This is a genomic window from Asanoa iriomotensis (assembly GCF_016862515.1).
Classification (GTDB): domain Bacteria; phylum Actinomycetota; class Actinomycetes; order Mycobacteriales; family Micromonosporaceae; genus Asanoa; species Asanoa iriomotensis.
Genome location: NZ_BONC01000059.1, coordinates 1 through 51,232, shown reverse-complemented (window position 1 = coordinate 51,232; position 51,232 = coordinate 1). Strand labels below are relative to the sequence as shown.

General features: G+C 70.2%; 37 protein-coding genes. 12 read left to right on the top strand and 25 right to left on the bottom strand.

The genetic code is table 11. The annotated features are described in order from the left end of the window. Positions 1 to 259: 259 nt before the first annotated feature. The gene (locus Air01nite_RS31040; protein ID WP_203706895.1) at positions 260 to 643 is read right to left on the bottom strand and encodes a YciI family protein; all 384 of its coding nucleotides are present in this window, start codon (positions 641 to 643) and stop codon (positions 260 to 262) included. A 48-nt stretch (positions 644 to 691) separates the two neighbouring features. On the opposite strand from Air01nite_RS31040, the gene Air01nite_RS31035 reads away from it, so the two are divergent. The 4 genes from Air01nite_RS31035 (at position 692) to Air01nite_RS31020 (ending at position 7,918) form a co-directional block, all read left to right on the top strand. After that, a complete protein-coding gene (locus Air01nite_RS31035; RefSeq protein ID WP_203706894.1) occupies positions 692 to 2,380 on the top strand; it encodes an AMP-binding protein in 1,689 nt (562 codons plus the stop codon). 67 nt (positions 2,381 to 2,447) lie between these two features. After that, positions 2,448 to 4,964 carry an MMPL family transporter gene (locus Air01nite_RS31030; RefSeq protein ID WP_203706893.1) on the top strand — a complete coding sequence of 839 codons (2,517 nt, stop codon included), beginning with the start codon at positions 2,448 to 2,450 and terminating at the stop codon, positions 4,962 to 4,964. 799 nt (positions 4,965 to 5,763) lie between these two features. Next, positions 5,764 to 6,711 (top strand): non-homologous end-joining DNA ligase, encoded by a 948-nt coding sequence (gene ligD / locus Air01nite_RS31025; RefSeq protein WP_239091089.1) that lies wholly within the window; start codon positions 5,764 to 5,766, stop codon positions 6,709 to 6,711. Positions 6,712 to 6,862: 151 nt separating this feature from the next. Further along, positions 6,863 to 7,918, top strand: coding sequence for a DNA polymerase III subunit beta family protein (locus Air01nite_RS31020; protein WP_203706892.1), 1,056 nt, complete (start codon positions 6,863 to 6,865; stop codon positions 7,916 to 7,918). On the opposite strand, the gene Air01nite_RS31015 is transcribed toward Air01nite_RS31020, so the two are convergent. The 12 genes from Air01nite_RS31015 to Air01nite_RS30960 form a co-directional block, all read right to left on the bottom strand. Next, a complete protein-coding gene (locus Air01nite_RS31015; protein WP_203706891.1) occupies positions 7,915 to 9,219 on the bottom strand; it encodes a toxic anion resistance protein in 1,305 nt (434 codons plus the stop codon). The genes Air01nite_RS31020 and Air01nite_RS31015 overlap by 4 nt on opposite strands. Before the next feature lie 33 nt (positions 9,220 to 9,252). Then, a complete protein-coding gene (locus tag Air01nite_RS31010; RefSeq protein WP_203706890.1) occupies positions 9,253 to 10,395 on the bottom strand; it encodes a hypothetical protein in 1,143 nt (380 codons plus the stop codon). After that, positions 10,392 to 11,000: a hypothetical protein gene (locus tag Air01nite_RS31005; RefSeq protein ID WP_203706889.1), complete on the bottom strand. Its 609-nt coding sequence runs from the start codon at positions 10,998 to 11,000 to the stop codon at positions 10,392 to 10,394. Before Air01nite_RS31005 ends, Air01nite_RS31010 begins: the two co-directional genes overlap by 4 nt. After that, on the bottom strand, positions 10,997 to 12,664 hold the full coding sequence (locus Air01nite_RS31000) for a vWA domain-containing protein (RefSeq protein WP_239091088.1): 1,668 nt from the start codon (positions 12,662 to 12,664) through the stop codon (positions 10,997 to 10,999). Before Air01nite_RS31000 ends, Air01nite_RS31005 begins: the two co-directional genes overlap by 4 nt. Positions 12,665 to 12,697: 33 nt before the next feature. Then, positions 12,698 to 14,575, bottom strand: coding sequence for an EAL domain-containing protein (locus tag Air01nite_RS30995; RefSeq protein WP_203706888.1), 1,878 nt, complete (start codon positions 14,573 to 14,575; stop codon positions 12,698 to 12,700). Further along, positions 14,562 to 15,107, bottom strand: a complete 546-nt coding sequence (locus Air01nite_RS30990; protein ID WP_203706887.1) for an RNA polymerase sigma factor — start codon at positions 15,105 to 15,107, stop codon at positions 14,562 to 14,564. Before Air01nite_RS30990 ends, Air01nite_RS30995 begins: the two co-directional genes overlap by 14 nt. A gap of 226 nt (positions 15,108 to 15,333) precedes the next feature. Further along, the gene (gene araA / locus Air01nite_RS30985) at positions 15,334 to 16,824 is read right to left on the bottom strand and encodes an L-arabinose isomerase (protein WP_203706886.1); all 1,491 of its coding nucleotides are present in this window, start codon (positions 16,822 to 16,824) and stop codon (positions 15,334 to 15,336) included. Further along, entirely contained in the window at positions 16,821 to 18,470 is a 1,650-nt protein-coding gene (araB, locus tag Air01nite_RS30980) for a ribulokinase (protein ID WP_203706885.1), read from the bottom strand. The genes araA and araB overlap by 4 nt, the downstream gene beginning before the upstream one ends. A gap of 11 nt (positions 18,471 to 18,481) precedes the next feature. Next, a complete protein-coding gene (gene yjfF / locus Air01nite_RS30975; protein WP_203706884.1) occupies positions 18,482 to 19,480 on the bottom strand; it encodes a galactofuranose ABC transporter, permease protein YjfF in 999 nt (332 codons plus the stop codon). Continuing rightward, the gene (locus Air01nite_RS30970; RefSeq protein ID WP_203706883.1) at positions 19,477 to 20,490 is read right to left on the bottom strand and encodes an ABC transporter permease; all 1,014 of its coding nucleotides are present in this window, start codon (positions 20,488 to 20,490) and stop codon (positions 19,477 to 19,479) included. Before Air01nite_RS30970 ends, yjfF begins: the two co-directional genes overlap by 4 nt. An 88-nt stretch (positions 20,491 to 20,578) precedes the next feature. Continuing rightward, complete coding sequence (locus Air01nite_RS30965; protein WP_203706882.1) at positions 20,579 to 22,105, bottom strand: sugar ABC transporter ATP-binding protein; 1,527 nt, start codon at positions 22,103 to 22,105, stop codon at positions 20,579 to 20,581. 53 nt (positions 22,106 to 22,158) lie between these two features. Beyond that, the gene (locus Air01nite_RS30960; protein ID WP_203706881.1) at positions 22,159 to 23,160 is read right to left on the bottom strand and encodes an ABC transporter substrate-binding protein; all 1,002 of its coding nucleotides are present in this window, start codon (positions 23,158 to 23,160) and stop codon (positions 22,159 to 22,161) included. A 152-nt stretch (positions 23,161 to 23,312) separates the two neighbouring features. Here Air01nite_RS30960 and Air01nite_RS30955 point away from each other — a divergent pair, with 152 nt between their 5' ends. Beyond that, the gene (locus tag Air01nite_RS30955) at positions 23,313 to 24,338 is read left to right on the top strand and encodes a LacI family DNA-binding transcriptional regulator (RefSeq protein ID WP_203706880.1); all 1,026 of its coding nucleotides are present in this window, start codon (positions 23,313 to 23,315) and stop codon (positions 24,336 to 24,338) included. On the opposite strand, the gene Air01nite_RS30950 is transcribed toward Air01nite_RS30955, so the two are convergent. Continuing rightward, on the bottom strand, positions 24,335 to 26,338 hold the full coding sequence (locus Air01nite_RS30950; RefSeq protein ID WP_203706879.1) for an AAA family ATPase: 2,004 nt from the start codon (positions 26,336 to 26,338) through the stop codon (positions 24,335 to 24,337). The two genes, Air01nite_RS30955 and Air01nite_RS30950, sit on opposite strands and share 4 nt — an antisense overlap. Positions 26,339 to 26,431: 93 nt before the next feature. Here Air01nite_RS30950 and gntF point away from each other — a divergent pair, with 93 nt between their 5' ends. From gntF to Air01nite_RS30935, 3 genes are read left to right on the top strand one after another with little or no spacing between them, the layout of a single operon-like run. Then, the gene (gene gntF, locus Air01nite_RS30945) at positions 26,432 to 27,694 is read left to right on the top strand and encodes a guanitoxin biosynthesis pre-guanitoxin forming N-methyltransferase GntF (RefSeq protein WP_203706878.1); all 1,263 of its coding nucleotides are present in this window, start codon (positions 26,432 to 26,434) and stop codon (positions 27,692 to 27,694) included. 46 nt (positions 27,695 to 27,740) lie between these two features. Beyond that, positions 27,741 to 28,706 carry an SRPBCC family protein gene (locus tag Air01nite_RS41365; RefSeq protein WP_239091087.1) on the top strand — a complete coding sequence of 322 codons (966 nt, stop codon included), beginning with the start codon at positions 27,741 to 27,743 and terminating at the stop codon, positions 28,704 to 28,706. Then, complete coding sequence (locus tag Air01nite_RS30935; RefSeq protein WP_203706877.1) at positions 28,703 to 30,412, top strand: M16 family metallopeptidase; 1,710 nt, start codon at positions 28,703 to 28,705, stop codon at positions 30,410 to 30,412. The genes Air01nite_RS41365 and Air01nite_RS30935 overlap by 4 nt, the downstream gene beginning before the upstream one ends. A gap of 54 nt (positions 30,413 to 30,466) precedes the next feature. On the opposite strand, the gene Air01nite_RS30930 is transcribed toward Air01nite_RS30935, so the two are convergent. The 7 genes from Air01nite_RS30930 to Air01nite_RS30900 all read right to left on the bottom strand — a co-directional run bounded on the left by Air01nite_RS30930 (position 30,467) and on the right by Air01nite_RS30900 (position 42,821). Next, the gene (locus Air01nite_RS30930) at positions 30,467 to 33,778 is read right to left on the bottom strand and encodes a discoidin domain-containing protein (RefSeq protein ID WP_203706876.1); all 3,312 of its coding nucleotides are present in this window, start codon (positions 33,776 to 33,778) and stop codon (positions 30,467 to 30,469) included. Positions 33,779 to 33,790: 12 nt separating this feature from the next. Then, on the bottom strand, positions 33,791 to 35,224 hold the full coding sequence (locus Air01nite_RS30925) for a glycoside hydrolase family 43 protein (RefSeq protein ID WP_203706875.1): 1,434 nt from the start codon (positions 35,222 to 35,224) through the stop codon (positions 33,791 to 33,793). An 11-nt stretch (positions 35,225 to 35,235) separates the two neighbouring features. Beyond that, positions 35,236 to 37,719: a glycoside hydrolase family 127 protein gene (locus tag Air01nite_RS30920; RefSeq protein WP_203706874.1), complete on the bottom strand. Its 2,484-nt coding sequence runs from the start codon at positions 37,717 to 37,719 to the stop codon at positions 35,236 to 35,238. Positions 37,720 to 37,799: 80 nt separating this feature from the next. Then, positions 37,800 to 38,597 (bottom strand): carbohydrate ABC transporter permease, encoded by a 798-nt coding sequence (locus Air01nite_RS30915; RefSeq protein WP_203706873.1) that lies wholly within the window; start codon positions 38,595 to 38,597, stop codon positions 37,800 to 37,802. An 8-nt stretch (positions 38,598 to 38,605) separates the two neighbouring features. Next, entirely contained in the window at positions 38,606 to 39,556 is a 951-nt protein-coding gene (locus Air01nite_RS30910; RefSeq protein WP_203706872.1) for a carbohydrate ABC transporter permease, read from the bottom strand. A gap of 54 nt (positions 39,557 to 39,610) precedes the next feature. Then, positions 39,611 to 40,906 (bottom strand): ABC transporter substrate-binding protein, encoded by a 1,296-nt coding sequence (locus tag Air01nite_RS30905; protein WP_239091086.1) that lies wholly within the window; start codon positions 40,904 to 40,906, stop codon positions 39,611 to 39,613. Beyond that, positions 40,899 to 42,821 carry a glycoside hydrolase family 127 protein gene (locus Air01nite_RS30900; RefSeq protein ID WP_203706871.1) on the bottom strand — a complete coding sequence of 641 codons (1,923 nt, stop codon included), beginning with the start codon at positions 42,819 to 42,821 and terminating at the stop codon, positions 40,899 to 40,901. Before Air01nite_RS30900 ends, Air01nite_RS30905 begins: the two co-directional genes overlap by 8 nt. Before the next feature lie 146 nt (positions 42,822 to 42,967). On the opposite strand from Air01nite_RS30900, the gene Air01nite_RS30895 reads away from it, so the two are divergent. Further along, a complete protein-coding gene (locus Air01nite_RS30895; RefSeq protein ID WP_203706870.1) occupies positions 42,968 to 44,020 on the top strand; it encodes a LacI family DNA-binding transcriptional regulator in 1,053 nt (350 codons plus the stop codon). Positions 44,021 to 44,056: 36 nt separating this feature from the next. After that, positions 44,057 to 46,000 carry a caspase, EACC1-associated type gene (locus Air01nite_RS30890; protein WP_308439994.1) on the top strand — a complete coding sequence of 648 codons (1,944 nt, stop codon included), beginning with the start codon at positions 44,057 to 44,059 and terminating at the stop codon, positions 45,998 to 46,000. On the opposite strand, the gene Air01nite_RS30885 is transcribed toward Air01nite_RS30890, so the two are convergent. Continuing rightward, the gene (locus tag Air01nite_RS30885; RefSeq protein WP_203706868.1) at positions 45,997 to 46,464 is read right to left on the bottom strand and encodes a hypothetical protein; all 468 of its coding nucleotides are present in this window, start codon (positions 46,462 to 46,464) and stop codon (positions 45,997 to 45,999) included. The two genes, Air01nite_RS30890 and Air01nite_RS30885, sit on opposite strands and share 4 nt — an antisense overlap. A gap of 76 nt (positions 46,465 to 46,540) precedes the next feature. On the opposite strand from Air01nite_RS30885, the gene Air01nite_RS30880 reads away from it, so the two are divergent. Then, complete coding sequence (locus Air01nite_RS30880) at positions 46,541 to 47,203, top strand: TetR/AcrR family transcriptional regulator C-terminal domain-containing protein (RefSeq protein WP_203706867.1); 663 nt, start codon at positions 46,541 to 46,543, stop codon at positions 47,201 to 47,203. On the opposite strand, the gene Air01nite_RS30875 is transcribed toward Air01nite_RS30880, so the two are convergent. The 3 genes from Air01nite_RS30875 to Air01nite_RS30865 all read right to left on the bottom strand — a co-directional run bounded on the left by Air01nite_RS30875 (position 47,186) and on the right by Air01nite_RS30865 (position 50,399). Further along, positions 47,186 to 48,001, bottom strand: coding sequence for a serine hydrolase domain-containing protein (locus Air01nite_RS30875; RefSeq protein WP_203706866.1), 816 nt, complete (start codon positions 47,999 to 48,001; stop codon positions 47,186 to 47,188). The two genes, Air01nite_RS30880 and Air01nite_RS30875, sit on opposite strands and share 18 nt — an antisense overlap. 9 nt (positions 48,002 to 48,010) lie before the next feature. Continuing rightward, positions 48,011 to 49,300 (bottom strand): alpha/beta hydrolase, encoded by a 1,290-nt coding sequence (locus Air01nite_RS30870; RefSeq protein ID WP_239091085.1) that lies wholly within the window; start codon positions 49,298 to 49,300, stop codon positions 48,011 to 48,013. A 97-nt stretch (positions 49,301 to 49,397) separates the two neighbouring features. Then, positions 49,398 to 50,399 (bottom strand): class I SAM-dependent methyltransferase, encoded by a 1,002-nt coding sequence (locus Air01nite_RS30865; RefSeq protein ID WP_203706864.1) that lies wholly within the window; start codon positions 50,397 to 50,399, stop codon positions 49,398 to 49,400. Positions 50,400 to 50,498: 99 nt separating this feature from the next. Here Air01nite_RS30865 and Air01nite_RS30860 point away from each other — a divergent pair, with 99 nt between their 5' ends. Beyond that, positions 50,499 to 51,212, top strand: a complete 714-nt coding sequence (locus tag Air01nite_RS30860; RefSeq protein ID WP_203706863.1) for a winged helix-turn-helix transcriptional regulator — start codon at positions 50,499 to 50,501, stop codon at positions 51,210 to 51,212. The last annotated feature ends 20 nt before the right edge of the window (positions 51,213 to 51,232 follow it).

Sequence of the window (51,232 nt, the reverse complement as noted above, 5' to 3'; positions counted from 1 at the left end):
CGGAACCCTGGGCATTGCAGTCGCCGGCCTTTACCGACGGCGACCCCGGGGGCAGCGAGACAGCGACCACGACGGCGGCAACGGCGGCGATGCCGGATATCCCGAGCCACCACTTGTGCGTCAACGCGGTGTTCGCGAGGGCGCGTAGCCGGCCAGGGCTTCCAATGTCGACCATCGTGTTGCAGTCCTCGGTCGTGCGACGGGTGGGGCCAAACCGTAAGGCCGTCGCACCGGGCATGTCGGACAACGAGTCCGAACGCTACTTTTTGGTGATGTCGCCCGACCAGACCGGGCGGACCTCGACCAGGCCGAGGGATGCTTCCGGGATGCGCGCCGCCCATTCCAGGGCACGCTCCTCCGAGTCGCAGTCGACCAGGTAGAAGCCCGCCAGGTGCTCCTTCGACTCCGCGAACGGGCCGTCGCTCGGCAGGCCCAGTGACGCCAGCGCGGCGGGCTGTGCCGGCAGGCGGGTGCCGGTCGACGGGTCGGCCAGGCGTTCCGAGAGCAGCAACTCCCCGGCGGCGGCCATAGCCTCGCGGAGGGCCAGGTGTTCGGTCATGCCGGCCGCCCGCTGCTCGTCCGTGAAGCCCGCCCAGATGGCGCGTGACTGCGGGTTTCCGTACACCATGATCAGATATTTCATGCCCCTCAGTGTCGCGCGCTTCACCATGATCGGGAGCAGACTGGGGCGGTGAGCGGAGAAGCGTTTCGGGCGGCGCGGGACTATCTCCTCGACGTCGCAGACGACTACGACCGGGCGTTCGCGGAGTTTCGGTGGCCCGACCTGGCCGCGTTCAACTGGGCGCTGGACTGGTTCGACCCGATGGCACAGGGCAACGACGCGCCGGCCTTGTGGATCGTCGAGGAGGACGGGTCCGAGGCCAAGCGGTCGTTCCGCGAGCTGGCCGAGCGCTCCAACCAGGTGGCCAACTGGCTGCGCGACGAGGTCGGTGTCGGCCGCGGCGACCGGGTCATCGTCATGCTCGGCAACCAGGTCGAGCTCTGGGAGACGATCTTGGCCTGCGCCAAGCTCGGCGCGGTGATCATCCCGGCGACGCCGCTGTTGGGGCCGGCTGATCTGCGGGACCGGCTGGACCGGGGCGACGCCCGGCACGTCATCACGACCGCCGCGTCGACGGGCAAGCTGGCGGAGGTCGCGGGTGATTACAGCCGGATCGCGGTGGGCACTTCCGTCGATGGTTGGCTCGATTACGCGGCGAGTGCCGACGCCGGCGTGTTGTTCACCCCGTCCGGGCCTACCCGCGCGACCGATCCTCTGCTCCTTTACTTCACCTCCGGCACGACCGCGCTGCCGAAGTTGGTGGAGCACACGCACGCGTCGTACCCCGTGGGTCATCTTTCGACCATGTACTGGATCGGCCTGCGGCCCGGCGACGTCCACCTCAACATCTCGTCCCCGGGGTGGGCCAAGCACGCGTGGAGCAACGTGTTCGCACCGTGGAACGCGCAGGCGTGCGTGTTCCTCTACAACTACAGCCGGTTCGACGCGGGCGCGCTGATGGCGCAGATGTCCCGCTGCGGCGTCACGACCTTCTGCGCGCCGCCGACCGTCTGGCGCATGCTCGTGCAGGCCGACCTGCGCACGCTGCGCACCCCGCCGCGGGAGGCGGTGGCCGCGGGCGAACCCCTCAACCCGGAGATCATCGAGCAGGTACGCCGGGCGTGGGGACTGACCATTCGCGACGGCTTCGGACAGACCGAGACGACGGTGCAGATCGCCAACACGCCCGGGCAGAAGGTGAAGCCGGGTTCGATGGGTCGGCCATTGCCCGGGTACGCGGTGGCGCTCGTCGACCCGTCCACCGGCCGGCCCGGCGACGACGGTGAGATCTGTCTGGACCTTGGCGACCGGCCGCTGGGGCTGATGGTCGGCTATCAGGGCGACCCGGAGCGCAATGCCGAGGCGATGGCCGGAGGCTACTACCACACGGGAGACGTCGGCTCGCGCGACTCCGACGGATACATCACCTATGTCGGGCGGATAGACGACGTGTTCAAGGCGTCGGACTACCGGATCTCGCCGTTCGAGCTCGAGAGTGTCCTGATCGAGCATCCGGCGGTGGCCGAGGCGGCGGTGGTGCCCTCGCCGGACCCGGTGCGCCTCGCCGTGCCGAAGGCGTTCGTGGTGCTCGCGTCCGGCTGGGAGCCCGACGCCACGACGGCGGCCGCCATCTTCGCGCACTGCCGGGAACATTTGGCGCCGTTCAAGCGCGTGCGGCGCCTCGAGTTCGCCGCGCTGCCCAAGACGCTGTCGGGCAAGATCCGCCGGGTCGAACTGCGGACCAACGACCATGACGCGTACGCGGCCGGCGGCCGCCCGGCGACGGAGTTCCGCGAGGAGGACACCCGGACGACTTGACCGTTTTAAGCTAAATGCCCGGTCCCTGGACCGCCCGAAGGCCTGGGCCGCCCGAAGGGGACCTCGCATGCACGCGTTCCTGGCCCGCCTCGGGCGCACCTGCGCCCGCCACCATTGGATCGTCATCGCCGCCTGGCTGGTGCTGGTGGTCGGGCTGGTGGTGGGCAACAACCGGTGGGGTGGCACCTACAACAACAACTACACGGTGCCGGGTAGTCAGTCCGACAAGGGCACGCAGATCATCGCGTCCGAGTTCCCGGGCCAGAGCACGTTCGTGGGTCAACTCGTCTTCCACTCACCGCCGGGCACGACGGTGCTGCAGCAGGAAGGCGCGGTCAACCAGGCGGTCGCCAACACCACGAAGCTGACGCACGTCATCAGCGCGACGAGCCCGTTCGCCACGAACCCGCAGACGGTGTCGCCGGACGGCACGATCGCGTACGCCAACGTCAACTTCGACATCTCCACGGACACGCTTGGCGCGGACTACCTGGCCCAGCTCAACCAGGCCGTGGCATCGGCCCGGGCGGCCGGCCTGACGGTCGAGTACGGCGCCGCCGCCGGCCAGATCGACCGCAGCACCAACGACCTGGGCTCGGAGATCGTCGGCATCGTGGTCGCGTTCGTGCTGCTCTTCCTGATGTTCTTCTCGGTGGTCGCGGCCCTGATCCCGCTCGTGTCCGCGGTCTTCTCGGTCCTCAGCGCCCTCTCGATCATCGGCCTCCTGGCCGCAGTGGTCACGTTCCCGACCACGGGCCCGACGCTGGCGACGCTGTTGGGCCTGGGCGTGGCGATCGACTACGGCCTGTTCCAGGTGGCCCGGCACCGCGAGCACCTGGCGGACACGGACGACTACGTCGGCGCGGCGTCCAGCGCCAACACGCACTCGGGCATGGCCGTCCTGGTCGCCGGTACGACGGTGATCATCGCGATGCTCGGCCTCTACATCGCGGGGTTGCCCTTCATCAGCGCGCTCGGGGTTTCGGCGGCGCTAGGCGTGGCGACGACGATGATCGCGGCGTTGACGCTGATCCCGGCGTTCCTGGGCCTGTCGGGGCGGACCATCCGCGCGATGCGCTTCCGCCGCCGGCGCGCGGGCAGTGGTGCCGACGGCACGACCGTTCCGCCGGCGCCGCCGCAACCACGGCGGCAGGCGGCGCCTGGCGGTGGAGGTGCGAGCGGCCCAGGGGCGAGCCCGGCTCCCGGCGGCCCAGGAATGACCGAGCCGGGTCTGCGCGGCTCGGGAGCGGGACCGAGTTCGAGCGGGTCAGGAACAGGCCGGGGACGCAGCGACTCGGGAACAACCCCGGGCCTGAGCTCGAGCGGCCCCGGAACGGGGCCGGGACTCGGCGGCTCAGGAGCAAACGCCGCCTCGCGGGCGCCCGGGGGCGCGGGTGGCCGCCCGGGTGAGTCTGGAACCCCTGGTGGGGCGCGGACCGATTCCGTTGTTCATCCCGCGCACGAGCGTGGGGCGTTCGCGCGGTGGGGCCGGTATGTCAGCCGGCAACCCTGGCCCTGGGCGATCGGTGCCGTCGCCGCGCTGCTGGTGATCACCATCCCGTTGATCTGGATCAGCTTCGGGCAGCTCGGGCCCGGCACCGATCCGACGAGTTACAGCGACCGCCGGGCGTACGACCTGATCGCACAAGGTTTCGGTCCCGGCACCAACGGGCCGTTGACCGTGGTCGTCGAGGTTCCACCCGGCACCAACGCCGAGACCCTGCTCACCAGCACCCAGCTCACCCTCGAACAGCAGCCCGGCGTGGCCTCGGTGACGCAGCCGCTGGTCAACCCGGGGGGCACCGCCGCGATCCTCAACGTCATCCCGACCACCGGGCCCTCGGACCAGGCGACCACCGACCTGCTGCACCGGCTCCGCGACGACGTGCTGCCGACCGTGCCGGCGACCACCTTCGTCACCGGAACGACGGCCGGCTACGACGACTTCACCGCACGCACCGTCGAGCGGCTGCCGTGGCTGATCCTCGCTGTGGTGGTCCTGTCGCTGCTGCTGTTGACGACCGCTTTCCGCTCGCTGGCGATCGGCATCCAGGCCGCCGTGTTCAACCTCCTCTCGGTAGGCGCCGCCTACGGCGTGATCGTCGCCGTCTTCCAGTGGGGCTGGGGCGCGTCGCTGATCGGGGTGGACATGGGCCTGTCCATCCCGGCGTACGTCCCAATGATCATGTTCGCCGTCGTCTTCGGGCTGTCGATGGACTACGAGGTCTTCCTGATGTCACGCGTACACGAGGCCTACCTGCACACCCACGACACCCGCCGCAGCGTCGCACTCGGCATCGGCGGCACCGCCCGGGTGATCACCACGGCCGCACTGATCATGATCGTGGTATTCATCAGCTTCGTCGCCGACCCGGACCCGACGATCAAAATGCTCGCGGTCGGCATGGCGGCATCGGTGCTGCTGGACGCCAGCATCGTCCGGATGATCCTGGTGCCGGCAATCCTCTCGATCCTCGATGACCGCTCCTGGTGGATCCCGCGCTGGCTCGACCGCCTCCTCCCCCGCCTCGACATCGAGGGCGCCCCACCGCCGAAACCCCAACTCGAGGGAGCACGGCGATGACACCCGGCGGGTCCGCAAGACGACCGGGCCCAACCGCGACGACATCGCGCACAGACGCGCGGCCACCCGGCGGCATTGCGCCACCCGAGGTCGCGACAACGCCGCGCGCCGCAACGATAGAGCGCGGCACCGCCATCGCTCGAAACCGCGCCGCGGTTGAGCCGAGCCACGCCATGACAAGGCCGCATGCCAACCCGACCAAGCCCGCCGTCGCAACGCCACCTGCTACCAGCAGGACGCTGGCAGGCCGCACCGCGGCAAAACTGCATGGCGCCACGCTAAATCCCAACACCGCGTTGAGACCCGTCAGCGCCGCGAGGCGCCGGCACGGCGCGCTTGGCGGCACCGCAGGAGGCCCTGTGGCGCGGCGTGAGCCGCCGGGGCCCGGCTGGCCGCCGGTGATCGAGCCCATACCGGCGCCGAGGGGCGAGATCCCCACCAGCCCGAGCCACACCGGAACAAAGCCCTGCGCTACCGCACCGACCCGTGGCCACACCGCCACAAAGCCACGCGGCACCGCACCGACCCGTGGCCACACCGCCACAAAGCCACGCGGCACCGCACCGGCCCCTGGCCACACCGCCACAAAGCCACGCGGCACCGCACCGACCCGTGGCCACACCGCGACAAGGCCATGCGGCACGGCGCCGGCCCCTGGCCACACCGCCACAAAGCCACGCGGCACCGCACCGGCCCGTGGCCGCACCGCGACGAAGCCACACGCCGGCGTGATCAGCCCGGCGGGACCGCGGTGAGCCCCGCGGCGCGGCGTAAGCCGCCTGGGCTCGGTTGGCCGCCGGTGATCGAGCCCATGCTGGCCGTGCCGGGTGAGATCCCCACCAACCCCGGCTGGGCCTACGAGTTCAAGTGGGACGGCGTTCGCACCGTCGCCTACACCGACGGGCGCGGCGGTATCCGGCTGCGGTCCCGCAACGACCTCGACGTCACCGCGAGCTACCCCGAACTAGGCGTGGTCGCCGACCTGGTCGGCCGCCGGAGAGTCGTGCTCGACGGTGAGATCGTCACCTTCGACAAGCGCGGCGTCTCGTCGTTCTCGTCGCTGCAGCGCCGCATGCACGTGGTCAGCCCCAGCCCGGCGCTGATCGCCGCCACCCCGGTCGTATACGGCGTCTTCGACGTGCTCTTCCTCGACGAGCCGCTGACCGCGCGCCCGTGGCACGAGCGCCGCGCCGTGCTCGACGGGCTTGGCATCGACGAGCAGCCCGTGCTGGTCGCGCCCTACTTCGAGACCGACCCCGACGCCGTGATGGCCACCGCGCGCGAGCGCGGCATGGAAGGCGTGGTCTCCAAGCGTGTCGACGGCACCTATCACCCCGGACGGCGTTCGCCCGTCTGGCTCAAGACTCCCTTCATCCAGACCACCGAGGTGGTCGTCGTCGGCTGGAAACCCGGCGCCGGGCGGCGCGCGGGCACGATCGGCTCGCTCGTGCTGGGCGCCTATGACGACCAGGACAAGCTCGCCTATTGCGGTGGAGTCGGCACCGGATTCACGGACGACATGCTCGGCGAGCTGCTCGCCCTGTTGGGCCCGCTGGAGACCGACCGCTCACCGCTGGCATATGAGATCCCCACGGCGGACCGGCGCGGGGTGCGCTGGGTGCGCCCTAAGGTGGTGGGCGAGGTCGTCTTCCGGTCAGTGACCCCGGAGGGAAGACTGCGCCACCCGTCGTGGCGCGGCCTGCGCCCAGACCGCCGCCCCCGCGAGGCCCGCCTCCCGCACCCCTGAACCCACTGCCCGGCACAATCACCCCGTGTTCCATAGGGACATGAGTACCAGGGACCTCCGACAAAAATCCGTGCGGCGAAAGGCAAGCAGGGCGAGCCGGCTTGACCCTCGACAAAGTCGAGGCCCCAGGGTGACGGATGTGGAGAGCGACATGCGGAGCATCGGCGACACGGCCCGGGCCAGCGGCCTGAGCGTGAGCGCGCTGCGGTTCTACGACCGCGCCGGCGTGCTCGTGCCCGCGCTGGTCGACCCGGAGAACGGCTACCGCTGGTACGACGACCGTCAGGTCCGTCAGGCCCGCCTGGTCGCCGGCCTGCGCCGGGTCGGCATGCCGGTCGCCGAGATCGCCGCGGTGCTCAAGTCGGAGACGGCAGCCGCGCACCGGCTGCTCGACCAGCATCTGCACCGCCTCGAGGCCGGCCTCACCGACGCCCGCCGCGAGCTCTCCCGCGTACACGCCCTTCTCGACACGCAGGAGATCCCGATGACCACCGTCACCCTGACCAGCGCAGTGCTGGCCGCCGCGTTCGACAGCGTCCGGTTCGCCGCCAGCACCAACCCGGACCTGCCCATGCTCGCCGGCGTCCTGCTCGACGTCGAACCCGGCGCGATCACCCTCGTGGCCACCGACCGCTACCGCATGGCGATCCACCGCGAGCCCGCCACCGTCGACGGCCCGGCCACCCGGCACATCGCCCCATTGCCCTGGATCGACCAGGTCCGCGAACACGCCGCGCGACAAACCGAAACCATCACGATCCACCTCACCGCGACCACGGTCGAGGCAAAAGGCACCGATTGGGCGATCAAGGACGAGCCGCTGGCGTACGACTTCCCCGACTACCGCCGAGTCGTCGCCGAAGGCACCGCCGGCGGCAGCCCCCACCGCACCCCGATCGACGCCGCGACACTGCGGCAGGCCGTCAACGAGTCCCCCCGGGTGATCCGCCAGCACGACGGCATCGACCACGAGCTGGCCGTCCTGGCCATCGCCGACGGCCAGAAGATCGACCTGGTCGGCGAGGCCGAATGGCAGAACGGCGCCGACGAGCACGTGGCGGTCAACCGCGAGTTCCTGCTCCAGGCCCTCACGGCGGGCGGCGACGGCCAGCTGGTGCTCGAGCTGGACGGCCCGATCCGCCCGCTGGCCATCCGCCGCCCAACGGACGACCGCACGTACTCCCTGATCATGCCCGTGAAGCTTTAAACGGCGCGCTCCCGGGCCGGTGCCTGCTGCAGGATCGCGGCCGGCAGCTGTGGACCGGCCGGGAGCGCCACCGGCTCCTTGGCCCGCGCGACCAGCTCCACCACCGTCCGGCTGAGCTGCTGCGCCGACTGCGACATCGACTCGTTGGCGGTCACGATCGCGGTCACGACCTCGGCCCGCTTCGCCTGTCCATATCGGACGGCCTCCTCGATCCCACGGGCCTGCGCGTCGATCGACTCGGCCACCTCGAGGATGGTCTCCGGGCGGATCGTCGGCGTCTGGATGGTCCGCGCGATCTGCGGCACCGCGGTCTTCGACGCCCGGGCGTACGCCGAAAGCACGTCGTTGGCCCCGTCCGCCACCGCCTGCTGCATGTCCGCCGCCTGGTTGGCCTGCAACAGCAGCGCCCACTGGGCGATGGTCAGCTTCATCGTCGGAATGGTCAGGTTCATCAGCAGCGCCAGCCGCTGCCCGAGGCCATAGTTGAGCGTCCGGATGTTGCGCACCTGCGGCGACGTCGACCACGCGACGAACAGCCGCTGCTGGAACTCGTTGATCCGCACCTCGATGGCCTGGATGAACTCCGTGATCCGCGAGAGCTCCTCCTCCTTGTCCCGCGCGTCCGGCGCGCCCGGCACGACGACGACGGCATTCGCGGCAACAACAGCCTCGTCCCGCACCAGCTCCATCACCGCGATCGCGCCGATCAACTGGGCGATCGCCGCCTCGTTGGCCTTGTAGAGCTCGTCGCAGAGCACCACGTTGCGCTTGAGCTGGAGCTGCTTGTCGGAAAGCTGCCCGGCCACCCGGTCGAGCTGCTGCTCCACCGTCCGCGCCTCTTCGAAGAGCATCTCCAGCAGGTCGCGCCCCTTGCGGAACAGGCCGCGCACCGCGTCCATGAACTTGTCGAACGTCTCGCGCACCCGCGGGTCGCTCGGGTCGTACTTGCGCCGGAAGTTGCGCATCCGGTCGTTGAGCTCGTGCATGATCGACGTCAGCTCCGGGATGTTGACCCGCCCGACCTCCCGGAAGATCCGGTTGACCTGGGTGTTGACCTGGTCGATCGCGGTGTTGCCGAACGTCGCGAGCTGATCGGTGTTGGCGAGCATCGCCGGGAAGAGCTGCCGGGCCGCCGCGGTGGCCTGCTCGCGCTGCGCCGGCGTGAGCAGCTCGACGCAGACGAGCTGCCGCGGCTGGCCGCTCACCAGTGCGTTCGAGACCGCCGCGTCCGCCGGGCCGGACGGCAACGCGGCCGGCCCGCCGACGATGCTGCCGAAGTCGATCTGCAGTCCGTCAGACATGATCAAAAACCTTTCGATGGCGTACGCAATGACTCAGGCGCATTTCGTGGCGTCCTGGAGACAAGCGAGCAGGGCGAGGGTGACGTCGGCGTTCGGGGGTGGGGTGACCCGCACCTGGTCGGCCAGCGGCAGGTCCGGGAAGTCACCCACGTCGGCGAGTCCGACCTGGACAGCCGACCGGAACCCGTAGGTCTGCCACGCCAGCGCCTGGATCTCGGGATCTTTCATCGCGTCGATGAACCGGCCCGCGCCGGCGTCGAGAGCCAGGATCGGGTGGTCACTGTAGATGGTCGGCTCCGGATAGAGGATCCGGATGTCCCGCAGCAACGCCGACCGGTCGTCGCCGGCCAGCGCGGCCTGCTGGATCAGCTGGTTCTCGTATCCCGCGTACAACGGCGCCTTGAACTCGCCACCCTGGGTCAGCCATTCGCGGAACCCGTTGTCGGACGTGCGCGCCTGCAGCCCCTGCGCGTCGTAGAGCGCCCGCATAGCCGGCAACGCCCTGCGGGCCTGTGCCAGTGACGGCGCGGCAAACGCGTCCGAAGTGGACAGAATAGTGAGCTGGAGCTGCGCCATCGTCAAGCCGCTGTTGGACTTCGCCGGGTCAGTGCTGCCGATCGTCACCGGCCCGCGCAGGTCGGCAGCGCCCAGCGACTGCCAGGTGCTCTTGCCCAGCACGTGGTCGACCAGCAGCGACTTGACGTCGACCAGGTAGTAGCGGTCCGCCCGCTTCTCGACCAGCTTGGCCTTCACCAACGCGTCGGTGCCGCGCGGCCCGGCGTAGATGACCTCCGGCGACTGCAGCACGTTCTCGGCCCGGTAGTCCGGGAACTGGGACGCGTGCGTGGTCTCGAAGACGTTCTGCGCGCTGGCGCTCGACGGCCACAGGCAGTCGACCGCCCGCTGACGCAGCTCGTCGGTCGAGAGCCGCACCTGGTCGTACGACCCCAGCGGCGTGAACCGCACGGTCAACCCGTACCGGTCAGCGAGGATCGCCCGCACCTGCGCGTCGGCCATCAGCTCCGACTTCTCCGAGCCGCCGACACAGTTGAGCGTCAACGACTCGCTGCCGGCCGCCGCGGGCCGGGTCAGCCGGTTCACCACGAACGCGCCACCGACCAGCACGGCCAGGACGGCGACCAGCCCGACCAGGAAGCGAGGGCTCGGCAGTCTCACGGTTGTCCCCCAGTCAGCTCCGGAAGCTCCGGCGGTGCGACGGTTTCGAGGTTTGCCTGGTACTGCGCGATGTCACCCTGGTTGACCAGGCGCACACTGTCCAAGGTGAACTCCGCGAAGCGTTGGAACGCCTGCTCTCCGCTGCGGGCCAGCGCCACCGGATCGCGGTACAGGCCGGGTTTCGCCTGGATGTCCAGGTACTGGATCAGCACACCCTCCAGACTCGACAGATGACCGTTGAGCTGGCTGGCCGTGGAATAGAGGCTGTTGGGTGCCGTGCGCCGGACCCGGTCGAACAGCTCGGTCACGTGATCGGCGGCCTGGTCGAGGGACGCCCGAGCCGCCGGGTTCGACACCGAGCGCGCCGACGCACGGATCCGCTTCACCCGGCCCAGCGCCTCGGTCACCCGGGACCGCGCCTCCGCGGCGTAGTCGTCGTTGTCCACCTGGCGCCGCGACCGGTCGTCGAGCATCAGATAGGTGCCCACCGCGGCGACGAAGGCCAGCAACGGTGGCCACAACAGGCTGCGGGTCAGCAGGAACGCGACCACGAACACCGCGACGGCGGCCAGCAGCCCGACCGGGGCGGCGAACCGGTGCCTCACTTGTAACCCGCCGCTTGGCGCAGCGCGGTCACCAGGTCGTCCTGCTGGACGAAGGAACCGCCGGTGGCGTCGGCGACCTCCCGCAACTGCGTCGGGTCGGTCTCGCTGCCGAACGCGATCGCGATCACGGGCGCGCCGGCACCGCGCACCGCGGCAAGCGCGGACGAGGTGTCGACCCGGTCGGAGATCCCGTCGGTCATCAGCACCACGAGCCGCTTGCGCCCGTCCGCCGGCCGCGCGTTCAACTCGGCACCGGCCCGCGCGAGGCAGCCGTACATGTTGGTGCCGCCACCCGGGTCGTACGCGATCACGTCGTCACTCAGCCCGCGCATCTCGGCCGGGTCGTTGCCGTCGACCGTCCAGGGGCCGTCCGCGAGGGCGTCGTTGAAGATCGTCACGGTGGTGCGGTCCTCGGGGTGGGTCTGCAGGAAGTTGAGCGCCGCCTGGTCCTGCAGGAAGATCTGCCGCCCGGCCTCCTCGACGCCGTTCCAGCCGTTGTTCTCGCCCATCGACCCGCTGCCGTCGAGGCAGTAGTAGACGTCGACCGGCCGCCGGTAGTGGGTCTGGTAGCGGTCCAGCGCGGCCTTGATCACCGGCGCCGCTGGGTACGAGATCGGCTGCTCCTTCAGCGTGGCCTGGATGCCCCAGGCCGGGTTGAAGACGGCCGGATCGGCGTTCGCCAGCGCGAGGCCGACCCCGGTCACCGGGCGGCGACCGAACCCGCGCAGCTTGGCCTGCGCGTCCGGGTCCTTGAGCAGGTAGTCCTGCAGCTCACCGAGCGCCTGCCGCTTGCCGGCGTCGCTGCCCGCGCCGTGCGGGAAGAACCCGAGCGGCGCGTCGCTGATCGCCAGGGCGCCCTCGGGATAGGTGGCCACCAGCGGCTCCTTGCCCTGCGCCACCAACTCCTGGTTCTTCTCGATGACCAGGTCCTCGTACGTGAACATGGTCTTGCAGGCGTCCGGCCGGGCCACGCACTCGTTCATCAGCGTGCCGCTGGACGGCGGCGTGGCGTCCATGGCCCGGATGAACCGGGTGATCCCGGCGTCGACCGGCTTCGAGTCGAGCTGTGCCTGTGTCAGCGCCTGCCCCGGGCCGTTGCCGGCGAAGTGGTTGAGGAAGCCGAAGAGCACGGTCGCGCCGGAGTTGGACTGGGTCGGGTTGGTGACCCAGACCTTCGTGCGGCCGGACTCGACGGTGTCCAGGATCTGCTGGATCGGCACGCTCGCCTTGCCCGCGAAGCCCAGGCGCTCCATCTCGGACTTCCAGCCGGCGAACACGATCGGTGTCAGGAACATCGGCTCGACGTCCTGCAGCACGTTGCCCGCGTCGCCGACCTGGAGGAAGACGCTGCTGGCGAACCAGTAGGCGTCGTAGTCGCGGCTGCCGGAGGCGAGCAGACGGGCCTGGTCGACGGAGCCCTTGAGGGCGAAGGTGCAGTGGAGTTCACGCGCCGTACACCAGGGTTTCACCACGGCGTCGATGATCTTTTCCTGCTCGGAGCCGGCCACGAACGAGAGCGACTTCGCGTCGTCCACGTAGCGCTGTTCCTCGCTGCCACCCTGCTGGCCACCGTCACACGCGGCGACCAGCAACAACACGGCCACGCCGACGGCGGCCGCCACACGCCGACCCCAGGCCGGCGCGTTCTGGTGATGGTTGTTCACGACCCCGTGGTAGCAGGGGCCCGCCAGTGGTTTTCAGATCGCGAGGGACGCGCTGGCCACCGGATACACCTCGAGTTCGAGCTGTTTGGCCGGGCGCGACTCGGCGAGCAACGGCGAAGGCTCGCCGACGTGGAAGCCCTGCGCGAAGTCGACGCCGTAGACGCGGAGCAGGTCGATCGTGGCGTCGTCCTGCACACACTCGGCTGCCGTCAGGATGCCCAGGCTGGCGCACATCTGCACGAGCCCCTGCACGACCGCCTGCTTGGCCGCGGAGTGCGCGATGCCGGCGATGAAGCTCCCGTCGATCTTGACCAGGTCGACCGGCAGTTTCGTCAGGAACCCGAGTGGCGTGTTCCCGGTGCCGAAGTCGTCGAGCGCGACCTGGCAGCCCAGCTCCCGGACGCCGTCGGCGAACCGGCGGGCGACCGTCAGGTTTCCGATGGCGGCGGTCTCGGTGATCTCGATGGTGAGCCTGGTCGGGTCCACGCCGTACCGCTCGATCGCGTCCGTGAGGGCGCCGAGCAGTGCGTCACCGAGCGAACGGCCAGAGACGTTGATCTGGAAGTGCGAGGTCTGCCGGCGCTCGCCGATCAAGCGCAGCGCGCGGTCGAGCACCCACTTGTCGACCGCCAGGATCTCGTCGACGTGCTCTGCGAGCTCCAGGAACGTGGTGGGCAGCGTCGGCCGGCCGGCCTCGTCGAGCACCCGCAGGAGGATCTCGTGCCGGGTCGTCCGGTTGAGCTCCAGGTCGCGCAACGGCTGCGCGTACAGGATGAACCGGCGCTGGTCGACCGCGCTGCGGATGCCGTTCCGGCACATCTCCCGCCGCTCGTCGGCGGACGGCGGCTGGCGGAGCACGTGCAGCGGCCGGTCCTCGTGCTTGGCCCGCCGCCACGCCCCGTCGGCGTCGACCAGGAGGTCCATGCTGTCGACCGGCAGCCGGTAGTCGTAGCGCACCAGACCGCCGAACGCGTCGATCCGCGGGCAGTCGGCCATGTAGCGGGCTTGCCGCAGGCTGCTGATCACCTCTTCGGCCCGCCGCGTCGCCGTCTCGAACGTCGTGTAGGGCAGCAGCACGCCGAACTCGTGCCGGCCGAGTGCACCGCACGGCAGCGCGTCGAACGCCTCGCGGAGCAGCCGCGCGGTGGCGGCGCTGAGTCGATGGTCCCGCCCGGACTCCACATCGGACGAGCGACTGATGTACGGAGACGCGGAAATCACCAGCAGCGTGCCGGTGCCGGTGCGCAGCGCGCGACCAACCTCGTCGGCGAAGGCCTTGCGCGTCAACAGCCCGGTCACCTGGTCCACCTCGACCACGCTCTGCTGGACGCTCGCCGCGCGCAGGGCGCGCCGCCCGGTCTCCTCGCGGTCCTTGTGCGCCGCGGTGACGTCGTGGCCGGTGGCGATGATCCCCGTGGTGCGACCGCGCCCGTCGGTGGTGACCTCGACCAGGAACTCCACGTAGCCGGTCGAGCCGTCGCCGCGGATGATCCGGCAGACGACGTCGGCCGCGGACTGCCGGCGCCAGACGTCGTGAACGGCCCGCCGCACCCGGCCCCGGTCCGTGGCGTGGACGAGCCGGAACAGCCCCGCCAGCGACGCGCGGGAGTCGGTCGGCGCCCGATCGAAGATCCGCGCCATCTCGTCGGTCCAGGTCACCCACCGCGCGCCGGTGGCCCAGGTGATCGTCCCGCGCCGGCGCAGATCCGCCGCCCGCCGGATGCGCTGTGCCTCGTCGAGGTCGGCCAGGAGCGGGTCGTGCAGGTCGACGTCGGTGAGGATCTCCCTGCCCTCGTCGAGCCGCCGGCGCCGGTCGTCGGCGATCCGCCGCATCGCGCGCCGGGCGCGCGCCCGTTCCAACGGGTTGGGCACTGCGGTCCGGGCGAGCGCGACCAGTTCATCGAGGTCCATCCGGCGCCCCTTCGCTGAGCTGCTCGCGGAACATCCGCCGCACCGTGGCCTTGTAGGTCGCCACGGTCTTCTCGCCCAACCCGAGCTGCAGGGCGATCTGCTGGTCCGTGTCGCCCTCCAGCATCAGCGCGAACACGGCCCGGTGCTGGGCGGGCAGCAGCCGCGCGGTGTGCAGCACCAACCGCTCGACCTCGTGCGCGGTCCGCGGCTCGACCACGTCGTCCGCCACGTTCTCCAGCGGCACCGTGTCCTTCCACTTCTGGCGGTCGTGCAGGGTCTGCAGCTTGTACCAGGCCACCTTGCGGACCCAGTAGAGCGGCTTCTCGTGCCGGGACACGGTCTCCCACTTGTCCAGGGCCACGATCAGCGCCTCGTGCAGCGCGTCCTCGGCGAGGTGCGGGTCGAAGCACTGCCGCTGGAGGAACCGCTCGAGCGCGGTGTAGTTCTCGCTCAGGAACTGCTCGAACGACCGGTCGGTCGTGCGCCGCCGTGCACCGTCGTCCCCCGGCGGCAGCGCCAAGGCCACGCTCATGCCGCCACCCCCGGTCGGCACACATCGCTGAAGATCATTTCCGCCCCTCCGCCACCGTCGCTCCGCATATAACTCCGGCGACGCAACTCTGCGTAAGAACTTTCAGGCCAGGTATTTTCTGGCCGATCGCCGCGCAGAGCGATGAGGTGCGGATATTCACGGACATAAAATTAGTCAGCTTTCGGATTCATTCACAGAACGTGTTCGCACCTTGACTTCTCGTGCGTCAGAGGCCACGGGCCAAGCGGTGGTACGCGGCCGTCCACCGCAGTTCCTGGACGAACCGGCGCACGGTCGTCTGACCGTCCACCATGGCCAGCTCAGTCCCCGTCATCTCGGCCAGGTCGTGCAACTCCGCGGCGCCGAGCGCCTGGGTCAGGGCCGTGTGGTGCGGGCCGCCGGCGGTCAGCCACGCCTCGGCGGCGGTCAGCAGGTCCGGGCGCGGCGTCCAGATCGCGCGCGCCACCGGCAGCTTGGGCAGGGGGTGGTCCGCGGGCACCACGTCGACCTCGTTGGCCACCAGGCGGAAGCGCTCACCCAGGTCGGCCAGGCCGACCACGACCGCGGGGCCGGGCGCGGCGTCGAAGACCAGGCGGACCGGATCCTCGCGGCCGCCGATCGACAGCGGGTGGATCTCGGCGCGCGGGGTTTCCCCTGCGATCGACGGGCAGATCTCCAGCATGTGCGCGCCCAGCGTACGTTCCTGGCCGGGCGTCAGGTCGTACGTGTAGTCCTCCATGAACGAGGTGCCGCCGGGCAGGCCGGCCGACATGGCCTTGAACGTGCGCACCAGCACCGCGGTCTTCCAGTCGCCCTCGCCGCCGAAGCCGTAGCCGTCGGCCATCAGCCGCTGCACGGCGAGCCCGGGAAGTTGCCGCAACCGGCCCAGGTCCTCGAAGTTCGTCGTGAAGGCCCGGAAGCCGCCCGCCGTCAGGAACGCGCGCAGGCCCAGCTCGATGCGGCCTGCGTAGCGCAGCGACTCGTGCCGGGCACCGCCGGGCCGCAGCGCCGGCGCCAACCGGTAGACCTGGTCGTACTCGGCGACCAGCTTGTCCACATCGGAATCCGAAGCGGCGTCGACCGCGGACGCCAGCTCCGTCACGCCGTAGGTGTTGACCGAAACCCCGAAGTGCCGCTGCGCCTCGACCTTGTCGCCCTCGGTGACGGCCACGTCGCGCATGTTGTCGCCGAACCGGGCGAGCCGCAGCGACCGCAGCTCGGCCCGGCCCAGCGCCGCCCGCGTCCAGCCGCCGATCCGGGCCGTCACCCGTGGGTCGCTGACGTGCCCGGCCACCGTCTTGCGCGCCACACCGAGGCGGGTCTGCACGTAGCCGAACTCGCGGTCGCCGTGTGCCGCCTGGTTGAGGTTCATGAAGTCCATGTCGATGTCGGCCCAGGGCAGGGCCACATTGGACTGTGTGTGCAGGTGCAGCAGCGGCAGGTCGAGCGCGTCCAGCCCGGCGATCCACATCTTGGCGGGTGAGAACGTGTGCATCCAGGCGATCACGCCGACCACGCCCTCGGTGCTGGCCGCGGCCCGGCAGCACCGCAGGATGGCCTCCGACGAGGTGAGCACCGGCTGCCACTCGACCGTGGCCGGCACGTCGGCGGCCGCGTCCAGCGCGGCGGCGATCTGCTGTGACTGTGCGGCGACCTGGCGCAGGGTGTCCGCGCCGTAGAGCTCCTGGCTGCCGGTGAGGAACCACAAGCGGCTCAAGTCCGTCCTCCCTGCGTCGAGCGGCGGGCGTGCAGACGGTGCAACACGTTCGAGGCACCGCGCCCGAAGTGGTCGTGCAACTCGCGGTAGTCGGCGTAGATCGGGTCGTACGCGTCGGCACGCTCGGGATCCGGCCGGTAGACGTCTGGTCCCCGGCTGCCCATCACCGCCGCGGCGGCCCGGACGTCCGGGTAGTGCCCGGCTGCCACCGCCGCGTGGATCGCCGAGCCCAGCGCCGGCCCCTGCGCCGACCCGATCACCGCGATCGGCCGGCGCAGCACGTCGGCGTACACCTGCATGACGAAGTCGTTCTTGAGGAGCCCGCCCGCGGCGACCACCTCGGTGACCGGCACACCGGCCGACTCGAACGTCTCGACGATCATCCGGGTGCCGAACGCGGTCGCCTCGACCAGCGCCCGGTACTGGTCCTCGGGCCGGGTGGCCAGCGTCTGGCCCAGGATCACGCCGGAGAGCGCGTGGTCGACCAGCACCGACCGGTTGCCGCTGTGCCAGTCGAGCGCGACCAGGCCGTGCGCGCCGACGGGCTGTGCCGCCGCCAGCTCGCTGAGATATTCGTGCAGGTCGCGCCCGCCGGCCGCGGCCACGTAGGAGGCCGGCACCGAGGTCTCCGCGAACCACGCGAAGATGTCGCCGACCCCGCTCTGGCCGGCCTCGTAGCCCCACAGCCCCGACACGATCCCGTCGGCCACCACGCCGCACATGCCTGGCACCTCCGCGAGCCCGTCGCTGGAGAGCACGTGACACGTCGAGGTGCCCATGATCGCGACGAGCTGGCCGGGCTCGACAGCGCGGGCGGCGGGTGCGGTGACGTGCGCGTCCACGTTGCCGACCGCGACCGCGATCCCCTCCGGCAGGCCGGTCAGGGCCGCCGCACGTGCGGTCAGCGAGCCCGCGCGACCACCCAACGCCGACAGTGGGTGGCGCAGCTTGTCGACGAAGCCGGCGAAGCGCGGGTCGAGCGCCGCCAGATAATCGCGCGACGGGTACGAGCCGTCCTGGTGGATCCCTTTGTAGCCGGCGGTGCAGACGTTGCGGGTCTCCGCACCGCACAGCTCCCAGACGATCCAGTCGGCCGCCTCGATCCAGCGTTCGGCACGGTCGTACAGCTCCGGGTCCTCGTCGAGCAGCTGCAGGCCCTTGGCGAACTGCCATTCCGACGAGATCCGGCCGCCGTAGCGGCGCAGCCACGGCTCGCCGCGGGCGGCGGCGACCGCGTTGATCCGGTCGGCCTGGCCCTGTGCGGCGTGGTGTTTCCAGAGCTTCGGGTACGCGTGCGGCCGGTCCGCCAACCCGTCGACCTCGCAGAGCGGCGTGCCGTCGGCGAGGGTCGGCAGCACCGTGCAGGCGGTGAAGTCGGTCCCGATGCCCACCACGTCCGAGGCCGGGACTGCGGCGACCGCGAGCGCCTTCGGCACCGCCTCGCGCAGCACGTCGCGCCAGTCCTGCGGCACCTGCAGCGCCCAGTTCGGCGGCAGCGACCGGCCGCTGGCGGGCAGGGTGCGCTCGACGGCGCCGTGCGCGTACTCGTGCACCGCGGAGCCGACCTCGGCACCGTCGGAGACCCGGACCACCACGGCCCGGCCCGAGAGCGTGCCGAAGTCGATGCCGATCACGTGCGCGGCCATGGGCCCACCCCTCAGCGGCGGCGCCGGGTCACGGCGCGCTGCAGGACGATGAAGACGAACAGGAACAGTCCGATGAAGATCTTCGTCCACCAGGAGCTCAGATCACCCTGGAACGTGATGATCGTCTGGATCAGGCCGAGCACCAGCACGCCGAGCACGGTGCCGAGCAGGTAGCCGGAGCCGCCGGTGAGCAGCGTGCCGCCGATCACCACCGCGGCGATCGCGTCGAGCTCCATGCCGGAGGCGTGCAGCCCGTACCCGGAGAGCATGTAGAAGCTGAGCAGCACGCCGCCCAGGCCCGAGCACAGCCCGCTGATCGTGTAGACGGCGATCCGGGTGCGGCCGACGCGCAGGCCCATCAGCATCGCCGACTGCGGGTTGCCGCCGACCGCGTAGACGTCGCGGCCGAACGTCGTGTAGGCCAGCACGTAGGCGGCGATCAGCACGACGACGAGCGCGACCAGCACGCTGATCGTGATGAACCAGCCGCCGACCCAGAGCTGCGCGTTGGCCACCCGCACCCAGAACGGGTCGTCGATCCCGATCGAGGTGGTGCTGATGGCATAACAGAGCCCGCGGGCGAGGAACATGCCGGCCAGCGTCGCGATGAACGGCTGCACCTCGAAGTAATGGATCATCAGACCCATCCCGAGCCCGATCGTCGCGCCCATCAGCAGCGCGACCGGCAGCACGACCGCGGCCGGCCAGCCGTTCTCCAGCAGCAGCGCGACCACCATCGTGGTCAGGGCGACCACTGCGCCGACCGACAGGTCGATGCCGCCGGTCAGGATCACGAACGTCATGCCGACCGCGACCACGAGCAGGAACGCGTTGTCGATGAAGATGTTGAGCACGATCTGGGTGTCGCTGAAGCCCGGGTAGTTGATCACGCCGAGGCCGTACATCAGGGAGATCAACACCGCGGTGGCGGTGACCGGCAGGTACTTCTGGCGCAGCGGGAACCGGCGCGGCACGGTCGGGGCCGGCAACCGCGTCTCGACCTTGGTCATGCCGACACCTCCGCGGTCGGGCGACGACGAGCGAACCGGGCGCGGAAGGCGGGCGCCTGCACGAGGCAGAGGACCACCACGACCACCGCCTTGAACAGCAGGGTGACCTCGGGCGGGATGCCGATCGTGTAGATCGTCGTGTCGAGCGTCTTGATCAGCAGCGCGCCCACCACGGTGCCGGCGATCGAGAACCGGCCGCCGAGCAGCGAAGTGCCGCCGATCACGACCGCCAGGATCGCGTCGAGCTCGATCAGCAGGCCGGCGTTGTTGCCGTCGGCGCTGGACACCGTCGAGCTGACCATCAGCCCGGCCACGCCGGCACAGACCGCGCAGGCCACGTACGCGATGATGATCAACTGTCGCGAACGGATGCCGGCCAGGCGGCTCGCGCCCGCGTTGCCGCCCACCGACTCGAGCAGCATGCCGAACGCGCTGCGCCGGGTGACCAGCGCGACGACCGCGACCAGCGCGGCCGCGATGATCACCGGCACCGGGACGGCCAGGAGAAAACCCGTCGCGATCGCCTTGTACGGCGGCGAGTTGACGTTGATGATCTGGCCGCCCGTGATGAGCTGCGCGACGCCGCGGCCGGCGATCATCAGGATCAGCGTCGCGATGATCGGCTGGATGCCGACCACGCCGACCAGGAAGCCGTTCCACAGCCCGAGGCCGGCACAGAGCAGCAGCGCCAACGCCACGGCGACCAGGACGCCGCCGACCGCGCCCTGGTCGCCGAGCTGGCTGATCTGTTGGCAGGCCAGCGCACCGGAGATCGCCACGACCGCACCGACCGACAGGTCGATGCCGCCGGTCGCGATCACCAGCGTCATGCCGAGCGCGACCAGCATCAGCGGCGCGCCCTGGCGGAGGATATCGATCAGGGCGCCGAAGAGGTGCCCGTCGCGCAGCTCGATGGCGAAGAAGCCCGGCGTGAAGGCGAGGTTCCCGACGAGGAGCAACAACAACATCGCAACCGGCCAGAACAGGCGGTGCCGGACCAGGTTGCTCATGCCGTCACTTCCCCTCGGCTCGCGGGACCCGCGCCACCTCTCCATCTGCCGGCGGGCCAGAGCAACGGCCATCGGGCCGCCCGCCCGCTCATGTCGCCCCTCCGCTCGCGATCGCGGCCATCACCCGGTCGAGGTCGAGGCCGTCGGTGTTCTCGAGCTCGGTGACCAGCCGGCGGTCGCGCAGCACCGCGACCTTGTGGCTGAGCCGCAGCACCTCCTCCAGCTCGGCCGAGATGAACAGCACCGCCATGCCACCGTCGGACAGCTCGACCACCAGGCGCTGGATCTCGGCCTTGGCCCCGACGTCGATGCCGCGGGTGGGCTCGTCGAGGATCATCAGCCGCGGCTCGGTGATCAGCCAGCGGGCCAGCAGCACCTTCTGCTGGTTGCCGCCGCTGAGGTTGCGCACCGGCAGCTCCGGATCGGCCGGCCGGATGTCGAGCGCCTTGACAAAGCGGCCGACCAGCTCGTCCTGCCGGCCGCGGGGCACCGGGCGAGCCCAGCCACGAGCCGCCTGCAGGGCGAGCACGATGTTCTCGCGGACGGTCAGCTCCTCGACCAGGCCGTCGGTGCGCCTGTTCTCGGGGCAGTAGGCAATCCCGTGCCGCATCGCCGACTGCGGCCCCCGGAACGTGACGGGCGTGCCGTCGACCGCGATCTGGCCCTGGTCGGAACGGTCCGCGCCGAACAGCAGCCGGGCGATCTCGGTGCGGCCGGAGCCGAGCAGCCCGGCGAGGCCGACCACCTCGCCCTTGTGTATGCCGAGGGAGAACGGCGCGATGGCCCCGGCGCGGCCGACGCCGTCGGCGCTGACGACCGGTGTGCCCCGCTCGAGCGCGGCGACCTCGCGACGCGGCGCCTCCTCGATGTCCTCCAGCGCCGCCAGCTCCTTGCCGATCATCGCGGCGACCAGGTCGAGCTGGCTCAGCTCGGCGGTGCGATATTCGCCGACCCGGCGGCCGTTGCGCAGCACGGTCATCCGGTCCGCGATCTCGTAGACCTGGTCGAGGAAGTGCGTCACGAACAGGATCGCGATGCCGTCGTCCTTGAGCCCGCGCATCACCCGGAAGAGCTGGTCCACTTCGGACGCATCGAGGCTCGACGTCGGCTCGTCGAGGACCAGCACCTTGGCATCGACGTCAAGGGCACGGGCGATGGCGACCAGCTGTTGTACGGCGATCGAATGCGCACCCAGGTCCGAGCCGACGTCGATGGACAGCTGCAGGCGGGCGAGCAGCTCCTCGGCCCGGCGCCGCATCGCCGACCAGCGGATCCGGCCGAACCGGGTGGGCGCCCGGCCGATCAGCACGTTCTCCGCCACGGACAGGTTGGGGCAGAGGTTGATCTCCTGGTAGACGGTGCTGATGCCGGCCTGCTGAGCCTGGTGCGGCCCGGCGAAGGCGACCGGCTCACCGCCGAGCGTGATGTCGCCCTGGTCGTGGTGGTAGGCGCCGGTGAGCACTTTGATCAGGGTCGACTTGCCCGCGCCGTTCTCGCCCATCAGGGCGTGCACCTCGCCCGGGAACAACCGCAGATCGACGCCGTCGAGCGCGACGACGCCCGGGAACCGCTTGCCGATGCCCCGCATGACGAGCACCGGCTCCCTCTCCGACATGGCCCTCTCCTGTTTTGGGAAGGGGGTGGCCCCCGAAGGGGCCACCGTCGAGCTCAGTACTTGCGGTCGGGCAGCGCCGACTTGGCCTGCTCCTGGGTGAACGTGGTCTCCTCGGTCAGCACCCGCTCGGGCACCGTCTCGCCGGCGACCACCTTCTTGGCCAGGTCCATCAGCTGTGGGCCGAGCAGCGGGCTGCACTCCACGATGAAGTTGATCTTGCCGTCGGCGAGCGCCTGCATGCCGTCCTTCACCGCGTCGACGGTCACGATCTTGATGTCGGTGCCGGGCTTCTTGCCGGCCGCCTCGATCGCCTCGATGGCGCCGAGACCCATGTCGTCGTTGTGCGCGTAGAGCAGGTCGATGTCGGGGTTGGCCCGCAGGAAGGCCTCCATGACCTCCTTGCCCTTGACCCGCGTGAAGTCGCCGGGCTGCGAGGCGAGCATCTTGAACTTCGGGTCCGAGCCGATCACCGACGCGAAGCCCTCCTTGCGGTCGATGGCCGGCGCCGCACCGGTGTTGCCCTGCAGTTCGACCATGTTGACCGGGCCGCTCGCACTGGCGAACTCCTGCTTGACCCACTCGCCGGCCTTTTGGCCCTCCACCACGAAGTCGGAGCCGATAAACGTCTTGTAGAGCGTCTTGTCGGGTGAGTCGACGGCCCGGTCGGTCAGGATCACCGGGATGCCGGCGTCCTTGGCCTCCTTGAGAACGGTGTCCCAGCCGGACTCGACCACCGGCGAGAAGGCGATGATGTCGACCTTCTGCGAGATGAAGCTGCGGATGGCCTTGATCTGGTTTTCCTGCTTCTGCTGCGCGTCGGAGAACTGGAGCTTGATCCCGGCCGCCTCGGCGGACTCCTGGATGGACTTGGTGTTGGCCGTGCGCCAGCCGCTCTCGGCACCGACCTGGGAGAAGCCCATGACGATCTGGCCGTCGTCTTTGCCGGCCCCGGACCCCGTCCCGCTGCCGCCACCCCGTTCCTGGCCACCACAAGCGGCCAGCGCGGCAGCGACGAGCACGCCACCGAGCACAACCGCGGACACCTTTCTGAGCACGGCTTTCCTCCTCACGTACGTCGATGGCTCGCGTGTTGCGAGAATGTTAGCGCTCTCATAATCGACGTCAATAGCTCCGAAAGAACGATTGTTAGCGTTCACAGCCGCGTTATGATCGACAAGGCGGGTAGAGTGTCGGCCGAGGAGTTGCCATGGATCAGCCGTCTCCGCCACGACCGGCGGTGATGATCGACGTCGCCCGACTGGCCGGCGTCTCGCACCAGACCGTCTCGCGCGTGCTCAACGGCCACCCGAGCGTTCGCAGCGAGACCCGGGAACGCGTGCTGACCGCCGTCCGTCAGCTCAACTACCGCCCCAACGCGCTCGCCCGCGGTCTGGCCGGGCGCCGATCGCGGGTGCTGGGCGTCGTCAGCTTCGACACCATCCTCTATGGACCGGCCGCCACCCTGCTCGGCGTCGAGCGGGCGGCCCGGGCCGCGGGCTACGGCGTGAGCATCGTGACGCTCGAGCAACTCGACCACGACGGCGTCGGCGACGCGCTGAGCGCGCTGGCCGAGCAGTCGGTGGCCGGCGTCGTCATCATCGCGCCGTTCACCAACACGGCCGCCGCCCTGCGCTCACTGCCGACCGGCATTCCCGCGGTGGTCGTCGAGGCCGGCACCAGCGGCGCGCTGCCGGCCATCTCGGTCGACCAGGTCGCGGGCGCCCGCCTGGCGGTGCAACACCTGCTCACGCTCGGCCACGCGACGGTGTGGCACGTGCGCGGCCCGCAGAACTGGCGCGAGGCCCGCGATCGCGAGTCGGCCTGGCGGTCCACACTAGAAGAGGCCGGTGCGACCGTGCCACCGGCGATCGACGGCGACTGGAGCGCGCGGTCAGGCTACGAAGCCGGCCTGCGGCTCGCCGGCGACCCTCGCGTGACGGCGGTGTTCTGCGCCAACGACCAGCAGGCGTTGGGTCTGCTGCGGGCGTTCCACGAGCGCGGGGTGCGCGTGCCCGACGACGTGAGCGTGGTCGGTTTCGACGACATCCCCGAGGCCGAGTTCATGTCACCGCCGCTGACCACGATCCGGCAGGACTTCGACGAGGTCGGCCGCCGCTGCCTGGGCATGCTGCTCGACCTCCTCGACGCCCCGCCCGACCTGCTGGGCGAGGCCTATCCCCGCGTCGCGCCGGCCCTGGTCGCCCGCGCGAGCACCGGACCGGCCAGGTCCTAGAGGCGGATGTCGCCGATCTCGACGCTCCAGAGCAGGTCCGTGAGGTGCTCCAGCGCCCGGGCCAGATAGCGCCGGTAGGTGCTCAACGGCAGGTCGAGGACCTGTGCGGCGGCTTCCTGCGTGGGCGCCGGTCGCAGGTACGTGCGATGCAGGACCGCCTGGAGCCGGTCGCCCTTGGGCTCGTCGCCGAGGCGGGCGACGGCGGTCTCGATCGTGGCGCGCAGTCGGGCCGCCGTCGGCCCGGTGGCGGTCGAAGCCAGCATCGAGCCGAGCAGCGGGCTGGCGGCGAGTTGGTCCGGACGGTGCAGCACCGGCAGCGCCGATTTGACGGCCGCGGCGAACCGGTCGCGGTCCAACGGCGGCGGGCGCAGCAGCGCGGCCGGCGGTGGTCCGGTCTCACCTGAGTGCCCGCGCTCCCGCATCAGCTCGAGCCAGACGTCGACCGGCAGGCGTCGCCAGTCGATGCCGAAGGCGACGTGCCGCCGGCCCTCGACGTCCACCTCGACCAGGGGTGCGAGTGCCGAGTGGTCGAATCGCGGCCCCCAGAACTCGGGGTCGACGGTGACGGCGAACGTCCAGGCGAGCGGGCGGGTCAGCCACTCCAGCACGCTCGACACCGGCGCGACGAGCACGGCGTACGGGTCGCGTTGGTAGTCGTCGGCGCCGCCGACGAGCCGGACGACGTTGACCAGCTCGCCCGGCCGGGTGGGACCGTGCCGGGCGACGTGCTCCCGGACGGCCCGGACCACCGGGTCCCGCTCCTCCAGCCCGGAACCGCTGGGCAGGAACAGGTGCAGGGCGAACCCGGCCACGCCGGCGCGGCCGCGTACCACGTAGAGGTGTTCGGGCTGATCCTCGAGCCAGGCACCGGCGAGCTCGGCGCTCGCGGGTCCTTCGAACCGCTCGACGATCCCCAGCACCTGGTCGTGGTCGTCGGCCCGGGCCGGAACGACCGCGGCCGAACCCACCGCCCGCAACGCCGCGAACGCGCTGGCATAAGGGCTGTTGCGCATCAGGAAGAGCAGCTGCTGGCCGTGCTGTTGCTGGTCGGGCCCGGTGGTGCCGCGCAGGCCGGCCACGGTGTAGGCGTGGATCGTGCGGTGGTGCGTGTGGTAGCGCTGCGGCATCCGGCGCTCGAACTCCGCGTCGAGCACGTCGCGCGCCAGGTCGTGGGCGAACAGCCCGCGCGGGCCGCGGGTGACGAACGGCCGTCCGGCCAGCCACCGCCACACCTCGGGTGCGTCGGCGCCGATCATGTGTGCCAGCAGGTCCTCGGTGGTCAGCCAGGCGATCGCGCAGGTCGCGAGGCCGGTCAGGTGGGCGTCGCTGGGCACGTCGGCCAGGAACGACTCCAACAGCACCGAGACGAGGTCGGGCGCGTCGGCGAGGGCGTCGGGCACCTTGCCGGCGGCCGCGAGGTCGGCCAGCAACGCGATGGTCAGCGGATGCCCGCGGCCGAGCCGGACGAGATGCGACCGCACGGCCGGGGCGACGCCGGAGTGGGCCAGGACTTCGTCGCTCTCCGCCGCGTCGAAATGGTCGAGCGCGTGCACGCCGACGAGCTGCCGCCAGCCGGCGTCGGCCCGCCAGGGCGGTGCCGGCGGCTCGCGACCGGCAAGCACGACGACGGTGTCGGCGCGCAGGCCCGGCACGAACGCGCCGCGGATCCAGTCGTCGATGGGCGCGAGCTCCTCGTAGCCGTCGACCAGCAGCACGGCGCCCGCGAGGTCCCGGGGGCCGATCGCCGCCGTCAGCCCCTCCGGTGACGGGTCGACCTCACGACCGTCGACCTCCACCACCGCGCGGCCGGCGGCCCGGGCCCGGGCGCGCAACTCGGCCAGCAGCGTTGTCTTGCCGATGCCACCCTGGCCGTGCACGAAGAGCACCCGCCGCGCCGTGCGCCCGGCGAGGCAGTCGTCGAAGCTGGCCACCTCGCGGCGGCGCCCGACGAAGCGGTCGCGCCGCGCCGCGTCCAGCAGCTCGCCAAGGCTCAGGGTCACGGCCTCACTGTCCGCCGCGGGGCGTCCTTTGAACAGCGGTTGGCCACAATCTGACGTGGTGGGTGAACGGCCGCCGGACCGATCGTGTGCGGCATGGAAATCCGGAGGTGGGGCCTCAGTCTCGTCGCCACCGCGATGTCGGCGTACGCGCTGGACGTGGTCGCGGCGGCGGCCGGCGCCGGTCTGGTGGCCGCTGGGCTGCTCGACGGGCTGCGCCAGCAGTGGGTGGTGGCCGTTCTCGTCGCCAGCTATGCGATCTGGGCGTGGGGGCTGCGGGCCAACCTGCGGGCGAACGGCGCTCTGCTCGTCGCGACGGGCACTAGCACCAACGTGCTGTCCAAGGCGGCGTACGACCTGCTCGTGCGGCGCGCGAAAGGCGACCGGGCGCCGCGGGTGGCCGCGGCCGTCACGTACGCCGGCACCGAGGTCGTCAAGGAGCTGCCCTACTACGGTGTCGCGTTCGGCGCCGCGGTCTCCGTCGAGGCGATCACCTCGGCGGACGCGCTGGTGTTCCTCGCGGGCGCCAACGTGGCCGCGGCCGCGTACGAGTACGGGCTCGCCCGCGTCACCCGCGTCTTCTTGAGTCGCCGGTACGCGTCCTTCGAAGACGACTGGGTTCCGGCGCGCTACCTCACCGACTACTACAGCGCGGTCGAGCCCGACGAGGTCGCCACCATCGCGTTCATCGTCGACGCGTTGCGGCACGCCGAGCGCGACCGACCGGTCCTGTTCTTCGGCGTGGGCCCCACGCTCCACCACGTCTTCGCGGCCGCGGAGCTGGCCTCCGAGCTCCACCTGGGCGACTACCTGCCGGCGAACCTCGCCGAGCTCCAGCGCTGGATCGACGGCGCACCGGGCGCGCACGACTGGCGGCCGTTCGTGCGGCACACCCTGCGCTGCGAGGGAATCGTCGACCCGACGGACGCCGAGGTGTCGGCCCGCGAGGAGCTCACCAAGAAGAAGATCACCCAACTGGTACGCGTCGACGCGCGGCAGGCGCACCCGCTCGACGAGTCCTACGCGACCGTGGTCAGCCCGTACTGCGCCGATTCCGCGACCGACGACATCGCCACGTGGCGCCGGCTGATGCGGAACATCACCGGGCTGGTCCGCCCCGGTGGCCTGTTCGTCACCGCCGCCCTGCACCGTTCCCGCGGCTACACCGTTGGCGGCCGGCGCTTTCCCAGCGCGAACGTCGGCGCCGACGACCTGCGCGCGGCCCTGCGCACGGATTTCGACCCGGCGCGGGGATCGATCGAGGTGTGCCCGACGGGCCAGGACGCGGCACACGGCTACGCGTCGGTCATCCTGTGCTGGGCGCGCAAACGCAGCGTTCAAGATCATCCGATCGGCTGATCGACGGGGCCAACGGCGGTGTTCGAGCCGTCGTAGGCTGCCCGCTGTGCCCGCCCTAGCAGCGCCTGACATCGACCCCGCCGCCGCCTTTCCCGACGTTCGCGCGCTGCGCGATGCCGCCAAAGCACGGAACTGGCAGGCGGTCGAGGCCGGTTTCGGCCGGCTCGTGGACCCCGCCGTGCACCGGCTCGCCGTGAGCCAGGTCGGTGACGCGCTCGACCGCGGTCTCGTCGAGTCGGTCGCGGCTGCCAACCCGATCGACCCGCTGTCGCAGACGCTGCTGGCGTGGCGGCTGGTGCACGACGGCTGGAACATCCGCACGGGAGCCTGGGGCAACAACGTCAGCCAGGAGCAGTGGAAGGCGTTCCACACCCACCTGCACCGTGCGGAGCAGATCCTCATCGAGGTGACCGCCCGGCATCCGGGCTACACCAGCGCGTGGACCGAGCGGCTCCACACCGCGCGGGGGCTCAGCCTGGGCCAGGCCGAGGCACGCCGGCGCTACGAGCGGCTCAGCGCGGGAGCACCGGGGTTCTACGCGGCGCAGGACGCGATGGTGCAGCAACTCTGCCCGAAGTGGGGCGGCTCGTACGAGGCGATGCATGGCTTCGCCGTCGAGTGCGTGCGGTCGGCACCGCCGGGCTCGGTCAACGGCGGGATGGTGCCGGCGGCGCACATCGAGCACTGGCTGCTGTTGACCCGCGACGAGGACGACCGCGCCGGAGCGGCCTACCTCAAGCGGCCCGAGGTCCAGCAGGAGCTGCGCTGGGCGGCCGAGCAGTCCGTGTTCCACCCCGCGTTCCGGCCGGGGCCCGACTGGGTCGACGCACACTCGCTGTTCGCGATGGCGTTCAGCCTGGCCGAGAACTATCAGGCCGCGGCGGCGCACTTCAACGCCTTGCTCCACGGCGGCAATCTCGCGAGCGAGTCGGGATGGCAATACCTGGGCGACGCGGCGAAGGAGTTCGCCGCGCATCGCGAACGCGCGTTCCAGAAGGGATTCGGCCGGTGATCCGGGAGACAGAGGTCGACGGCGTGCGGACGCTGTTGGCTCGCAAGAGCGGCCCGCTCGTCGCCGGGCTCACCTTCCGGGTGGGCCGCGCGGACGAGACCCTGGCCACGGCCGGCATCACGCACCTGCTGGAGCACCTCGCGCTGCACCACAGCGGGTTGAGCGACTATCACTACAACGGCGCGACCGGTTCGATCGTCACACATTTCCACCTGACGGGCTCCGAGGACGACGTGGTCAAGCACCTGATCGGGGTGTGCGACGCGCTGGCCAACCTGCCGCTGGACAGGCTGGAGACGGAGAAGGGCATCCTGCGCACGGAGGCCGCCGGCCGCAAGGTCGGCGTCGGCGACGCGATGCCGCTGTGGCGCTACGGAGCACAGGGTTATGGCCTGCTCAGCTACGACGAGCTCGGCCTGCCGCGGCTGACGCCCGACGACCTGCGGCACTGGGCGGCGACCTGGTTCACGCGGCAGAACGCGGTGCTGTGGATCACCTCGGACCAGGTGCCCGCCGGCCTTCGGCTACGCCTGCCAGAGGGAACGCTCCGGCCCGTGCCGCGACCGTCGTCCGCGCTGCCGACCACCCCCGCGTACTTCAGCGACCGCGTCAACGGCGTCGTCTTCGACGCGGTGGTCCGCCGGAGCGCGCCTGCGTCGGTGTTCTCGGCGGTGCTGGAGCGGGAGATGTACCGCAACCTGCGCCAGGAGGGCGGCTATTCGTACCAGGCCAGCACCTCGTACGACCCGCGCGGCGACGCGTTCGCCACCGTGACCGCGTTCGCCGACGCGCTGCCGGACAAGCAGGACGCGGTGCTCGGCGGCTTCCTCGACGTGCTGGCCAAGCTCCGCGTCGGCCGGGTCGACCCGGCCGACGTCGCCAGCGTGCGCACGCAGGCGGAGGAGGCCCTGCGACACGACGACCGCGACGCGGCCCGCCTGCCCGGTGCGGCGATGAACCTTCTCACGGGTTATCCGAACCAGCCGGCCGAGGAGCTCCTGGCAGAGGTACGCGCGGTCACGGTCGACGACGTCCAGGCGGTGGCGACCGAAGCCACCGGCACGGGTCTGCTGCTCGTGCCGGCCGGCCTGAACGCGGAGTGGGCCGGCTACGTGCCGGCGCCGACCTTCTCGACCACGGCGGTCGACGGTCTGCGCTATGGGTCCAAACAGGGCAGCGACCTCACGCTGGTCGTCGGGCACGAAGGCGTCAGCCTCGTCGACGGCACCCACGCCGTGACGGTCCGCTACGCGGAGTGCGCGGTCGCGATGGCCTGGCCGGACGGCGCCCGCCAGCTCATCGGCCTCGACAGCATCTCGGTGCGGATCGAGCCCACCCTCTACCCGATCGGCCCCGACGTGATCGCCCGCGTCGACGCCGGGGTGCCGCCGGGCCGCCTGGTCTGGCAGCCGCCGCGCGAACCGTCCGCGATCCCACAACCGAAACCGGCCCCGTCGTCCACCACCACGCCAAAACGCGGACCGGTCGCGACCGCCGGCTTCATCACGCTGATCGTGCTCGCCTCGATCATGGGCGTGCTGTCGTGCCTGTGCGGCATCGCGATCTTCTCCGCCGACCCGGCCAACCCGGACGACGACGTCCTCCGGGACCCGGTGACCTACACGATGTTCGGCATCGTCCTCGCGGCCATGATCGCCTTCGTCGTCGGCGCCATCAGGCTCGGCCGACGCCGCCGGGCAAGCTGACAAACAGGCCGGGATGCGGGCTCCGGGCAACACCCCGGAGCCCGCACCGACCGGCTAGCCGAAGGCCTTCACTTCGAGCAGGCCGACCGAGCCCGTGCCGCTCTGCAGCGCGACCCGCAGCCGGGTGGTGCTCACCTGGCCGAAGGTCACGGTGTTGTACGCGTTGAGCGCCAACGGATACCCGCTCGCCGACGGCACGTTCACGTACGCGCTGCCGTTCCAGTACTGCAGGGTCCAGGACGCCGGGACGCGTACGCCGCCGTTGTCGTCGAAGAAGTAGACCTGCGCCGACCGCAGCGTCTGCGCCGACGGCCAGGTCAGCTCCGCCCACTGCGCACCCGTGTTGGGCCAGGTTCCCCAGCGCGGGTTGACCGTGTCGTTGGACGACGGCGGGTCGATGCCGTCATTGATCGCCGCGACGCTTTCCCACGACGAGGTGTACGACGCGGACGGCGTCGCCGACAGGGCGAGGTTGCCGCCCGGGTCCGGATCCGGGTCCGGGTCCGGGTTCGTGCCGCCCCGGTTGTAGAGCTTCAGCTCGGTCAACCCGGTCTTCGCCGACCCGGACGCGTGGGTGAACTGGATCCGCAGCCGCGTCGTCGAGACCGGCGTGAAGCGCACGTTGTTGTAGTTGGACTGCGGCGACCCCGGCGTCTTGACCTGGTTGCCCGCCGCTACGAACGCACTGCCGTTCCAGTACTGCACGGTGTACGACGCGGGTGGCCGGTAGCGGTTGGTCGCCCGGTCGTTGCGGAAGTAGATCCGCGCCTCGTCCACGGCCCGGCTGGTGCCGAAGTTCACCTCGTACCAGTCGGTGGTGTTGGGGCTGCCGTAGCTGCCCCAGATCGGGGCGTTGGTCGGGAAGCCGTCGACCGCACCGGCGGTCGAGGTGCCCGACGCCGTGTAGGACGCCGACACCGACGCCCCCGACGCCAGGTTCGGCAGCGTGGAGGTGAGGTCGACGCCCGCCTTCGCGGCGATGTCGACCATCCGCGCGCTGTTCTGGTTGACGTTCTGCGGCGCCTGGAGGCCCGAGAACGCGGCGCTGAAGTTGACCACGCCCGACCCGGACGGGAAGGTGACCGAGCCGTTGGCCGGGTTGTAGAGGACCCGGGTGAGCCGGTCGACGGTGGCCACCCGCGTGCCGTTGAGGAAGATGGAGTAGCCCTGCGGCACCCCGCTGTAGCGGGTCACGCCGTCGGCCGGGTCGTCCCAGACGATCGACAGGTTGGCGTTGCGGTAGCGCAGGTTGTTGACCGCGAAGTGGGTCCACCCGATGTTGATCGGCGACAGCTCGATCTGCGTGTCCACCCGCGGCCGCAGCCCGGCGACGTCCTCGATGACGGTCCAGTTGCTGCTGCCCAGGATGTTGTGGTGGATCCAGGACCGGTAGGTGATGCTGCTGCCGTTCCAGTCGGCCCAGAACTCGTTGGCGTCCGGATACCGGGTGTCGCCGCCGATGTACTGCGCCCAGGCGTTCCAGTAGAGCAGCTTCTTGTAGTCCTCGGTGGTCATCCACGAGTTCGGGTAGTTGCGCAGCGCCGACGAGTAGAGCCGGAACTGCACGGTCGAGTTGATGGTCGAGAAGTTGTTGCTGCCCGGCTGCCCGGCCGCCGCTGCCGCCGCCTTGTCGCGCTGGTTGGCGGTGTAGAACGGGAAGATCGGATACTCGGCCGGGTCCGCGAACAGCCGCAACGCCTCGCGGTACTGCGCGGTGTTGGGCATCAGGCCCACGGAGTACGGGTAGTAGTTGTTGATCTCCTTCCACGGCACGAACGCGTTCGTGCTGACGTGCTTGTGCTCCAGGAGCTGCCGCGACGGGTTCCACAGCGTGTTGATGACGCCGTTGCGGATCCGGTCGGCCAGCGTCTGCAGCTCGCTGGCCTTGGCGGTGTTGCCCAGCAATGCGTACGCCTGCTGCGACGCGACCGCGCCGGCCCACACGTACGCCGTCTCGGCCCGGTCGAGGTTGCCGGAGCGCCAGTGGAACGACACCGCGTCGGCGTCGTTGCCGGTCATCGCGCCCCAGTCGTACTCGATGACACCGTTGTTGTTGGTGTCGTAGGTGGCGAGCTGACCCTTGGCGTCCCCCTCCGCATACTTCGCGAAGTTCTGCAGCAGCCCCGGCTGTCCACCATGGATCTGGTAAGCCTTCCACGCCGCCTCCGACACGTACTGCGTGTAGGAGTTCGACCAGTTCTCCGGGTCACCCGGGTTGTCGACGAACCGTCCGTTGGCGGAGTACTGCCCGATCGACAGCCACGGCCCGTACGAGTACTCCGGCGACCGCAGATACTTCAGGTCGTCGATGTGCATCGGCTGGGTCAGCACGATCGCGTTGTTGTAGCCCGTGACGCCCTCGATCGACTGCGGGAACTGGTAGTCCTGGCCCGGGATGTCGACGTCGAGGTAGTTGAAGCGCATCAGCCACCAGCGGTAGTAGATGTTCTTCTTGATCGCCGCGTCCGGCACGTCGATGTACGGCAGGTTCTGCGCCCACCACAGGTTGTACGCCCGCACGTGGGTGGCATAGGCGGTCGCCGGCGTGAAGCCGCGGTAGCTATTGTACTCGGTCAGGGAAGCCGGGATCTCGTTGGCCACGAAGCCCAACTGCACCTTCGTGCTCACGGTCTGGCCGGCCCCGACCGTCACCGAGCGGCTGAGCCCGCCGCTGCTGACGGTGAACCCGTCACCGGAGAAGCGCGGGAACAGCGTGGTGAGGTTGTTCTTCACGGCCCGGGTGCCGGTCAGCTCGGAGCCGCTGCCGGTCGCCGCGTACGGCGAGGTCGCCCGCAAGGAGATCGTCGCCGACGCCGTGCCCGTGTTGGCGACGTCCATGTTGGTCACCAGCACGTTGTTGTGCGTGATGAACTTCGTGACCGTGATCCGGATCGAGCCACTGGTGTGCACGCTGCGCCAGAAGCTCGGTGCCTGGAACCGCTGCGCCGACTGCTCGGTGAACGTGCCGGGCGACGGCGTGATGGTGTAGGCGCCCTGGCTGCTGATGTTGTCCCAGTAGGCGGCGTTGCCGCCGAAGCCGATCACCGATGGCGTGTGGGTGTACATGTACGCGCCCCGGCCGCGAGTCATCAGCCAGGAGCCGGCCGGGTCGTTGCCCGAGCGGCCGAGCAGGCGGTCCATCCAGAAGTCGGTGCCGCCGCTCTCGGCGTCGTAGATGGCCTGCATGGTGCTGTTGGCGTTGTAGCCGACCGGCGGCTGCGGTATCGAGCCGCTGTTGCCGAAGGTCGGGTAGCCGATCGTCTGTGCCGCAGCGGCGGGGGTTGCCGCGATGACGCTCAACAGGCTGCCGGCGAGGACGGCGACGAGACCGGCGGCCAGCTTGGGGCGTCGTGTACGTAGGGACATGGGGCTCACCTCCTAAGACTGAAATGCCTGCCACTCGAGGACGCCGGTCGAGAAACCGGACCGAGAGGTGATCGACAGCCGCAACCGGGTCGTGCTGACCGCGGTGAACGTCGTCGAGTTGAACGTGTTGCCGGCGACACCACAGGCCGACTGACCGGGCACGGCGACGTAGGCGCTGCCGTTCCAGTGCTGCACCTGGCACGAGGCCGGCAGGTCGATGCCCTGGTTGTCGTCGAACCAGTAGGTGGCCACCCGGTTGATCGACCGGGCCGACGGCCACTGGTACTCGATCCACTGGGTGCCCTGCTGCGGCCAGTTGCCGTACGCGAGGTTGGAGCGGTCCTGCGAGGTGGCCGGCGTGCCGCCGTTGTTGATCGCGGCCAGCGACTCCCACGACGACACGTACGACGTCGACGCGGTCGCGCTGGGCCCGAGGTTGGTGCCCGAGGTCGGCGGGTTGGTCGGGCCGCCCGGGTTCGCCGGCGGCCCGGTGGTGGTCTGCACCACCCGCTGGATCGTCCCGTCGGAGTTGAAGAACATCTGGTCGACCGCCACCGAGCGGCGGAAGTTGCCACCGCCGGGCGCGTTCGCGTTGTGGTAGACCATGTACCACTGCCCGTTGAACTCGACCACCCCGGCGTGGTTGGTGGTCGACGAGACCTGGCCGAGCACGATGCCGCGGTGGGTCCACGGCCCCATCGGGTTCGTCGCCGTCGCGTACCGCTGGCAGGCGTAACTGGAACTGGTCACGCACCCGTTGGTGTCGTTCGCGGCGTAGATCATGTAGTAGAGCCCGTTGCGCTTGAACATGAACGGGGCCTCCCAGTAGTTGGTGAGCCCCTGCGGCGTGACGACCGAGCCGACCGTGTCGATCATGTTCGAGGCCAGCCGGACGGCCCGTGGTGCCCAGTAGCCGCCCCAGTACATGTAGGCCTGGCCGTCGTCGTCGACGAACACCGTCGGGTCGATGTTGAGCCCCGACGAGTTGGCCGTGCTGTCGCTGATCAGCGGGCCGCCCTTGGCGTCGGTGAACGGGCCGAGCGGGCTGTCGCCGACCGCCACGCCGATGTTCATCCAGCCCGGGCCGTTGCCGTTGATCGACGTGTACCAGTAGTAGCGCCCGTTGCGGGGCTCGACCTCGCTGGCCCAGGCGTCGGCACCCGCCCACGGGAACGTGGCGATGTTGGCGCGCACGCCGCGGTCGGTCCAGGTGGCCGCGTCCGTCGACGACAGCACGTGCCACTCCCGCATGACGAAGTTCTGCTGGCTGGTCGAGGCCTCGTCGCGGCCGGTGTAGACGTACATGGTGTTGCCGACGACCAGCGGCGCCGGGTCGGCGGTGTAGATGCTGGTGATGACGGGGTTGGCGGCCTGTGCGGCGGCACCGAACAGCACGGCGGCCGCCAGGGTCACCACCCCGGCGATCACCGCGAGACGTTTCCTCATCGAGGGCTCCCTTACTGGCCGGAGGAGTTGAGGGCAGCGATCTCGCTGGCGGACAGCGCACGGCTGTAGACGCGGAAGCCATCCACCGCGGCGTTCAGATACGGGTCACCGCTGTACTGCGAGCGCCCGATCCAGTTCTGCGTGGTCGTGCCGAGGCTCGAAGGCCGGGTGGTGAGCGCGGAGTTGCGGGCGACCTCCGCGCCGTTGACGTAGAGGATGCCGACGTTGCCGGTGTGCGTGACGGCGACGTGGGTCCACACGCCGGCGGGCAGGGCCGCCGGCGCGTCGATGCGCTGCTCGCCGCCGGCCCCGCCTGCGGTGATGGCGTAGCGGGCGGTGCCGCTGCCACTGCGCGGGACCAGGAACATGTTGGTGCCCGTGCCGCTGCCGAAGTCGAACAGCCGGGCCCAGTTGGCAAGGGTGGTGACGCGCACCCAGGTGGCGACCGTGAACGCGGTCGCGCCGGCCAGGATGCCGGACGGCAGGCTCACGTACTGGCTGGATCCGTTGAGGTTGACCGCGTTGCCGCTGCGCCCGGTGGTCCGCCCGGCGCCGCCGGCCAGCGTGGCGGTGCGGCCGTTGCCGGTCGCGTCGGCCGCGGTGGTGCCCGACGTCTCGTCGAACGGATAGTGCGCGACGAACGCCGGCAGGTTCGGTGTCGAGGTGACGTTCCAGTAGACGGTGTAGCGGACGCCGTGCGTCTTGTAGAACGGCAGCAGCGTCACCGCGCCCGTCGAAGCTGTCGCGGTGTACTGCAACGGCGTGCTGGAGGCCGCCAGCGTGCTCGCGTTGAGCGTCGGCAGCCCGCTGAGGTTCGTCGAGCCGTACTGCCCGGCGAGCACGATCGGCCCGTGCTTGACCGCGCGCACGGCGGAGTTGTCGGGCGTGGGCTCGATGGCCAGCGACATCGGCAGGCTGATGTCGACCGTGTCGCCGCTGGCCCAGGTGCGGTTGATGGCCAGGTAGCTGCCCGGCGTCGCCGTGCCCTGCACGACCCCGTTGACCCGCACCTGCGCGCCCGAGGTCCAGGACGGGATGCGCACCCGCAGGTCGATCGGGCCGGAGCCGGTCACGGTGAGCCGGCTGGTCGGTGCTTCCGGATAGGTGGTGTCCTGCCGGATCGTGATGCTGCGCCCGGGCCAGGTCAACGTGGACGCGATGAACAGGTTCACCCACAGGGTGTTGCCGTTGTAGAAGTAGATGCTGTCGCCGTACTTCGTGTTGGTCTCCATGCCCGTGCCGTGGCAACAGGTGAAGTTGTTGTAGTCGTTGCTGTAGGTCTTGATGCCACCGGCCCGCAACGGCACGTAGTAGCAGTGGAAGCCGTGCGTGGAGCTCGGGTTCTGCGCGCCCAGCAGGTGGTTGTAGAGGGCCTTCTCGTAGAAGTCCATCAGCTCGGCGGCCCGGTTCGGGAACGTGAAGAACAACTGCCGGGTCAGCTTGAGCATGTTGTACGAGTTGCAGCACTCACAGGTCGAGTCCGACAGCTCGCTGGCGATCGCGTTCGGGGGCTGGAAATACTCGCCGTTCGAGTTGCCGCCGATCGCGTACGAGTGCTGGTTGACGACGAAGTTCCAGAAGTTCGACGCGATGTCGCGATAGCGCGTGGTGCCGGTGGCGTGGAAGCCGCGGATCGCCGCCAGCGCCTTGGGGATCTGCGTGTTGGCGTGGAAGCCGTTGAGCTGGTCGACGTTGTTGGCCAACGGATCGAAGATCTGCGCGTGGTCGAAATACTGTGCCGTCGTGAGGTGCGCGGCGTTCTCCCCGTACTGGTAGAGGTTGTAGAGGGTCTCGCCGACGCCGCCGAACTCCGTGCGCAGCATGGCCTGCCGCTGGCTGAGCGTCAGCCGGCTGTTGCGGAACTGCACCCAGGCGGCCTTGCGGTTGAGGATCGTCAGCGCCTGCGCGTTGCCGGCCAGCAGGTGCATGTCGAGCAGGCCGGCCATGATCTTGTGCAGCGTGTAGTAGGGCGCCCAGACCGCCTGGCCGGTCTCCACCCGGTCGATGAAGCTTTCCGGGTACGCCGACAGATAGCCGGTGTTGAAGCCGCGGGCGGTGGCCCGGTCCTGGCACAGCCCGAGTTGGGTGACGATGTAGTCGCCCTTGGTCTTGTAGGAGGCGTCGCCGGTGCTCGCGTACGCCTGGGCGAGGGCGCTGAGCACGTGGCCGAGCGAGTGGCCGCGCAGCTCGGTGGTCGGCGACTCCCAGCCGCCGCACGGGGTCGCCGACGAGGCGATGCCGGCGTTGACGCGGAACATGTGCAGCAGCCGGTCCGCGTCGAGGAACGTCAGGTAGGACATCGTGCGGCCGGCGTTGGCCTGGAACGGGCCGGACAGCAGGCGCACGGCGGTGAGCGGGAAGGCGTACGCCGAGACACCGTTGTCCGGGCGCACGGCCTGCGCCGTGCCGGGGAACGCCGTGGCGGCGGTCGTCGCCACCGCGGTCGCCGCGCCGGCCTTGAGGACGGTCCGGCGCGACAGCGGGGGTCTGTGCATGGTGGGGGCACCTCCAGAAATAGATGAAGATCAATTTCTTTGACCGGAGTCCGCCCGGGGCGTCGGCAGAGTCCGGATTGTTACCCCTTGATGGCGCCCGAGGTGAAGCCTCGGACGTAGCTGCGCTGCATGAACGCGAAGAGGATCAGGCAGGGCACGGCCATGAAGACGACGCCGGCCTCGAGGGCGGCGTAGTCGATCGAGCCGTGGCTGGCCGTGCGCATATTGACGACCGCGAGCGTGGTGGTGAACTTGTCGGTCGAGTTGAGCAGGATCAGCGGCGCGAAGAACTCGCTCCACGAGGTGAGGAACGCGAACAGGCCGACCGTGATCAGCCCCGGCTTCACTGCCGGCAGCATGATCCGCACGAGCGTGCCGACACTGGCACAGCCGTCCATCTGTGCCGACTCTTCGAGCTCGCGCGGCACCGCCTCGAACGAGTTACGCATCATGAAGATCGAGAAGGGTAGCTGGAACATGATCAGCACGAGGCTCAGCCCGATCAGGGTGTCCTCCAGGCCGAGCCAGCCCAGCAGCACGTAGAGGGCGATCAGGATCGTCGCGTACGGGACCATCAGGATCGCGAGGGTGACCAGGAAGAGCAGGTCGCGGCCCGGGAAGCGGAACCGGCCGAAGGCGTAGCCGCCGAGGGTCGCGACGAACAGGGTGCCGCCGACGGTGAGCGCGCTGACCACCAGGCTGTTGATCACGTGGTGCGGCCGCACGCCGTTGTCGGAGGTGAACAGCCGGTCGTAGTTCTCCAGCCCGAAGCCGGAGCCGGTGCGGACCGAGGCCCACCCGCTCCACAGCAACGGGAACAGGAACAGGATGGCCAGCGCGGCGCCGGTTACCGAATAGCCGATGCGGGAGCGGTTCATCTCTTCCCTCAGCTCGACCGGCGGCGCAGCACGCCGAGTTGGATGACGTTGAAGACGATCAGGACCCCCAGCAGCACCACCGAGATGCCGGCGGCCGAGCCGAGGTCGAGGCGGATGAACGCCTCGCGGTAGATCACCATGACCAGCGAGGTCGTGCTGTTGTCGGGGCCGCCCCGGGTCAGGATCCAGAACTGGTCGAAGGCCAGCAGCGACCCGGTCACCATCAACGTGAGCACGAGCGCGATCGTCGGTCGCAACAAGGGAAGCGTGATGCGCCGGAAGGTCTGCCACCGGCTGGCGCCGTCGACCCGGGCCGCCTCGTAGATCTCCGGCGGGATCGCCTGCAGCCCGGTCAACAGGATCAGCATGTTGAAGCCCGCGAACCGCCAGAGCACCAGCACGACCGCGGAGCCGAGAGCCGAGTTGGCGCTGCCGCTGGTCCACGAGACGTAGCCGTCGACCAGCCCGACCGCCCGCAGCAGGTCGCTGATCGGGCCGATCTCGTCGCTGAGCAGGCCCAGGAAGAGCAGCGAGGCGCTGGCGAACCCGACGGCCATGGGCAGGAAGAAGGCGGTGCGGAAGAACCCGACGCCAGGCCGGCGATGCTGGACCAGCAGGGCCAGGCCCAGCGAGACCGCGAAGAGCAGCACGGTGATGACGACCGTGTATTTCACGGTGAACCAGGTCGCGGACCGCACCAACTCGTTGTCGCCGATGTCGGCGAAGTTGTCGGGCGCGTTGAAGGTGGGCGGGGCGAGCAGGGGCCACTTGTGCAGCGACATCCAACCGACGAGCACGAGCGGGACGAGGAAGAACAGGGCGACCATGACCGCGGTCGGGCTGGCGTAGGCGATGCCGAGCCAGGCGCGCCGGGTCTGGCGCCTCCGCGGCCGGCGGACCGTTCTCCGGCTGGCCTCTTCGGCCGGCTGTTCCCGGCGTGGAGAGATCACGGTCGTCATCGTCGTCCTTTTTGTTGGTGGGCGGGGACCCGGCTCGGGCCCCCGCCCGTTGGGTCAGCTCTGTTGCAAGGACTTCGTGATGGCGGTGTTGCCGCCGCTCAGTGCGGAGGCGGCGTCACCGAACAGGGCACCGCGCACGGTCTGCAGCCACGGGCTCTGCGGATCGTTGAAGGAGGCGTTGAAGTTGCGGGCGTACGGCGTCTGGCCCTTGGCCATCAGCGAGTTGATCAGCACGACCCGCGGGTCGGTCGACGAGTATTTGTTGGACGCCAGGTCGGTGCGGGTGGGCACGCCCTTGTTCTTCGCGACGACCTCGATCTGCGCCTCGTCGGACATCGTCCAGGCCAGGAAGTCCCAGGCCTGTGCGGCCTTGGTGCTGGTGGCGCCGATGCCGATCGCGTCGCCGCCCACGAAGGTGGACTCGCCCCCGTCGGGACCGGGGATCGGGGCCACACCCATCTTCACGCCCTTCTCCTCGATCAGCCCGAGCCAGACCGACGGGCCGGGCGCGATGCCGACCTTGCCGTTCTGCAGGGCGCCGAGCCAGGTCGGCCCGGCCTCGTCCTTCGACGCCGGCGCGGCCACGCCCTCGTCGTAGAGCGAGCGGTAGATCGCGAAGACGTCCGCCATCTCCTTGGAGTCGATCTTGGCATTGTTGCCCTCGGCGTCGAGGACCCCGCCGCCCGCGGCCCAGACCGACGGCCAGAACGTGAACTCGACGCAACCGCCGCAGTTGCCGCCGAAGTAGGTGCCGTTGATGTCGCCGCCCAGCTTGTCGATCGTGCGGGCGTGCTCGGCGAACTCCTTGAGCGTGGTCGGCGGCTTCTCCGGATCGAGGCCGGCCTTCGCGTAGAGGTCCTTGTTGTAGAGCATCACGGACATGTCGATCGTGTGCGGGACGGCGTAGACCTTGCCTTCCCAGGTGCCGGCCTTCACGTGTGCCGGCGCGACCTTGTCCTTGACGTCGAGGGCGCCGAACCGGTCGGTCACGTCGACCCACAGGCCCTGCGACGCGTACTGCGGCGCGAACACCACGTCGGAGGCGAACAGGTCGGGCAGGGACTTGGCGCCCGCCGCCGAGGCCAGCTTGGCCGGGTACTCCTCGTTGGGGTACGCGGTCACCTGCACCTGGTTCTTGTGCGTGGCGTTGTACTTCTCCGCGTACGCCTTGGAGACCGACTCGGTCGCGGCCCGGGTCCAGAGCGTCAGCGTGGCGCCGTCGTCGACCGCGGGGGCCTGCGTGCCACCGCCGCCCGCCGCGTCGTCGTCGTTGCCGCACGCCGCGACCGCGGTGATCAGTAGGGCCGCCGCCATACCCGCGACGACACGTCGTGCTCGATATCTAGCCATCCGTACTCCTTGCGCGAGGGGACTGGACAGTGGGCAGCCACACCCGCATCGTGGCGGGACCACGGCGGGCCCAGCGGTGGTAGGGCAACAGTCGGATCAGCCCGAGCGGCGGGTCGTCGCCGACCGGCTCGTCGTACGGCCAGGTGGCGTCGGTCGCGGCGGCGAGCCCGCCCCACACCTCGACGCCCTCGTCGCCGTCGGCCGGCGCGCGGCCCGGGTCGACCCGCAGCAGGTCGAGGTCGCCGAGCGGCTCGCCGACGGGGGACTCAGCACAGTAGACGACCGGGCCGCGCTCGACCGCGACACAGCCGCGGACCGCGTCGATCCGGGGGTCGGGCGAGGTGAACCGCGGCGCCATCGGCAGGTGCAGCCGGATCTCGTCGCCGGCGGCGAACGCGCGCCGCAGGGTCAGGGTGCCGGTGACCGGCTCCGGCACACCGCCGACCGTCACGGTCGCGCCGTCCGCCCAGGCTGGCACGCGCAGGGTCAGCGGCCACTCGCCGCCGTCGGTCGCGGTGATCCGGATGGTCACGTCGCCGTCGTGGGGGTACGCGGTGGTGGTCTCCAGCGCCACCCGGCGGCCGTCCGCCAGGCGGGTGTCGACCGTCGCGTCCGCGTACTGCATGATCCGCAGTCCCTCGTCGTCCGCGACCGCGAGGTAGGTGCTCAGGCTGGCCAGCAGGCGGGACACGTTGGGCAGGCAGCACGAGACCTCGAACCAGGGTGCCCGCGGGCCGCCGCCGAAGCCGAGTTGCTCCTCGTCGTCGGGCAGCGCGCGGGTCGGCGTGCGCTGGTGCAGGCTGTGCGCGTAGAAGAAGGCGCGCCCGTCGTCCTCGATGGCGGTGGCGACCACGTTGTAGAGGATCCGCTCGATCACGTCGGCGTAGCGGGCGTCGCCGGTGGCCAGCAGCAGGCGCCAGGCCAGCATGACGGCGGCGACGCTGGCGCAGCTCTCGGAATAGGCCCGGTCGGACGGCAGCACGAAGTCGTCGCTGAACGCCTCGTCCATGTGCCGGGAGCCCATCCCGCCGGTCAGGTACGTGCGCCGCGCCAGGGTACGGTCGAACTGGTTCTTGACCGCGGTGAGCAGCTCGTCGTCGCCGGTCTCGACCGCGACGTCGACCACGCCGCAGGCCAGGTAGAGGGCGCGCACGGCGTGTCCACGCAGGACGGTCGCCGCGCGCACGGGGATGTCGTCGCTGAAGTAGGACCAGCCGAACTGGTGCGGCGCCAGCGTCTGGTGCCCGCGCCGCTCGACGAAGAGCCTCGCCTGTTCCAGATAGCGACGTTCGCCGGTGACCCGGTAGAGCTCGACCAGCGCCGGCTCGATCTCGGGGTGGCCGCAGATCCCGGTGCTGCCGTCGGCGCCGAAGGTCTCGCAGATGTGGTCGGCCGTGCGTCGGGCGATCTCCAGCAGCGGCCCCGGGCCGTGCACGCGGGTGTCGGCGACGGCGGCCTGCAGCAGGTGGCCCGCGCAGTAGAGCTCGTGGCCCCACTCCAGGTCGCTCCAGCGCGGCGCCTGGCCGGGGCGGCCGTAGGCGGTGTTGAGGTAGCCGTCCTTCTCCTGCGCGCCGCCGATCAGCGCGACCAGCTCGTCGATCTCCCTTTTCCGGGCCGGATCGTTGTTGCGGCCGGTCTCCCAGGACATCGCCTCGATCAGCTTGTAGACCTCGGAGTCGGCGAACTCGCGGCCCCGGTGCTCAGCCGGCCCGGTGGCCGCACCGATCATGAAGTTGCCGGTCCACCCGACCTTGTCCATCCAGGCCCGGGCGTGGTCCAGGCTGCCCTCGCTGATGACGCGCTGCCGGTCGGCCCAGAACCCCGCGGTGATCCGCGCCTCGGCCAGGCCGAGCGGGCGCAGAGCACCTCGGGACGGGTCCACCGGCCGGCCGCCGGTGGGGTCGGAAGCTGCCACCGTTGTTACCTCCAGGTTTCGTGATGGCGCTCACTCTGGACCCCGAAAACCTTTTCGGCAAGATGCCAAATCGGCCGGCGCGCAAACCCGCATCCGGCTGATACGTTGCCGGCAGCACCAGAAAACGTCGGCGAAAGGTTTTCTCCATGGGACGGCACCGCACGCAGGCCGTGACGTTGTCCGACGTCGCGCGGCGGGCGGGCGTCTCGGTCGCCACGGCATCGAAGGCGCTCAACGACCGCGCCCAGGTGGCCGCGGCGACCCGGCAGCGGGTGCTGCAGGCCGCGAGCGAGCTGTCGTTCCAGCCCAACGCGTTGGCCCGGGGCCTGATCGTCGGCCGCACGCGGACCATCGGCCTGCTCACCGACGAGCTAGGCGGCCGGTTCTCGATCCCGATCCTGCTCGGCGCCGAGAACGCGCTCGGCAACGAGCAGATGTCGGTGCTGCTCTGCGACGCCCGCGGCGACGCGATCCGCCGCCAGCACTACATCCGCACCTTGCTGGCCCGCCGGGTCGACGGCTTCATCGTGCTGGGCGACAGCAACGACATCCGCCCGTCGCTGACCCGCGAGATCCCGGTCCCGGTGGTCTACGTGTACGGCGAGAGCACGGACCCGGGCGACTTCTCGCTGCTGGCCGACGACGAGGGCGGCGCCCGGCTGGCTGTGGAGCACCTGGTCGCCCTCGGCCGCCGGCGGATCGCGCACGTCACCGGGCCGCACGGCTACCGCGCGGCGCGCGACCGCGCGACCGGCATGCGCGCGGTGCTCGCCGAGCACGGCCTGTCGCTGGCCGGCACCGACCCGCTGTTCGGCGAGTGGTCACAACGCTGGGGCCGCCACGCGGCCCGGATGCTGCTCAGCGCCGAACCGTCCATCGACGCGATCTTCTGCGGCAACGACCAGATCGCCACGGGCGTCTCACAAACCCTGCTGGACCTCGGCCGCCGCATCCCGGACGACGTAGCGATCGTGGGTTACGACAACTGGGAGGACTTCGCCACGGACTGCCGCCCCCCACTGACCACCGTGGACCTAAACCTGGAACAACTCGGCGCGACGGCGGTCGAGCACCTGTTCGCCGCCCTCGACGGCACCCCCTCGGCCGGCGTGGTCCGCCAACCCTGCCGGCTGGTCATCCGCGAGTCCACGGTGCCCACGACGGTTCCTCAGCCTCGTCCGGCCGAACCGACGGCCTGACCGACCGGAGGGCTGCACCCGTCGAGCGCCCACGAAATGATGTCTCGCATGAGAGCGTCGGCGCCGCGGCCGCCCGGCACGCGACGGGCCCTCGTCGTCGCCACCGGCGCATACGCCGACCCGGAGATCACCCAACTCCGGGCACCCGCGACGGACGCACAGGGCATGGTCGAGGTGCTGACGCACGAGGGCATCGGCGGCTTCGACGTGACGTCGTTGGTCGACGCGCGGGAGCACGAGATCCGTCGCACCGTCAGTGTCTTTCTCGCCGAGTGCGGCCGCGACGACCTGGTGCTCGTCTACCTGAGCTGCCATGGGCTGCTGAGTCCGCGCGGTCGGCTCTACTTCGCGGCTGCCGACACGGAGAAGGCACACCTGCGCGCGACCGCGATCGAGTCGGAGTGGCTGCTGGAAGCAATGGACGAGTGCGCGGCACGGCGCCAGGTGCTCATCCTCGATTGCTGTTTCAGCGGCGCGTTCGCCGGGAAGGGCGCCACGGACTTGGAGCTCGACCGGCGGCTGGGCGGCGCCGGACGCGGCCGAGCGGTGCTGACAGCCTCGCGGTCGACGGAGTATTCGTTCGAAGGCGAACCGCTGTCCGACGGTCCCAAGCCGGGCTCCGTGTTCACGTCGGCACTGGTCGAAGGTCTGCGGACCGGAGAGGCCGACCGCGACGGCGACGGCTACGTCTCAGTCGAGGACGCCTTCCTGTATGCCGCGGAGCGGGTGGCGTCGAGGCAGAACCCGCAACGTTGGCTGTACGGCGGCGAAGAGGAAATCATCCTGGCCCGCAGCCCGCGCGGCGTAGCGGTCGTGGCCGCCCAATTACCGGAGGCTTTGCGCGCCGCCTTGGACAGCCCGTTGCCCAACGTGCGCCGGGGCGCGGTGGAGTCGCTCGCGGAGATGCTGACCGCCGAGGATCCAGGTCTCGTCCTGGCCGCCCGCCAGGCCCTCCAGGTCGTCGCCTCGCAGGACGCGCCGGCGGTGGCGCGCCTCGCGCGGGAGTTGTTGGGAGAAGCACCGTCCGTCCCGGCGGCTGCACCCCCGGTGCCACCGCAGCAGCCGCCGCCTTCTCCTCGGCCTCAGCCCGAGAGCCGCTCGCTCCGGAAAGGTTTTCCGGGCCGAATCAACGCCTTGGCGTTCAGCCCCAGCGGACAGCTGCTCGCCGCGGCGGCCGCCAACGTGGTTGCGTTCTTCGACGTCAAGTCAGGCGAACCGGTTGGCGACAAACTTCGCAGCGACGACGAATTTATCTCGACCATCGCATTCAGTCCTCGTGGCGACCGCATCGCCACGGGCGGCGATGACCACACCGTTCGACTATGGAATGTTCCGCAGCGAAAGCTCTTGCACCCGCCTTGGCCGTCCCAGGCCTGGACGCACCAGGGCTCGGTGCGCTCTGTGGTCTTCACACCAGGCGGAGACCTCGCGAGCGCAGGCGACGACGGCAAGGTTCGCTTATGGGATCACCGTTCGCGGATCCCGAAGCACGCGACGCTCTTCATCGGGCGGCAGGGCATCAACAGCATCGCCTTTCATCCGCTCGGCGCCGGATTCGCCCTCGGCTGCAACGAGCAGGCCGTCCTGATCAGAGACGGTTCGGATTCGCGGCCGCTACGCAGCCACACCGACGATGTCCTCGCAGTCGCATACCACCCCTCCGGTCAGCTCCTCGCCAGCGGCGGCCGCGATCGGACTGTGCGCCTGTGGCAAACCAGCGCCGACAACAGGCAGCCGCCAATCGCGACCGTTGAGCTCGGCGAGTGGGTCACCTCCCTGGCCTTCAGCTTGAATGGTGTGTGGCTTGCGGCCACCAGCCGCGATGGCCACGTCCATCTACACCACAGCGCGACGTTGGAAGCGTTCCACTCGCCCTTGACGACACACAGCGGAGGCGCCAACGCCGTCGCCTTCAGCCCGGACGGCCGGTTTTTGGCTAGCGGTGGTAACGACGGCGTGGTCCAGCTTCTCGCGATCTAAGCGCCGGCTGCCGCGAAGGTGGTGAGGGCGGCCGCGAGCAGCAGGGCGTGCAGGATCATGTGTTCCAAGTTGGGGCGTGGGCGGTCGCCGATTCTCGGCAGCACGGTCAGCGTGCGCGCGTAGGTGCGGGCGTGCAGGTCCGCCCAGGTCACGCCCGTGCCGGCGGTGGCCCATGGCACCGTCACGCCGGTCAGGTAGGGCAGCCACCAGAGCAGCACGCCGCCGAGGGTGACCAGCAGTTCCAGCGAGCCGGCGACATACCCCAGCGCCGGGGTGTGCAGCGCCGCGCCCAGGCCCAGCAAGACCGCGGGCAGCGCCATGATCGGTGCGTTGATCGCGACCTCGGTGCGTTGCTCGGCGCGGGTGGCGGCGCGCACGTTGTTCAGCGGGAACAGGTCGATCAACGTCGTGACCAGGAAGTACGCGACGGCGGCCAGGATCAGCGTGAGGGCCAGGGCGAGCATCTCGGCGACTCCATTCTTACGGTGTAAGTTTCTGCTAGCCTGACTTACACCGTAAGAATCGTCAAGGGGTGGTGGCGTGGCTGAACGCCGGGCCGGTGCGAAGGCCGGGCTGAGTCGGGAGCTGGTGTTCGACGCAGCACTGGACTATCTGGACAGTCACGGCCTGCCCGCGTTGTCGATGCGCAAGCTCGGCGCCGCGCTGGGCGTCGAGGCGATGACGCTCTACAACTACGTGCCCAACAAGGACGCGCTGCTCGACGGGCTGGTCGACCGGGTCATGGAGATCGCCTTCAGCGGGCTCGCCGACCCCGCGCCGGGTGACTGGGTGCCGTGGATGCGTGAGTTCGCCCATCAGTTGCGCGGCGCGCTGCTGGCCCACCCCGGCGTGCTGCCGCTGGCCGGCACGCGCCCGGTCAACTCGCCGGATGCCCTGCGGATGTCGGAGCGCTGGCTGGCCGGGATGCGCGCGGCGGGCGTACCCCTGGGCCGGGCCATGGACATCGTCAACGTGATCGCCACGTTCACGATCGGGCACACGCTCGCCGAGGCCGGCCAGACTCCCGGGCACGAGGGTTCCGAACCCAACCTCGACGACCGCGCCGGCGAACTGGACCCGGCTGAGTTCCCCAACCTGACCGAGATCCTCGCGACGCGCGCGGGCCTGGACTTCGATCACCGCTTCACGCAGGCGATCGACATCCTGCTCGCCGGGTACGCGGCCCTAGATCAGGTCGCGTAGCACCGCTCGCGGGTCGGCGTCGGCCTCGTCGTTGCTCAGCACCGCGGCGACGCGGCCGTCCGGAAGCCAAGCCAACACCGAGCGGAAGCCGGGGTTGTCGCCGGAGTGCAAGGCGAGCCCGTTGCCCACGTAGAGGCCGTAGCCGTAGTGGGTCAGGCCGTCCTCGTCGGGCTCGGTCAACGTTGCCTGTGGTTGCCGCAACCGGTCGAGGACGCCGGGGTCGAGGGTGCGGGCGAACCGGGTGAGGTCGCCGACCGTCGACCAGATGTCGCCGGTGCCGGTCAACGCGGCGAGATCCCATTCCCGGATCGGTTGCCCGTCGCGGTGGCCGGCCGCCACCCGCTCGACCGGGCGCACACCGACCACCGTGTCGGTCAGGCCGAGGGGCCCGATCACCAGTTCCCGCAGGACGTCCGGATAGGGCGCGTGCGCGGCGTGCTCGATGACCTCGCCCAGCAGGATGTAGCCGGGACTGCTGTAGCGCCAGCGGGTGCCCGGCGGGTCGAGCAGCGGTTCCTGCCGGATGAGGTCGCGGCTGACCCGGCCGGCGGCGAGGTCGAGGCTCGGCATGTCCCTGAACTGCCCCAACCCTGACGTGTGGCTGAGCAGGTGATGCACGGTCACGCCCGGCAACACCGGGTCGCCCAGCCGCAGCGTGCCCCGGTCGACCAGCATCAGCGTCACCGCGGCGGCGAACGTCTTGCTCACCGAGGCGACCTGGAACCGGGTGCGCGGGTCGGCGCTCCCACCGGATCGCTCCAGCTCACCGGTGGGTGCGACGACCTGCGCGCTGATCACCCGTACACGTTAGAAGTCGTTGACGTTGACCGTGATCCGGTGTTCGGACGAAGGCCAATTGGGGACGTTGGCCAACTCGTAGCCGTCGCCGCGCTGGCGGACGACGATCGAGACGATGCCCAGGTGTCTGGGTGCGGCGGGGATGTAGACGTCCATGCCCGTGATGAAGGTCTGTGCGAAGAACGCCGGCAGCGGCGCGGTCAGGTCGGTGCGGCGGTCGCTGCCCGCGTCGAACGCGAAGATGCCGATGACCCGCTTGACCCGCGGCGCGTTGGCGGCGTTGAGGATGTCGGTGCCGTTGACCCAGAGGCGGTCGCCCGCCGCGCCCTGGTCACCCCACCATTCCTTTTGCCTTTGTACGGTCAGCGCGGTGTGCCGGTCGCTGGTCTCCACGAGTGCGCCGAGGCCTTCGCCCGGGCGGCTGGTGAGCAGGCGGACCAACGCGTCGTCCCGCAGGAACGGTTGGAAGTAGAAGTGGTGGGTGGCCGCGCCGGGTCGGACGACCGCGAACTCGTACCGCTGCCGGCCGTCGAGCTTGATCGGGCCGAACGCGCCGTCGCCCGTCAGTGCCTGGGTGTGCGCTTTCGACAGGCGCCGGCCGGTCAGCGGGCTGACCCGATAGACCTCGAGCGTCGCGTCGGTGACGCCGGCGTTGCTCGGGAACAACACCGCGCGGCCAGAGATCCGGGCGGTGCCGCGCGGACCCGGCAGGATGCCGCTGGTGCGCGGCGGCGTTCCGCGGAAGAACCGGAACATCTCGCGGAACGACTCTTCGGACGACACCGTCTGGGTGTGCGACTGGTCGGGCAGGTAGACGTTGGTCGCACCGGTGATCGCGCGGGTCTGGTCGCCCTCGCCCCAGATCGCCAGCGTGGGCACGCCACCGGGCAAAGCGGTGGCGGTGCGGCCGTCGAGGTTGACGTAGTGGGCGACCCGGGCGGCGCGGGTCGGTGAGCTGGTCAGGTAGCTCTGCATCACGAACGTGCCGAGCGAGTGGCCGACGATGTCGACCTGGTCGGCGCCGGTGCGGGCGCGCAGGGCCGCGATCCGGTCGTCGAGTCCGTTGAGGACACTCGGCAGGATCGTCGCGATGTTCGGTGAGTCGTACTCGTGTGCCTCGATGTGGTCGATCGGGTAGCCGTTGCTGGCCAGGCGCCGGGCCTGCGAGTCGAACTGGGACGCGGACCCGGCGCTGCCGTGCACGAAGATGACGGGCCGGTATTCGGCCGTCCGGCCGGTCGCCGCCGTCGCCGTCACCGCCGGAGTGGCGGTGACGGCGAGGACGGTCGCTGTGGCCAAGGTGATGAAACCTCGTCGAACGATACGCACAGCACCTCCAGTTTTTGCATCGAGAGTGCGCATATCGTCGCAGCCCGATGCCTCGGAGGTCTACTGCTTAGGCGTACCCCCAGGTCAGGGCATGCATCGGGGTGATCGCGGCGAAGCCGAGATCCGTGAACCCGTGCCGCGCGAGCAGGTCGTCGTAGACGCGCCGCGGCAGTAGCTGGTCGTCGATCTGCGCTTCGAAGATCTGGATGCCGGACATCACCCGGCCCGGCACGGTCCGCAGCCCCGCGTCGTCGTCGGCGAACGGGAAGTCGGAGATGACGAACACCCCGCCGGGCTTGAGCGCGGCCCGGACGTTACGCGCCACGGCGTCGATGTCGCGGCACTCGTGCATGGAGATGTTGTTGATGACGACGTCGTAGGGCTCGTCGACGGTGAGCTTCTCCAGTGGACTGTCCCAGACCTTGAGCTGCAGCCCGTTCTCGGCGAGGGTGCGGCAGGCGACGTCGACGGAGTGAGCATCGCCGTCGACACCGTGCACCGTGGAGTTCGGGTAGGCGTTCGCGAGCATGACGAGCCCGTGCCCGGACCCGCAGGCGGTGTCGAGGACACGGCAGCCCTGCTCGAGCTTGTCCTTCAGACCGGGCACCTTGCCGAGCCCGTCCGGCACGAGCCGGCGGTAGAAGGGACGTCCCGTGCCACCGACGGCGGCGATGAACTCGGGCGAGCAGCCGTCCCACCACAGCCGCTCGCCGGTGGGCAGGCTCGCCTCGAACCGGTCGAAGATCTCAGGCTGTTCGAGGACCTTGAAGACCCCGCCGACGTACGCCGGGGAGGTGTCGTCGAGCAGCACGGTCGCGAGGTTCGGCGCGAGCGCGTAAACGTCGCCGTCGCGATCACACACGCCGGCGCCGTAAGCGGCGCGACACCAGGCGAAGGTGTAGAAGGGATCGAGCTTGAGCGTGGCGGCGAGCTGGTCGGGGGTGGCGGGTCCGTTTTCCGCGAGCGCGGCGACGAGCCCGGTCCGCAGCCCGGTGGCCACGGTCCGGTGGCCGACGTACCCGGCAAGCAGCCCCAACATGGTGCCGACAGATTCCTTGATTTCAGTCATGCCCTCGATGCTGGGCGCCCATCGGGTTCGTCCGTCAGTTCACGAAGTGAAGCCAACCAGTTCTAGTTCTGTACTAGGCCGGCCTCTTACGGTGTGCGCATGGGCACCTACTATCAGTTCTGCCCGGTGTCGAAGGCGCTGGAGGTCCTGGACGAGCGCTGGACCCTCTTGATCGTCCGCGAACTCCTGATGGGCAGCCGCCACTTCAACGACATCCGCCGGGGCGTCCCCCGCATGTCGCCCGCGCTGCTGGTCAAACGCCTGCAGCGGTTGGAACGGGTAGGCGTGATCGAACGCTTCCCGGACGGCAACAAGGTCATCTATCGCCTGACGCCGGCAGGAAAGGATCTGCAGCAGATTGTCGATGGCTTGGGCGACTGGTCGATGCGCTGGCTACCTGAACTTGGCGACGAGGACCTGGACCCACACCTGCTGTTCTGGGACATGCGCCGCCAGGTGGCCCGGGACGACCTCCCACCAGGGCGCACGGTGGTGCACGTGCTGCTCGGCGACGTGGAACCGAAGAGCCAGCGTTGGTGGCTGATCCTGGCGTCGGACGACGCGGACGTCTGCGACTTCGACCCGGGTCTGCCGGTCGCGGTCACGGTCGAAACAACTTTGCGCTGCATGACCCACCTGTGGCGGGGTGAGGTGAGCTGGCGAGAGGCCGTCCGCGCCGGCGATCTGGTCACCACGGGCTCCCGCACGGCATCGCGAGCGGTCCCCCGCTGGCTCAACGTCCGCGCCACTCCCGCCGACCCACGCCCTCAATTCACGGTCTCCGGCCGCCTCGCGGCCAACCTCCACCCCTAACAACCACAATTGGCCCACCA

Excerpts from the sequence above, each read along its gene's own strand:
- Air01nite_RS30995 (WP_203706888.1), bottom strand. The coding sequence starts at position 14,575 with ATGGACCTCGATGAACTGGTCGCGCTCGCCCGGACCGCAGTGCCCAAC.
- Air01nite_RS30920 (WP_203706874.1), bottom strand. The coding sequence starts at position 37,719 with ATGCACAGACCCCCGCTGTCGCGCCGGACCGTCCTCAAGGCCGGCGCG.
- Air01nite_RS30895 (WP_203706870.1), top strand. The coding sequence starts at position 42,968 with ATGGGACGGCACCGCACGCAGGCCGTGACGTTGTCCGACGTCGCGCGG.
- Air01nite_RS31040 (WP_203706895.1), bottom strand. The coding sequence starts at position 643 with ATGAAATATCTGATCATGGTGTACGGAAACCCGCAGTCACGCGCCATC.
- Air01nite_RS30890 (WP_308439994.1), top strand. The coding sequence starts at position 44,057 with ATGATGTCTCGCATGAGAGCGTCGGCGCCGCGGCCGCCCGGCACGCGA.
- Air01nite_RS30865 (WP_203706864.1), bottom strand. The coding sequence starts at position 50,399 with ATGACTGAAATCAAGGAATCTGTCGGCACCATGTTGGGGCTGCTTGCC.
- Air01nite_RS30955 (WP_203706880.1), top strand. The coding sequence starts at position 23,313 with ATGGATCAGCCGTCTCCGCCACGACCGGCGGTGATGATCGACGTCGCC.
- Air01nite_RS30905 (WP_239091086.1), bottom strand. The coding sequence starts at position 40,906 with ATGGCTAGATATCGAGCACGACGTGTCGTCGCGGGTATGGCGGCGGCC.
- yjfF (WP_203706884.1), bottom strand. The coding sequence starts at position 19,480 with ATGACCAAGGTCGAGACGCGGTTGCCGGCCCCGACCGTGCCGCGCCGG.
- Air01nite_RS31020 (WP_203706892.1), top strand. The coding sequence starts at position 6,863 with ATGCGGAGCATCGGCGACACGGCCCGGGCCAGCGGCCTGAGCGTGAGC.
- Air01nite_RS30915 (WP_203706873.1), bottom strand. The coding sequence starts at position 38,597 with ATGAACCGCTCCCGCATCGGCTATTCGGTAACCGGCGCCGCGCTGGCC.
- araB (WP_203706885.1), bottom strand. The coding sequence starts at position 18,470 with ATGGCCGCGCACGTGATCGGCATCGACTTCGGCACGCTCTCGGGCCGG.
- Air01nite_RS30925 (WP_203706875.1), bottom strand. The coding sequence starts at position 35,224 with ATGAGGAAACGTCTCGCGGTGATCGCCGGGGTGGTGACCCTGGCGGCC.
- Air01nite_RS30965 (WP_203706882.1), bottom strand. The coding sequence starts at position 22,105 with ATGTCGGAGAGGGAGCCGGTGCTCGTCATGCGGGGCATCGGCAAGCGG.
- Air01nite_RS30970 (WP_203706883.1), bottom strand. The coding sequence starts at position 20,490 with ATGAGCAACCTGGTCCGGCACCGCCTGTTCTGGCCGGTTGCGATGTTG.
- Air01nite_RS30930 (WP_203706876.1), bottom strand. The coding sequence starts at position 33,778 with ATGTCCCTACGTACACGACGCCCCAAGCTGGCCGCCGGTCTCGTCGCC.
- Air01nite_RS30990 (WP_203706887.1), bottom strand. The coding sequence starts at position 15,107 with ATGAGCGTGGCCTTGGCGCTGCCGCCGGGGGACGACGGTGCACGGCGG.
- Air01nite_RS30860 (WP_203706863.1), top strand. The coding sequence starts at position 50,499 with ATGGGCACCTACTATCAGTTCTGCCCGGTGTCGAAGGCGCTGGAGGTC.
- Air01nite_RS31015 (WP_203706891.1), bottom strand. The coding sequence starts at position 9,219 with ATGTCTGACGGACTGCAGATCGACTTCGGCAGCATCGTCGGCGGGCCG.
- Air01nite_RS30910 (WP_203706872.1), bottom strand. The coding sequence starts at position 39,556 with ATGACGACCGTGATCTCTCCACGCCGGGAACAGCCGGCCGAAGAGGCC.
- Air01nite_RS30885 (WP_203706868.1), bottom strand. The coding sequence starts at position 46,464 with ATGCTCGCCCTGGCCCTCACGCTGATCCTGGCCGCCGTCGCGTACTTC.
- Air01nite_RS31030 (WP_203706893.1), top strand. The coding sequence starts at position 2,448 with ATGCACGCGTTCCTGGCCCGCCTCGGGCGCACCTGCGCCCGCCACCAT.
- gntF (WP_203706878.1), top strand. The coding sequence starts at position 26,432 with ATGGAAATCCGGAGGTGGGGCCTCAGTCTCGTCGCCACCGCGATGTCG.